This is a genomic window from Patescibacteria group bacterium, assembly GCA_041650995.1.
Lineage (GTDB): Bacteria > Patescibacteriota > Patescibacteriia > XYB2-FULL-38-15 > XYB2-FULL-38-15 > JAHIRI01.
This window is the reverse complement of the sequence record JBAZJZ010000003.1, coordinates 57,672-105,741: the sequence shown is the minus strand read 5'-3', so window position 1 is coordinate 105,741 and position 48,070 is coordinate 57,672. Positions and strand designations below refer to the sequence as shown.

General features: G+C 44.7%; 49 protein-coding genes, 4 tRNA genes and 1 other RNA gene (1 of these 54 running past the window's edge). 12 read left to right on the top strand and 42 right to left on the bottom strand.

Features of this window, described 5'->3' with window-relative positions:
* The 6 genes from WC445_04435 to smpB form a co-directional block, all read right to left on the bottom strand.
* Positions 1 to 1,943 (bottom strand): MopE-related protein (locus WC445_04435; GenBank protein ID MFA5129171.1); only part of this gene is annotated, 1,943 nt, incomplete at its 3' end.
* 353 nt (positions 1,944 to 2,296) lie between these two features.
* Positions 2,297 to 2,641 (bottom strand): 50S ribosomal protein L20, encoded by a 345-nt coding sequence (gene rplT / locus WC445_04430; GenBank protein ID MFA5129170.1) that lies wholly within the window; start codon positions 2,639 to 2,641, stop codon positions 2,297 to 2,299.
* 21 nt (positions 2,642 to 2,662) lie between these two features.
* Positions 2,663 to 2,854, bottom strand: a complete 192-nt coding sequence (locus WC445_04425) for a 50S ribosomal protein L35 (GenBank protein ID MFA5129169.1) — start codon at positions 2,852 to 2,854, stop codon at positions 2,663 to 2,665.
* Positions 2,855 to 2,868: 14 nt separating this feature from the next.
* Positions 2,869 to 3,411: a translation initiation factor IF-3 gene (gene infC / locus WC445_04420; protein ID MFA5129168.1), complete on the bottom strand. Its 543-nt coding sequence runs from the start codon at positions 3,409 to 3,411 to the stop codon at positions 2,869 to 2,871.
* 28 nt (positions 3,412 to 3,439) lie between these two features.
* Positions 3,440 to 3,824: a transfer-messenger RNA gene (gene ssrA, locus WC445_04415) on the bottom strand.
* A gap of 5 nt (positions 3,825 to 3,829) precedes the next feature.
* Positions 3,830 to 4,354, bottom strand: coding sequence for an SsrA-binding protein SmpB (gene smpB, locus WC445_04410; protein ID MFA5129167.1), 525 nt, complete (start codon positions 4,352 to 4,354; stop codon positions 3,830 to 3,832).
* A 56-nt stretch (positions 4,355 to 4,410) separates the two neighbouring features.
* Here smpB and WC445_04405 point away from each other — a divergent pair, with 56 nt between their 5' ends.
* The 10 genes from WC445_04405 to WC445_04360 all read left to right on the top strand — a co-directional run bounded on the left by WC445_04405 (position 4,411) and on the right by WC445_04360 (position 16,556).
* Entirely contained in the window at positions 4,411 to 5,436 is a 1,026-nt protein-coding gene (locus tag WC445_04405) for an AI-2E family transporter (GenBank protein MFA5129166.1), read from the top strand.
* Between the two features lie 10 nt (positions 5,437 to 5,446).
* A complete protein-coding gene (locus tag WC445_04400) occupies positions 5,447 to 6,217 on the top strand; it encodes a hypothetical protein (protein ID MFA5129165.1) in 771 nt (256 codons plus the stop codon).
* Positions 6,218 to 6,236: 19 nt separating this feature from the next.
* Positions 6,237 to 6,998, top strand: a complete 762-nt coding sequence (locus tag WC445_04395) for a hypothetical protein (GenBank protein ID MFA5129164.1) — start codon at positions 6,237 to 6,239, stop codon at positions 6,996 to 6,998.
* Between the two features lie 5 nt (positions 6,999 to 7,003).
* A complete protein-coding gene (locus WC445_04390; GenBank protein MFA5129163.1) occupies positions 7,004 to 8,119 on the top strand; it encodes a PDZ domain-containing protein in 1,116 nt (371 codons plus the stop codon).
* Between the two features lie 52 nt (positions 8,120 to 8,171).
* Positions 8,172 to 8,909: a Wzz/FepE/Etk N-terminal domain-containing protein gene (locus WC445_04385; GenBank protein ID MFA5129162.1), complete on the top strand. Its 738-nt coding sequence runs from the start codon at positions 8,172 to 8,174 to the stop codon at positions 8,907 to 8,909.
* A gap of 671 nt (positions 8,910 to 9,580) precedes the next feature.
* A complete protein-coding gene (locus WC445_04380; GenBank protein ID MFA5129161.1) occupies positions 9,581 to 10,426 on the top strand; it encodes a hypothetical protein in 846 nt (281 codons plus the stop codon).
* 76 nt (positions 10,427 to 10,502) lie between these two features.
* Complete coding sequence (locus tag WC445_04375) at positions 10,503 to 11,690, top strand: hypothetical protein (GenBank protein ID MFA5129160.1); 1,188 nt, start codon at positions 10,503 to 10,505, stop codon at positions 11,688 to 11,690.
* A gap of 532 nt (positions 11,691 to 12,222) precedes the next feature.
* Entirely contained in the window at positions 12,223 to 14,037 is a 1,815-nt protein-coding gene (locus WC445_04370) for a serine/threonine-protein kinase (GenBank protein ID MFA5129159.1), read from the top strand.
* Between the two features lie 169 nt (positions 14,038 to 14,206).
* Positions 14,207 to 15,139 (top strand): hypothetical protein, encoded by a 933-nt coding sequence (locus WC445_04365; protein MFA5129158.1) that lies wholly within the window; start codon positions 14,207 to 14,209, stop codon positions 15,137 to 15,139.
* 325 nt (positions 15,140 to 15,464) lie between these two features.
* Complete coding sequence (locus tag WC445_04360) at positions 15,465 to 16,556, top strand: hypothetical protein (GenBank protein MFA5129157.1); 1,092 nt, start codon at positions 15,465 to 15,467, stop codon at positions 16,554 to 16,556.
* 108 nt (positions 16,557 to 16,664) lie between these two features.
* Here WC445_04360 and WC445_04355 read toward each other — a convergent pair whose 3' ends face one another.
* The 25 genes from WC445_04355 to WC445_04235 form a co-directional block, all read right to left on the bottom strand.
* Positions 16,665 to 17,033 carry a hypothetical protein gene (locus tag WC445_04355; protein ID MFA5129156.1) on the bottom strand — a complete coding sequence of 123 codons (369 nt, stop codon included), beginning with the start codon at positions 17,031 to 17,033 and terminating at the stop codon, positions 16,665 to 16,667.
* An 82-nt stretch (positions 17,034 to 17,115) separates the two neighbouring features.
* Positions 17,116 to 19,596, bottom strand: a complete 2,481-nt coding sequence (locus tag WC445_04350; protein MFA5129155.1) for a hypothetical protein — start codon at positions 19,594 to 19,596, stop codon at positions 17,116 to 17,118.
* Positions 19,597 to 19,611: 15 nt separating this feature from the next.
* Positions 19,612 to 19,690, bottom strand: a tRNA-Asp gene (locus WC445_04345).
* A gap of 357 nt (positions 19,691 to 20,047) precedes the next feature.
* Positions 20,048 to 20,272 carry a hypothetical protein gene (locus tag WC445_04340; GenBank protein MFA5129154.1) on the bottom strand — a complete coding sequence of 75 codons (225 nt, stop codon included), beginning with the start codon at positions 20,270 to 20,272 and terminating at the stop codon, positions 20,048 to 20,050.
* Between the two features lie 143 nt (positions 20,273 to 20,415).
* The gene (ppsA, locus tag WC445_04335) at positions 20,416 to 22,800 is read right to left on the bottom strand and encodes a phosphoenolpyruvate synthase (protein ID MFA5129153.1); all 2,385 of its coding nucleotides are present in this window, start codon (positions 22,798 to 22,800) and stop codon (positions 20,416 to 20,418) included.
* 3 nt (positions 22,801 to 22,803) lie between these two features.
* On the bottom strand, positions 22,804 to 24,237 hold the full coding sequence (pyk, locus tag WC445_04330) for a pyruvate kinase (protein ID MFA5129152.1): 1,434 nt from the start codon (positions 24,235 to 24,237) through the stop codon (positions 22,804 to 22,806).
* 100 nt (positions 24,238 to 24,337) lie between these two features.
* Positions 24,338 to 25,960 carry a chaperonin GroEL gene (groL, locus tag WC445_04325; protein MFA5129151.1) on the bottom strand — a complete coding sequence of 541 codons (1,623 nt, stop codon included), beginning with the start codon at positions 25,958 to 25,960 and terminating at the stop codon, positions 24,338 to 24,340.
* 24 nt (positions 25,961 to 25,984) lie between these two features.
* A complete protein-coding gene (locus tag WC445_04320; protein ID MFA5129150.1) occupies positions 25,985 to 26,272 on the bottom strand; it encodes a co-chaperone GroES in 288 nt (95 codons plus the stop codon).
* Positions 26,273 to 26,354: 82 nt separating this feature from the next.
* Entirely contained in the window at positions 26,355 to 27,698 is a 1,344-nt protein-coding gene (locus WC445_04315) for an O-antigen ligase family protein (GenBank protein ID MFA5129149.1), read from the bottom strand.
* Complete coding sequence (locus WC445_04310; GenBank protein MFA5129148.1) at positions 27,695 to 28,585, bottom strand: hypothetical protein; 891 nt, start codon at positions 28,583 to 28,585, stop codon at positions 27,695 to 27,697. Before WC445_04310 ends, WC445_04315 begins: the two co-directional genes overlap by 4 nt.
* A 1-nt stretch (position 28,586) precedes the next feature.
* Positions 28,587 to 28,931, bottom strand: a complete 345-nt coding sequence (locus tag WC445_04305) for a hypothetical protein (GenBank protein ID MFA5129147.1) — start codon at positions 28,929 to 28,931, stop codon at positions 28,587 to 28,589.
* 19 nt (positions 28,932 to 28,950) lie between these two features.
* A complete protein-coding gene (locus WC445_04300; GenBank protein ID MFA5129146.1) occupies positions 28,951 to 29,691 on the bottom strand; it encodes a YidC/Oxa1 family membrane protein insertase in 741 nt (246 codons plus the stop codon).
* A 43-nt stretch (positions 29,692 to 29,734) separates the two neighbouring features.
* Positions 29,735 to 30,982 (bottom strand): transcription termination factor NusA, encoded by a 1,248-nt coding sequence (nusA, locus tag WC445_04295; protein ID MFA5129145.1) that lies wholly within the window; start codon positions 30,980 to 30,982, stop codon positions 29,735 to 29,737.
* A 95-nt stretch (positions 30,983 to 31,077) separates the two neighbouring features.
* On the bottom strand, positions 31,078 to 31,446 hold the full coding sequence (locus WC445_04290) for a YraN family protein (GenBank protein ID MFA5129144.1): 369 nt from the start codon (positions 31,444 to 31,446) through the stop codon (positions 31,078 to 31,080).
* Positions 31,447 to 31,453: 7 nt separating this feature from the next.
* Positions 31,454 to 31,858: a hypothetical protein gene (locus WC445_04285; protein ID MFA5129143.1), complete on the bottom strand. Its 405-nt coding sequence runs from the start codon at positions 31,856 to 31,858 to the stop codon at positions 31,454 to 31,456.
* Between the two features lie 19 nt (positions 31,859 to 31,877).
* The gene (locus WC445_04280; GenBank protein MFA5129142.1) at positions 31,878 to 32,447 is read right to left on the bottom strand and encodes a class I SAM-dependent methyltransferase; all 570 of its coding nucleotides are present in this window, start codon (positions 32,445 to 32,447) and stop codon (positions 31,878 to 31,880) included.
* 36 nt (positions 32,448 to 32,483) lie between these two features.
* Entirely contained in the window at positions 32,484 to 32,735 is a 252-nt protein-coding gene (locus WC445_04275) for a hypothetical protein (protein ID MFA5129141.1), read from the bottom strand.
* Between the two features lie 16 nt (positions 32,736 to 32,751).
* Positions 32,752 to 32,825 (bottom strand) — tRNA-Val (locus WC445_04270).
* Positions 32,826 to 32,994: 169 nt separating this feature from the next.
* Positions 32,995 to 33,078: transfer RNA gene (locus WC445_04265), tRNA-Leu, on the bottom strand.
* A 46-nt stretch (positions 33,079 to 33,124) separates the two neighbouring features.
* On the bottom strand, positions 33,125 to 33,316 hold the full coding sequence (locus WC445_04260; GenBank protein ID MFA5129140.1) for a ferredoxin: 192 nt from the start codon (positions 33,314 to 33,316) through the stop codon (positions 33,125 to 33,127).
* Positions 33,317 to 33,333: 17 nt separating this feature from the next.
* Complete coding sequence (locus tag WC445_04255) at positions 33,334 to 34,083, bottom strand: diacylglycerol kinase family protein (GenBank protein ID MFA5129139.1); 750 nt, start codon at positions 34,081 to 34,083, stop codon at positions 33,334 to 33,336.
* Between the two features lie 42 nt (positions 34,084 to 34,125).
* Entirely contained in the window at positions 34,126 to 34,533 is a 408-nt protein-coding gene (locus tag WC445_04250; protein MFA5129138.1) for a polymer-forming cytoskeletal protein, read from the bottom strand.
* A gap of 71 nt (positions 34,534 to 34,604) precedes the next feature.
* On the bottom strand, positions 34,605 to 36,320 hold the full coding sequence (gene argS / locus WC445_04245) for an arginine--tRNA ligase (protein ID MFA5129137.1): 1,716 nt from the start codon (positions 36,318 to 36,320) through the stop codon (positions 34,605 to 34,607).
* A gap of 6 nt (positions 36,321 to 36,326) precedes the next feature.
* Positions 36,327 to 37,667: a tyrosine--tRNA ligase gene (tyrS, locus tag WC445_04240; protein ID MFA5129136.1), complete on the bottom strand. Its 1,341-nt coding sequence runs from the start codon at positions 37,665 to 37,667 to the stop codon at positions 36,327 to 36,329.
* Positions 37,668 to 37,671: 4 nt separating this feature from the next.
* Positions 37,672 to 40,107, bottom strand: coding sequence for a valine--tRNA ligase (locus WC445_04235; protein ID MFA5129135.1), 2,436 nt, complete (start codon positions 40,105 to 40,107; stop codon positions 37,672 to 37,674).
* Positions 40,108 to 40,293: 186 nt separating this feature from the next.
* On the opposite strand from WC445_04235, the gene WC445_04230 reads away from it, so the two are divergent.
* Entirely contained in the window at positions 40,294 to 41,415 is a 1,122-nt protein-coding gene (locus WC445_04230; GenBank protein MFA5129134.1) for a hypothetical protein, read from the top strand.
* 26 nt (positions 41,416 to 41,441) lie between these two features.
* Positions 41,442 to 41,518, top strand: a tRNA-Val gene (locus tag WC445_04225).
* A 53-nt stretch (positions 41,519 to 41,571) separates the two neighbouring features.
* Here WC445_04225 and WC445_04220 read toward each other — a convergent pair.
* The 11 genes from WC445_04220 to WC445_04170 all read right to left on the bottom strand — a co-directional run.
* A complete protein-coding gene (locus WC445_04220; protein ID MFA5129133.1) occupies positions 41,572 to 42,132 on the bottom strand; it encodes a rubrerythrin family protein in 561 nt (186 codons plus the stop codon).
* Between the two features lie 20 nt (positions 42,133 to 42,152).
* On the bottom strand, positions 42,153 to 42,320 hold the full coding sequence (locus WC445_04215) for a desulfoferrodoxin FeS4 iron-binding domain-containing protein (protein MFA5129132.1): 168 nt from the start codon (positions 42,318 to 42,320) through the stop codon (positions 42,153 to 42,155).
* 22 nt (positions 42,321 to 42,342) lie between these two features.
* On the bottom strand, positions 42,343 to 42,561 hold the full coding sequence (locus WC445_04210) for a DUF2769 domain-containing protein (GenBank protein MFA5129131.1): 219 nt from the start codon (positions 42,559 to 42,561) through the stop codon (positions 42,343 to 42,345).
* A gap of 17 nt (positions 42,562 to 42,578) precedes the next feature.
* Positions 42,579 to 43,367 carry an NAD(P)H-dependent oxidoreductase gene (locus WC445_04205; protein MFA5129130.1) on the bottom strand — a complete coding sequence of 263 codons (789 nt, stop codon included), beginning with the start codon at positions 43,365 to 43,367 and terminating at the stop codon, positions 42,579 to 42,581.
* Between the two features lie 13 nt (positions 43,368 to 43,380).
* Positions 43,381 to 43,824 (bottom strand): cupredoxin family copper-binding protein, encoded by a 444-nt coding sequence (locus tag WC445_04200; protein MFA5129129.1) that lies wholly within the window; start codon positions 43,822 to 43,824, stop codon positions 43,381 to 43,383.
* Between the two features lie 5 nt (positions 43,825 to 43,829).
* Positions 43,830 to 44,066: a hypothetical protein gene (locus WC445_04195; protein ID MFA5129128.1), complete on the bottom strand. Its 237-nt coding sequence runs from the start codon at positions 44,064 to 44,066 to the stop codon at positions 43,830 to 43,832.
* Positions 44,067 to 44,136: 70 nt separating this feature from the next.
* A complete protein-coding gene (locus WC445_04190) occupies positions 44,137 to 44,445 on the bottom strand; it encodes a desulfoferrodoxin family protein (protein ID MFA5129127.1) in 309 nt (102 codons plus the stop codon).
* Between the two features lie 139 nt (positions 44,446 to 44,584).
* Positions 44,585 to 45,724, bottom strand: a complete 1,140-nt coding sequence (locus WC445_04185) for a polymer-forming cytoskeletal protein (protein ID MFA5129126.1) — start codon at positions 45,722 to 45,724, stop codon at positions 44,585 to 44,587.
* A gap of 26 nt (positions 45,725 to 45,750) precedes the next feature.
* Entirely contained in the window at positions 45,751 to 46,275 is a 525-nt protein-coding gene (locus WC445_04180; protein ID MFA5129125.1) for a DUF2127 domain-containing protein, read from the bottom strand.
* A gap of 39 nt (positions 46,276 to 46,314) precedes the next feature.
* A complete protein-coding gene (locus WC445_04175) occupies positions 46,315 to 46,566 on the bottom strand; it encodes a hypothetical protein (GenBank protein ID MFA5129124.1) in 252 nt (83 codons plus the stop codon).
* 126 nt (positions 46,567 to 46,692) lie between these two features.
* Positions 46,693 to 48,070: the 3' portion of a MopE-related protein gene (locus WC445_04170; protein MFA5129123.1), read on the bottom strand. Its footprint extends 1,202 nt past the window's final position; only the last 1,378 of its 2,580 coding nucleotides appear in the window; the start codon falls outside the window, past its right edge; its stop codon occupies positions 46,693 to 46,695.

Here is a 48,070-nt window from a genome sequence, read left to right as displayed (position 1 = left end):
CAGGTCCGGGTACCCATGACGCACTCGCCGAGGTCGGTGCCGCACGATTCGGTCGTACCAATGGTGCAGGCGCACCCTTCGTCAACCGAACCGTCGCAGTCGTTGTCCAGGCCGTCGCAGGTCTCGGGCGAACCCGTGATCTCGCCGGCGCAGACGCCCCAGCGACCGCCGCTGCAGGTGGCGGTACCACGGACGCAAGCGCCCATGTCCGTCCCGCAGGGTTGGGTGGTGCCGTCGACGCAGGAGCATCCTTCGTCGATGTCGCCGTCGCAGTCGTTGTCGATCGTGTCGCAGGATTCGGAAGTAGCCGGCCCGACGTAGCCGACGCAGACGCCCCAGTAGAAGCCGTCGGTGCAGGTCTCGAGACCGCTCGCGCAGGCTCCGAGGTCCGTTCCGCAAACTCGGGTTGCCCCGGGAGTGCAGACGCAGTTCTCGTTCACGCGGCCGTCGCAGTTCTCGTCGAGCAAGTTGCCGCAGACTTCGGGAGAGGGACCGACGAAACCGACGCAAGCGCCCCAACGGCCCATGACGCAAGTCTGGGTTCCGCGGGAGCATTCGCCCGTGTCGTCGCCGCAGGGCTGGGTCGTGCCGTTCACGCAAGAACAGCCCTCATCCACGTCACCGTCGCAGTCGTTGTCGAAGGTGTCACAGGTCTCGGAGGCAGGAGCCGTGTAGCCCACGCCGCCGCAGTCGGACCACTGGCCGGCTCCGAAGCCGTTGTCCAGACAGGTCCGGGTACCCATGACGCACTCGCCGAGGTCGGTGCCGCACGATTCGGTCGTACCAATGGTGCAGGCGCACCCTTCGTCAACCGAACCGTCGCAGTCGTTGTCCAGGCCGTCGCAGGTCTCGGAGGCGGGCGCTCTGCCCGAACAGGTAGACCAGAACCCACCAACGCAGGTCTGGATGCCCATCGTGCACGTACCCATGTCCGTGCCGCAGGGACGGGAATCGCCGCCGCGACACTCGCAGCCTTCGTCAATCGTGGTGTCGCAGTCGTCGTCCACGCCGTTGCAGGTCTCGGAGGCAGGAGCCGTGCCGAGGCACAGGCCCCAGTAGCCGCCCATGCACCGCTGGATACCAGTGGTACACGCTCCGACGTCGGTGCCGCAAACGCGCGAATGGCCGTCCGGACACTCGCAGTCTTCGTCAATGGACCCGTCGCAGTCGTTGTCCGCGCCGTCGCAGTACTCCGGGGTTACCGGACCGCAAGAGCCGCAAGCATTGAGCAGTCCTTCGTCGATCCGGCCGTCGCAGTTGTCGTCGAACCCGTTGCAGGTTTCGGCCGACGGGAAGTGCAAGGGCTGGCACGGACCGTAGCCCGTGCCGTCGTCCAGGCAGAACATCCTGCCCTCGGCGCAAGCGCCGAAGAATCCCGGGATGACGCAGTCGATGGGAAGGCCCGCGGGACCGCAGGCGCAGTTCTCGTCGACTCGTCCGTCGCAGTTGTCGTCGATGCGGTTGCCGCAGACTTCCGGATTCTCGTCCGGTCGTCTCGTCGGCTCGCAAACGTCGGAGTAACCCGAACCGTCCGCGAGACACCGCATCTGGCCGACCGCGCAAGCGCCGGGAATGAGAGTGTTGCAGTCGATGAAGTCACCCAGCGGGCAAACTCCCTCGCCGCACACGCCGCCTTCATCGGTTTCGCCGTCGCAGTCGTTGTCCACGCCATCGCAGATCTCGGGACGCGCGTCCGGACAGGACGCCGTCCCTTCGCAGTGACCGGTCTCGTCACAGCGCATGCCCAGTGGGCAGTGGATGAACGAGTTGCAGATCAACCGACACTGGCCGAGGAAACACTCCCCTGCCACGCAGTCGTCGTCCGCCTCGCACTCGGCCCCCGCGTACACGACGCGAGAATCGCCGCAGCCGAAGCTCGCGACGCCGAACACGGTACACACGCCGAGCACCAAGAACCCGATCCAGTTCGTCCAGTTCCTCATGTTCACGCTCCTCATCTTCCTTTCCCTCCTTGTGCGGCGGTGCCGCACGCGGCAGAACCGCCGCCTTCTTCCGAACAACCAATTTCAAGTCGCGCCTTACGACGCGAAAACTCCTCAGACGCAACTCGCGTCAAGGAGAGATTACCAAAATTCCTAATTGTCAACGAACAGCAGTTTTTGACCTTTTATTTTAGCTCTGTTTCACAACAAGAAAGAGGATTTTTATCCCCCCTCTCAGTCAAAAACCGCACATTATAATTTAACATAAACTGTAAATTTGTCAAGAGGATAAAACAAAAACAGGATTTTTGACCCTGCTTTGTTAAAACGTTTTATTCTTTATTATTTTACTGTTATTTTACCATTTCCGCAATTTTGGTAAAAACTTCCGGATGATTTTCTGCCAAATCAGCTAAAATCTTCCTATCCAAATCTATTTTTGCCTTATGTAACGCCCCCAAAAGTTTGCTGTAACTCAAATTGTTCGCCTGGCTCGCAGCTCCGATTTTAACTTGCCAAAGTTGACGGGCAATCCTTTTTTTCGCGCGTCGATCACGATAAGCATAAACTCCAGCCTTGAGCATCGCGACTCTAGCCAATTTTATTTTACTCTTTCTCCCCCACTTATAACCCTTGGTTTGTTTCAGAAGATTCTTTCGTCTCTTCAAATGATTTTTTCCTCTTTTAACTCTCGGCATATAATGAAAATTAGATAAAAATTAATGGGCGATTGCCGTCCTTACTGTTTTATTAAAAGAATCTGAAAGACTAACGTCGCGTCTTTTTTTTCTTGTAATCTTTCCCGCATCGCGGGTATTAAAATGATCCTGACCAGCGCAGCGCTTCAGAACTTTTGACTTTTTTGTAACTTTAAATCTTTTAGCGACAAGCTTATGAGTTTTTACTTTCATATTTTAAAATTAATTTACTTCTTACCCACTGTCACAGAGAGTCTGCCTCCCTGAAAACTTAAAGGCTGTTCAATTTTTGTAGGCACTAAATTATTAAGCGCGTTGATAAATTGATTGGCGACTTCCCGCGCGGTGTTAGCGTACTGTCTTTCCCTCCCCTTTAAAATTATTTCTACTTTTACTTTATCACCCGATTCCAAAAACTCTTTTGCTTGATTCAATCTGAAATCGCGGTCGTGCGCGCTGATGCGAAGAGAAAGCCGGATTCCTTTAATTTCCACTTTTTTTGCTTTAGCTTTTTGCTTTCTCGCCTCCTTATCTTTTTGATACAAAAATTTTCCGTAATCAAGAATTTTGGCGATGGGCGGCTCGGCCTTGGGAAAAACTTCTACCAAATCAAGCTCGCGTTCGCGAGCAAGCTGAACTGCCGCCGGAGTATCCATCACTCCTAAATTTTGCCCACTTTCGTCAATCACGCGAACTTCGGACGCTCTTATTTGTTCATTAATCCAATACTGGATCGTCTGAACCTTAACTTGTTTTCTTGAAATGCGCAAGGGTTTTAATTTTAATATTAAATTATTTTGGTGGAGATGGCGGGAATTGAACCCGCGTCTAGAAGCCTTCGACAAAACGATTCTACAAGTTTAGCTAAATTAAATTTTTAAAATAACAAGGTATAAATTTAGCAAAAATCCTTGCATTCGAGGCCTATTAATTTTCAAAAATTTCTCTAAGCCGAAGAAATTTTCTATCTCGGTTATGACACCGGGACCCGCCTACCGAGCGTCGGCGGCCGATGTGTCGCGGCTATTTAAGCAGCAACAGGAGCAAAGCTCGGAACGCGCAAAGCGTTCTTTACTTTGTTAAATAAGTTTGCACTTATTGATTTTGCCAAAGTTTTGCGAGATTGTGGCAATACTCGACTTGCTCATTTTGTAAAGAACTCCTATCGAGGCCTGTCATCCCCGAAAATTAAACTTTCATCGCTTCCCTGATTTTTTTGTTCACTTCTCTTTTTTTAATAAGATCTCTTTTTTCATATTTCTTCTTGCCCCTGCCAATTCCGAATTCCAATTTTATCTTATTGCCTTTAGTATAAACTCTAATCGGCACTAAAGTCAAGCCCTTCTGTTTAATTTTTCCATAAAGCGAAGCCAGTTCTTCCTTCCGCAAGAGAAGTTTCCGCGGTTGCGTCGGATCATAATCTAAAATCTGCCCCGCCATTTTATAAGGAGGAACATGGGCATTTGTGAGCCACGCTTCGCTGCCTTTTAGGGTAACAAATGCGCCGGCTAAAGATATGTGGCCTGTTTTGATTGATTTGACTTCCTGACCCGAAAGAACAATGCCCGCCTCAAACCGCTCAAGGATTTCGTAATCAAAACCAGCTCGCTTGTTTACGGAAATAATTGCCATACCATCAATTATAAACAAAGAATGCCGAACAATCAACCGGCTGGCCCGGCCAACCGCGCGACCTCCTTGTTTTTCAACCATTTTTATGATAACATTAAAAAACAATTTAACAATATAATCATTTAACAATTTACATTATGTCAGACCCAAAATCAGTTACCTTCAACGTTTCCACTCTCACGATTGTAAAAATAATTTTAACCTTACTCATTTTATATTTCGCTTATTTAATGTGGGACGTACTGGTGCTAATTATTATAGCGATAATCCTGTCAGTTTTAATTGATCCTCTAGCCGATCGCTTTGAAAAAAGAAAAATCCCGAGGACGCTGGCAGTTCTTTTAGTTTATATAATTTTACTTTCGCTCATTGGACTCATTATCGTTTTGATTATTCCGCCGCTCACTACTCAATTCCGACAGCTCACTGACAACCTCCCGAGTTATTGGGAACGCCTTAAATCTTTAGGTGCCCAAGATCTTTTGGCTAAATACGATCTTTCTACCCTTCAAAATAGTTTCAAAGCAATTGAAACAAACTTCACTCAGGGAATTTTCACCGGTTTAGGTGGAATTTTTGGCGGCGTTGTTTCCTTTTTCCTAGTTTTGGTTCTAACCTTTTACATGGTTGTGGAAGAAAAAGAATTAAAAAGTCTGGCGCGCTCACTAATTCCTTCTCACTATCAGCCTTATCTTTTTCAGGTTGCCAGCCGCATGAAGGGAAAAATGTCTGCCTGGCTTAAAGGACAACTTATTCTCTGTCTTATTATCGGTCTGGCTGTTTTTATAGGCTTATCTATTTTGGGGGTAAAATATGCCTTGGTTCTTGGTCTCATCGCCGGCTTTTTGGAAATCATTCCTTACGTCGGCCCATGGGTCGCCGCGGCTTTCGCAATTTTTATCGCCTTGGGGCAATCGCCAATGCTCGCTCTTTTTGTTCTTCTTCTTTTTGTTTTAGTGCAATGGTCGGAAAATAATTTGCTGGCTCCGAAAATTATGCAAAAAGCCGTTGGTTTAAATCCTATTATCTCCATTCTCGCGGTTATCACGGGCGCGAAACTTGCCGGATTTTTGGGAGTTCTTTTCGCCATACCAATTGCCAGCGCCCTTTCCATTTTGCTTCAAGACTTTTTCAATAAAGACGAAGAAAAAACAAACGCTTAACAATTTTAAAATGTCTGTAATTACAAACCAATCCCCTGACCCTTGGATTAAAAAAGTAGACGAAAAAGAAAAATTAAAAGAAGAGATTCGCGGAGAAGTAATTTCCGAAATGAAAAAGAAAAAACATAAGAAATTTTTTACCTGCTGTTTTTTGAAATTACTTGTCGTGATTTTAATTTTGGGTGGCATTGCCGCCGCCGTGGCAAGAACCGGAATAGTTGATATCCCCGTTTTTTCTAAACTATTTTACAAAACACCAACTCCGGAACGAATTGTTTCTGCAAATATCGACAAAGAAAAAAGTTTTGAAAATATTCTTGCTCAAAAACTTGAACAACAAATTGAGTCAGGAAAAAAATCTGAAAAAGACGGCCAAAAAATAGAAATCGCTTTGGATTTTACGGAAGAAGAACTGACTGGTTTTCTTAAGGGCGCAGAAGCGACCGAAAATTTTCCTTTCTCCGATTCCCAAATTTCAATCAACCCCGACGGTTTAGAAATTTTTGGACAGCTTAAAGAATTAAACAAAACATTTTTGACTGTTGTCCTAAAACCGGAAGTTATGGAAGGAAATTTAAAAATTTCTTTCAAGGAAATAAAAATTGGGAATCTGTCTTTGCCGCCGGCAATAGGAAATTTCTTGGTTGATAAATTTTTGAAAGATCAGATTAGCTCAACGCAAGAAACCATCTCTAAAAATGGAAAGCTGGAAAATGTTGAACTTGCAGACGGCAAAATTGTACTCCATGGCCTGATTGACGCGGCATCTCTTCTTAAATAAACTAATACCAAAAATAAAAATGATAAATCGCTTAATTCCCATTATCACCCCTCTCCTGATTTTCTCCGGCTTGGAGTTATTTTTTTTCAAACCTCATTTTGTTTATTTTATTTTTATTTTTTTGGTTTTAGCGATCGGGGTCGCGACCTGGAAAATAATCGGCAAAGGATTGATGGATACCACGGTACGATGGCTTTATCTTTTGACGCCGCTATTGTTTTTAACAAGCGGCGTCTTGTTTCTTATGTTTTTGGAACGGCCGTGGGCAAGACATCTTCTCGCCCTTTCCTTATCTTTTTTTTGCGGAGTATTTTTAGAAAATATTTTTATTTATATTTATCAGCACGAAAAATATCAAGCCAACTCTTTGGAAAATATTTCCAACTACCTGAATCTGGCCGCAATGTTTCTCTTTAGCTCAAGTCTTTTTGGATTTTCAGTTTTTCTAAACATCGCGCTTTGGCAGCTTTCCCTTATCTCTTTTGTCTTCACTTTCGCCTTGACTTTCCAAACTATCTGGATAAATAAAATAAATATTCGAGCGGCGCCTCTTCAAATTTTTGTCATTTGCCTGCTTCTCTTTGAACTTTTTTGGGCCGTCTCTTTTTTACCGACTGCCTATTTCGTCAACGGTTTAATCATTGCCATTTCATTTTATTTTATAAATAATTTAATGCGGCTTCATCTGCTTAACAGCCTTAATAAAAAAATTATCCGTCGCTATTCCATTCTCTGCGGCTTAACAATTTTTATTATTCTTTTAACCGCCAAGTGGGTTTAAAAAATATGAATACAAAATTCTCCAATCTAAAAATTATTATTTTTGCCGTCATTTTCGGCCTGGGAGCCGGCATCGTCGGACAAATGCTTGCCACTGCGTATTTTTTGCCTCAGGAAATTTTTATCACAAGCGAGGGAAGTCGCGTGAAACAAGCAGCAAGCCAAACTGCTGAAAATGAAAAAATTATAGAAGCGGCTAAAAGCACTCTGCCGACAGTTCTTGAAATTTTTCCTAAAAAAATCTCTTCCCATAATCCGGAAAATCAAATTTACCTTCCTGATGAGCGGATGGCTTTAGGCACTGCCCTCACTTCAGACGGATGGATTATAAGCTTTGGGGGAAAAATAATTAATTCAAAAAATGGTTTTGTCATCGTGGCGGGAGATCAAAAGATTTTTGAGCCGAAAAAGATTATTATTGACGAAGCGACGGGAGCTATTTTTATAAAAATTGAAGCGGATAATTTATCTGTCCCAAAATTGGGGTCGGAAGAAAATATTTATTTAGGGGAAAAAGTTTTAACCTTGAGGAATAAACAATCATTCCAAACTCTGCAAGCCGTTGACTTGTCTTATGGGCCGGCTGCCGAGCCAAAAGATCTCCTCAAATCTTCCGAAAAATTTTCTAAATTTATTCTCCTAGACCAAAACCTGACTCAAAATGAAATTGGCGCGCCACTCATAAATCTCTCCGGCGAAATCGTGGGAATTCTTTCCGATATCTCACCCGCCGTAGCAGTGCCGATTAGTTTTTGGCGAGATGCTTTCTTGGAAATTTTAAAAACAGAAAATACCGGACGGCCCTACCTTGGCGTTCATTATTTAGACCTTGGAAATTCTCCCGGGATTAGCGAAGCGTTCAGCCAAGGTAAAACAGCCGGCGCCCTTATTTGGAGCGACAAAAATTTAAAAATCATGGGCGTGGTCAAAAATAGTCCGGCGGCAATAAGCGATCTTAAAGACGGCGACATTATTATAAAAATAAATAATGAAAATTTAAGCCAAAAAATCGATCTTACAAAAGCAATCTCTCAATACTCCCCTGCTGATAAAATTCAAATTACAATTTTACGAAACGGCGAAGAAAAAATAATTGATATTACTCTTGGCAAAAAAATGTGATATAATAAATAAGCCAAAATTATTCTTTTTCTACTTTATAATTTCTAATTTTATGTCCACAAATTACGTAAGAATTTTAAAACGCGAATGGCGCACAATTTTTTTCATTACGGGAGGAGCTCTGGCTCTTTCTCTAATTTTCAGCCTCGTTCAACCTTTTCAATACAGCGCCAAAACAAGAATTCTCGTAATCCCTTCTGGTAGCGGCTTGGATGCCTACAGTGCCTTAAAATCAGCCGAAGCAATCGGCGAAAATATTGCTCAAGTTATTTACACCACTTCTTTTTTTGATAAAGTAATCCAAAGCAATTCCAGTATCCAAAATATCTGGAGCACGGACGAAAATAAGAAAAGAAAGCAATGGGAAAAAATGATTGATGCCGAGGTTCTCTACGGAACAGGCATGCTTGATATTACTGTCTACCACAAAGATAAAGCTCAGTCTTCAATGCTCGCCTCCACAATCGCCGACGTTTTATCCAAAGAAGGACGCAATTATTTTGGCATACCCGGACTTCAAATCACAATGGTTTCCTCGCCACTTCTTTCCAAATATCCGGTCAAGCCAAATATTTTACTTAATGTTTTTATGGGGTTGCTCCTGGGCCTTATTGCCGGCGTTACTTTTACTATTCTTACCTACCATCCAGCCATGCGGGAAGAAGCCCCTCCGAAACCGATTAAAATAGCTGAATCAAAAATGCATTTTCGTCCGGAAGAAAAAGAAGAAAGAAAAATTAGTGAAGAACGGGAAATCATCAGCATGCATAATCATTATAATAAGCACTAAATTAAAAATAAAAAATAATAATATTACAGCCAACCTTTATTTCAACTTCTAGTTTTATTTTTCACTCTCGTTTTTAAAATTTAATTTGTTATTTAATTCGTCTGTCAAAGACACTTGACAGATTTTTTATTTTATGGTATAGTTAAATGTCTGACAATTAAATAGTTCATTTTAAAGTAAAGGCAAATTGTATTTTTTCCGCTAGAATAAGGCCTTTCAGATAGAATTCCGAAGCTGTTTGGCTTGGAAAATTTAGTGGTGATTGGCTTATATTGAGAAGCCAAATCTACCCTCGTTCTTTATCATCACCAGGCCAAACGACTCCGGAATTTTACCCCAAAATACTCCGCGATAAACCACAGTTTACAGAGTAAAAGTTATTAAAAAGTTGAAATGACGGAATACTTTCTGACATTAGTCCACTTCTCTTAAACTGCGGTTTCCTGCGAAGGATAGATCATTGACAATTGAAAACAACGGGCTTTAGCTCTCCCGCCGTATTGCGGGATTGATGCGCGCCTGATGAAATAGAGGGATAAAATCCTCTTTCTCAGGCTTAGGCCTGTTGAGATATATAGCAAAAACCCCGGGGCGTGGTTGCTCCGGTGGTTACAAGTTTGGACAGTACAACCGTCCCGCATTCCTGCGGGACAACGAGGGAGGAACGGGAAATGAAGAATTTCACGATGTTCGTGTTCGTGCTGTTCTGCGTCCCGGCAGTCGCCGAGGCGCAGCAGCTCTCCGATGGCGAGGCGCGGGCGCTCGTTTGCGGGCCCGGAGAAATCCAGGTCTGCACCGAGCCCAGCAACGACGGTGGCTTCAACGTCATGTACCGCCGAGGCTCGCCGCTCCTCGACTGTTCGGTCGCAAGCGACCGAGGGATCGGGCTCCGGTGCGTGGCGCGCAGCGAAGTATGTACCACCGCCAGGACGCTCTGCGAACAGCGGAGCGACGTATGGCGCTGGAACGAAAGCGACTGTCGCTGCGACTACCATCGCACCACGACCACTCCGACGACTCCGACCACGGCGACGCCTCCGACGACCACTCCGACCACTCCGACCACGGCGACGCCTCCGGTTCAGCCCGGCTCCGCGCCGGCCTGCCCGGACTGCGATCAATGCTCCACGGAAGAGCTACGACAGATCCTGAACAGCATCGCCTTCATCGAGCAGAAGATCGACGACGGAGCGGCTCTCGTCCTCACCGAGGAAGAGATCCGCGCTCTGCGCGCCGAAGCGGAAAACCTGCGCGAGCAGGCGAATGAGTGCCGCAACGAAGCGCTCGCCGATCGGGCGACGACTCTCGTCGCCGCACTCGACCCATACCGTCCCGAATTCGTCCGACTGCACCAGCACCTCGACGCCCTCGATTTCACCGTCGAGGACGACGAGAACTGGTGCACCGGCAGTTTCGGCGGAGTACTGGCGTGCATCGTTCTGCCGACCGTGGCAGCCGGTGCCGCCATCTTCCTCGGTGTCTGGTTTGGCACCGAGTGGTCTGTGACCCAGGACTGAACGTGTCAACCCGGGGCCGATGTGGCGGAAGCCCGTCGGCCCCACAGAAACTTCTGCCCCGAGAGGGCAGGGAGGGATGAAGATGAAGAACGTGACCATGATCGTGACCGCGTGCCTGTTCGTGACCGTGATGCTGGCCTCCTGCGGTCAGGAGATTCCGATCCCGGATCCCCTGCACACGTGCGAGGATTCGAACGACGATGAGGTGTGCGACGGGGACCAGGACGGGGACTCCGTCCCCTGGATGTACGACAACTGCATCCACTCCCCGAATCCCGACCAACTGGATACGGACGGCGACACGATCGGCGACGCCTGCGATGCCTGCTGCACCGAGCGCGGTCCGGCCGAAAACCGCGGCTGCCCGGTCACTCCGGCAGCGGATGCGGACGCGGACGCCGATGCGGACGCGGACGCGAGCAGCTGCGTGCCGGCCGACTGCAGTTTCGACTGCTGGTCGGACGACCACACGCTGACCGGCCTTTGCGCTGGCGACATGTGCGTGTGCATTCCGGCAAGCGACGGGGGAACGACCACCGGCTGCGTGCCGGCCGACTGCGCGAGGACGTGCTACGACCTCTTGCGCATCGACGGGTTCTGCGACGGCGATCGTTGCCGTTGTGGAACGACCCCCCCGGTACCGTACTGCGGCGACGGAACCTGCAACGGGACCGAGTCCTGCTCGTCCTGCCCGGCCGACTGTGGTTCCTGCTCGCCGATCTGCGGCGACGGAACCTGCAACGGGACCGAGTCCTGCTCGTCCTGCCCGGCCGACTGTGGTTCCTGCTCGCCGATCTGCGGCGACGGGATCTGCAACGGAAGCGAGACCTGCTCGAGCTGCGCCGGAGACTGCGGCACCTGCGGCACCACGACCCGCCACGTGATCATCACCTGGCGGCGAGTGAGCGGCGGCTTCTCGGGACCCCTCACCGCCTGCGGCGAATTCGTCGACGACGGCGACGAAGATCTCTTCTGGGGGTGCGGTGCGGCGGTCTCGAGCGACACGGTCGTCTACGACGACTGGCTCGATCCCTCCGACTGCGCCACCGGACCGGACGCCTACTGCGAGTTCAACGTGCATTTCCTCGGGTCGAACCGCGACGCCGTGGAGCAGTGCTCCGGAACGCCCTGCGAAACCGGCGCCTATGCGGTCACCGTGACCGTGGACGGTAGCGTTCGCAGCGTCGGTCTGAAACGCAACGGAGTTCCCGTCGGCGCGACGACCGGCGGCTACGGCGGGGGCAACTACTACTACTCGCTGTAGCGCCCTACCAACAACTTGCCTGTCCGATCCCTTGTTCTGACTTCGGTCGGAATAGCGGCGGGTAAGTCCAACCACTTCCAGTTTGTCGCCTAGGGCGGCGACGAACTGCTTCGACTAAGGCCAGCTTTCCTTCACCGGATCGCTGGCCTTCTTTTTTTATCTGTAGAAAAATAATTATTGCCTGAGCCTGTCGAAGGCATGCCCAGGCATAGTCAAAGTTCTATCCCTTCGACTTAGCTCAGGGAATAAAATTTTGACTCTCCCTAATAAAACACCCTGTTTTCGCTATAGAACTATTTACAAAATAAGTATAGATTTTCTACTTTAAAAATTTAAGTAATATTTTTAATTTAATCTCGTTTTAATATTAACTGGCCTAAAACCAGAGCAGTTTGTTATAGAACCTTGACAAACCGGATCTTTTGTTATAATCTATAATGTTGGTTCCTTAAACAACCCTTGCCGCAAGGCGAGGTTTCATATAGTTCTAGTTTATCCGTAAAACAACCGCCATCCAAGGAGGGAAACGAAGATGGCAACCGAAGGACACGGACGAGTAACCGGCGTTCACAACGTAATGACCGGCACGAAACTCGCCGACCGATGGCAGGTCCTCGATGTCCTGGGCGAGGGCGGAATGGGAGTCGTCTATCGCGGCTGGGACCTAAGACTCGGAGCCCCCATCGCGATCAAGGTGCTGAACCCATCCCTCCAAGGGAACCCGTCGATCGTCAAGCGGTTCGTGGAGGAAGTGGACACCCTGAAAAGGAGCGCCCACACGAATATCGCGACGATCCACGACTTTTCCGCGGAAAATGAAGCGGGCGTGGTTTACCTCGTCATGGAGTTCCTCGACGGCCCCATCCTGAAGACCGTCTTGGACGACTCTCCGGGACGACGGCTGCACCCCCAGAAAATCCTCAGAATCTTCACGCAGATCCTGGACGCCCTGGATGCAGTACACGAACGCGGCATCATCCACCGCGACCTAAAGCCGGAAAACGTCTTCGTTCTCCGGCTCGGCGGCGGCAAGCGCAACACAGACGTGGTGAAGCTGATCGACTTCGGCATTGCCAAATTCCGCGGTGGACCACCCGGAACGCGGCCCGGTCTTACCCTGGCCGGAACAGTTTTGGGGACGCCGTTCTACATGTCCCCAGAGCAATGCCGCGGCGAGGTCGACGTCGACCAGCGAACCGACATCTACGCCGTGGGCGTCATGCTCTACGAAGCGGCCACTGGTCGGTTGCCCTTCAACAAGCCGACCGGCGCGGAGATCATGACGGCGCACCTGAACGAATGTCCGGACGCGCCGTGCATGATCAACCCGGGAATCTCCCCAGAGTTGGAGATGGTGATTCTCCGGGCACTCGCGAAAAATCCGGAGGACCGCTTCCAAGATGCTGTGGAATTCAGTGAGGCGCTGGAAGCCGCGATTCCGGAAGACTCGCTGTTCTACCGCGACAGCAAAAGGCCATCGCCGGTGAACGGCATGGCCGCGATCACTCCCCCGCGTACCCCGACTCCGACAGTGCTCGAAGACGAGCAGCCGACCGCGGAGCATTCCGAGCCCTTTCCCGACCTTTCCAAAACTCCGACTCGCTTGCTTAGCCGCGAGCGGCCGGCAGCAGGGCTCGCACTGGCTCCCACCATCTCCTCGGTCGATCTGGAGACGCGGCGTTCGGCAGCAGGGCAGGCTCGCGAAGCTTTCGACAAAGCCGTGGTCTACCTGAAGCAGGCCGAGGTCTGGGTTCTCGCGCCCTCGCGTCGGGTAGCGGTGATCGCAACCGGCATCACTGCCCTCGTCCTCGTCAGCCTCCTCGTTCTCGCAGCGCTGCTGTCGGGCGACGGGAGCGCGCCGACCACTGGTGCCAAAGCCCAAGCCAGCGCCGAGGCAGAAATCGTCCTCGAAGAAGAGATTCCTTCTCCGAGGGGCGACCAGCCTGACGTCGTGGTTATCCAGATTCCCCTTCCTCTTCCCGCTCCTCCTACCCCGACCGACGTGGTCCAGGCGCCAGAGGAAGACGCGGGTGAAGATGTCACGGCAAACGGAGAAGCAGAAACCGCTGCTCCCGAACCGCCGACTCCCCCGTCCGGCTACTTTGAGCTAATCGAAACGGCAAAGCGCGCCAGAAACCGGCGCGTAGCTGTCCGGAAGCTCGAGGAGGCAACTCGCCTCTGGCCCGAAGGACCAGACGCCTGGGAAGCGCTGGGCGACGTTCTCTGTCTCGAGCGGGGACAAACCGATCGGGCAAGGAACGCTTTCACGCGGACACTTGAACTTCTTCCACCAAGCGCGCTCTCAAGGCGCGCTCTGGTGGAGGGCAAGCTCCGCGGCCTCCGGTGAGGCTTCGAGGGTAAACACAAAACGTGATCAAAAATCACGCTAGTGTTTGCCCTCTTTTTTTATCATGCTATCTCAACTTGACAAAAATTTTATTATATGGTTAGATAAAGGGTGCTCAAAATAGTGAGCCAGGGGAGGCAAGGGGCCTCTCTTTTCAAAGGAGAAAACCATGAAACTCGTAATCGTGGTGGCGATGATGGTGCTCTTCTCGGCTGGCAACGCGCTGGCCCAATACTCTTCGACGAACCAGCCCGCCGCCGAGGGATACATCGATCAGATGTCCCTCGAACGGTGCCGGACCGACCTCCGGCAGTGCCTCGAAGACATCGCCACAGCCGGGGCCGACAGCACGGCTCTTCTCGCGGCACTCGCCGAGCGGATGGGTTTCTCGTCAGTGGACGAGATGCTCGCCGCCGACTGCCGTTCCAGGCGGGGAACCTGGGACGGGAACCAGTGTCTCTGTGCCGAGCCGAACCACTGGTTCGGTTCGGACGAATCCTGCTGCGTGCCCAGCACGCGCAGGTACGAGCGGCAGATGCAGGAATGCCGGGATTCCGGCGGCAGCTTCAGCTGCCGCGGCGGATGTCGGTGCCCGCTCGGCACGCAGCTCATGGACGGCGAGTGCCGAGGCGAAGCCGCGACTCGCGAAGAGATCGACAGGTTGCGCAACCGCATCCCCCAACTCGAAAGCGAGTTGGGAAGGATCCAGGGCGAACTGGACGCGGCACACGCCCAAGGCGACGACCAGGCCGACCAGATCGCCGATCTGGAAAATCAGCTCGCTGCGGCCCGAGAGGCGCTCGAAGAGCTACGCGTTCTTCTGGCTCTGCGCGAACAGCAGTTGCGCGATGCCTTGGGAACCGTTGTTCCGCCCGCCTCCCCCCTTCCGGGAACCGCGGAAGCGATCGCAGAGGTCGCCGGAGGATCCGCGCCCAATCCGCTCGCACCGACGACTCCTCCGCCCGAAGAGGACGAGGAAGGCAATTGGTGCGAAGAGAACGGCTGGGCGTGCGCCGGGATCATCATCGGCGCACTGGCCGGAGTGGCCGGAGTCACCGTCGGGATCGTGGAGGCGACCCGCGACATCCAAGTAGTTCAGTAGTTCGAAAGTTCTCGAGTTCTCCCCCGCCCGAGGACTGGGCCGACGATCTTTGAGACATTCCGTCTCGGACGTCGGCCCTTTTTTTATCTGTCAAATACCCTTGACAAAACTTTAAAAATATGGTATATTTAATTGTTCTGAAATTGATGAAAAATCATTTCAAATAAAGTAAAACTGGGTCTTGGAGTAGTTTGGTTTGATGCCTGGGTTGCCTCCTCCTCAACCTCTTGGTTTTCAAATCAAACTACTCAAGGACCCAAAACATAGGTCCAAGCAACTCGGGATGGGTCCCGGGTTGAACGAGTTTGGAAAGGAAGGGAACGAAATGGGCGAGACGAGCAATCTGGATCCCAGGGCCGTCGGAGTCTGGGGCCTGAAGTCGGAATTCGTGGCCGCGCACGAAGATGAGGCCAAGAAGGCTGAGATCGAAGCGATGATCAAGGCCATCTTCGCCCCGCTCGTCGGCGGCGAAGACAAGATCGAGAACGTGGCGCTGCGGATCGATGGGAAAAAGAATCCCTACGCCAAGATTTGGTTCGCGGACGAGGTCAGCGCCACCATGGCGCTGGTCCTCAACGACGAGAAGGTGGAAGAGCTTACCGAGGGTGAGCTCCGAGTCCAGCTCGCCGAGAAGGCGCCCCCCAAGGGTGGCCGGAAGGCGGGAGTCGACCCCGAGAAGCTCGCGGCCGACGTGGCCACGAAGCTTTCGAGCGACAACAGCTTCATCGCGAAGGTCACTGGCAGGCCCGGCAAGGACGGCAAGTCGCCCGAACTGCCGTCGATCATCTCGGCGCTCACGGCCAATCCGACCTTCACGGCGGCGGCCAAGGGGCCGAAGGGAGATCCCGGCAAGGACGGCCAGAAGGGCGATCCGGGTCCCAAAGGTTCGGCGGGCGCCGATGGCGGGGTCGGTCCGCAGGGGCCGGCGGGACCCAAGGGAGACAAGGGTGACGCCGGCAGGCCCGCGCCGAAGGCGGCGTGGATCCTGAACGTCCTCCTTTCCCTCACGGCCCTCATCATCATCCTGGGACATGCCTTCTGCGGAAGCGACGGCGGACAGGGCCCGGCGGGCATCCAGGGACCGATCGGACCTCAGGGTCCGCAGGGCCCCGAAGGCGCAATGGGCGCTTCGCCCACGGCGACGGAAGTCGCGGCGGAGATCGTGACGGCTCTCAAGGCCGACGAGGAGTTCCTCTCGGCCGTGACGCCCGTCGTCGCACTGACCCCCGAAGCGGAGGCGCCGGCAGCGACCGAACCGCCGCCCGCCGCACCCGCGGCAACGGCGCCGCAGCCGAGAAGGCCCGGCGTCACAGTGGTCGAGGGTCGCGGCCTCGTCCGGCTTCGGCTGGATGAAGTCGCAGACAAGTTCCGCGACATCGATCGTCGGATCGATCAGCTCGAACGTGCGCGTCGCTAGACGCGCAAGGGCGAGCGGGGAAAGATGAAAATCTTTTTCCCGCTCGCCCTCTTTTTTTAATACTAAAACGGGCTACTTGCCCGTTTTACTTTTTTTATTTTAGAAAATTTATACTCCCAACTCTTTTCTTACTTTTTCATAATCATTTTTTGCCTTTTCAAATTCCTCTTCTACTGCAACCCTATTTCCACCTTTTAAAAATCCTAAAAATCTGCTTAAAAGACCATTATATTCTTTCAAATTTTTCTCTGCACGAACCAACCGATATTTAGCAAATTCCAATTTTGCTTTCTGCTCATCGGTTAAAACCGAAACTGAGGGCGATGCGGCAGTCGCTCCCTCAACTGGCTTGATCCCAGCCGCAGATAGACGTTCTTCCACGGCCTTTATTAAGCGGCCCGAAATCTGATCTATAAAAATTTTTACGCTCGGGTCCTTAATGACCATCTGCGCGGTTTGTAGAATTTGATCGGCCATAAGGGGGTTCCCCCTTGTTGACTGCGCTCGCTCGGAAATGAAAATATAATTTTCATTTCACTCGCTCGCTTGTCAATAAAAATTATAGTCCGTATTTTTTTCTTAACTCTCTTTCAACAACCTCTATTTTTACTCCAATTTGTTTACGCGCCATTTCTTCTTTCTCTCTCCTACTCCTTGTTTTATAAATCGGGCTCTTCTCCAGAAGATCTAGAAATTCGGCAAAAAGCCTTCTCCTTTCATCAGCTAAAGTTTGTTTGATTATTCGTTCCGCTTCTCTTCGCCTCTCACTCTCGGGTATTTTCGGTCTTTCCACAACTGGCGCGGGAGTTTTAACTTCTCTTTTCTCCGCGGGCTTTTTAGGTAGAATAATCTCGTCTCCCTCAAAAAATCCCACGTAAAAATCCCTCATTCCATAATTTTTCCGATCGCTTTCCGTCGACTCCTTTAAATTAATATAAAGTTCCCCGCCAGATTTAAAATTTTTCGGCACGTTTTTCACAATCACTTTCTTCCCGTCCGGAGCGTTTGTCCACCACCATCCTTCCGGAGACTGGCTGACGATTGCCCGAATCCGTCGGGACTCTGTTTCTAAAAATCTTTTTAACTCTGCTTTTGGTCCGGGCTTAAAATCCGGCGCTATTTTGGCCAATAAGTCTCCCAAAGTTACTGTCAATTTTTCTCCTCCAGATAATTTTATAAAGACACTTCCGCGAACCAACCTTCCTTGAGGTAGGCCGGAAAAGGTTTCTTTATCAAAAGTTCCTTTATTTAGGGCCACGAAAAAATTATGAGTTTCCGGCGTATAGCGAATTACTCCGTCACAACCAATGCTCGCCGCGGCCCACTGGCCCTCACCGCCAATTTTATTTTGCGTATCTACAATAAATCTTTTGCCGTCTTTAGTTAAAACTAACCAACCCTTGGCTGCCAGCTCGCGGACAGATTCCATTGTTCTTTTTATTATTTCCCGCCTCCCGGCTGTATGGTCAACAACCTCTCCTTTTTTCTTTTGATAAATCAAACCAAATCTTCTCAAATCTTTTTCATCTAAAATATCTGCGACATCCTTCCCGGATTCGGAAAAACGCAAAAGCGTATCAAAGGTCACAAAGCGAGATTTTAAAAATCCTATCATTCTTCTGTCGGAAGTTTGGAAATATTTTTCCATCTCCGGGAAGCTGAAGTTGTCCGAATGCGTTATCCATTCTACCACTTTCTCGTAATTTTTTTGCTCTTTTTCATTTTCAAATTTCAACAAGCCCAACTCTGTTAAAACTTTGTAAACACTTTTTGTAGCCGAAGTTCCGCGGTCAGAATATGGGCCGTGGTGGTCCAAAACCGTTGTTACTTCAACTTTTCTTTCGCCGGTTTTTGGATCAACGGTTTCTGCCGAATCCACAACTAATCCATCAGCATTTCCCGAGTCAATTGTTATCTGACCTTGTTTCTTTTCGCCAGCAGTAAGATAGCCAACATTTTTTATGTCCAATCCAGCTTTGCCTAAAAGGGCAATGGCACATTTGCCATCCAAATCGGAATATCTCTGCAAAACAACCTGTCCTTTTTCTCTGTCATAACCAGTTACTCCGTGAGTAAATAATTCCCGCATCGCCAAAAACTTCTTTGCCGCCTCTGTGATTGTCTCCTGTTCAGCCTTGGATCGGTCCCCGCCCAACTCTTGCACTTTTCTCTCAAAATCGGCGCGGCTTACCGTGTCTAGCAACACTCCCTTAAAAATTTCGATCTGGTCGTCCAACATTTCATCAAAAAACGTTTTTCCTTCTTCGGTTGGAATATTCTTAATCAGCTCTTCGCGAAAACCAAGACCCCTCATTAACATCTCTTCAATTTCTTCTCTGCTTAATTTATCTTTTTGTCCACGATCTCGGGTTTCCTTCTCTTTGATTTCGTCTAAAAGTTTTTGATAAGCTTCTTTTTCTTTTAATGAAAATGAAGAAAGAAAATACTGGACATCTTCATCGGATAATTCTCCAAGGGCGTATTCTCTTAAAATTTTTCTATACCATTCTTCTGTCGTTTGCTCTGCTTTTGTACCGGTCGGGACAACGATCCCCGACCTTCGTATTACCTCCACATTTTTTTTCTCATCAACCCATCTTCCTTCTTTCGGCGCTCTTATTCTTTGGGTTATGGTTCTCGTACGGGATGTTTCCGCCGGATCTCTTTTCAAATCTGCAATGTCTGCCTTCACCTCTCCCTCCCGGATAGCTTCAGCGAGTCTTTCATGGGCTTCGTATTCTTCCGGCGAAGGAAATCTTTCTAAAAAATCAACCAGGGCTTCCTTACTTAGAATTCCCTGGTCATACTTGGTTCGTAAATTAGAATATATCGCCGCTTCCCGGGCTTTTCCCCTTCTTCTTTTTTCCACCAATTCTTTGCCGCCCACCTCTGCCAACTCTTCTCTCCAGTCTTTCGCCTCTTTAGGTGATTTTTCTAGATTTTTTCTTTCTCGTCTGGCCGCTCGCCTCTTCGCCTCAAGATCACCTAAATTTCCAAATTCAAATGATTCGGCGGCGGACTTTTTGCGAGATTTAGCCATATCTTTTTAATTTAATGGCGGGTCCGAAGGGATTTGAACCCTCGATCTTCTCCGTGACAGGGAGACGTGTTAGACCGGACTACACCACGGACCCAAGATTTTTATTTATTAACCAATCTATATACGTTTTTCTCTTTTTCTTTTTTATTTCACTTTCACGTCTTTTGGCAATAATTGAACTATCTATCATTCGTAAAGCCCACATAATATCTTCCCTCTTTATTTTGTAACACCTAAACAAAATATTTCATACCCTCGATCTCCCCGCAGTACTGCGGGGCGTGTTAGACCGGACTACACCACGGACCCATCTTTATATAAAAAATCAAAAATAAAATACTCTTGATTTATATAACTTTACCAATAAAAATTTTATCTGTCAATGTCTTTTGGATATAAAAGTGACCCCGGCAATTGAGTTATTCACCCTTTTTGCAACGGGGTCTTGGTTTTAGTTGTTCTTGTCCCGCTTTCTGGCTAGGCCGCCCGCCTCGCCTTGGGATGGCGGTTGACGTACGACTCGCTCCGCCGGAAACGGCCGTGGTGCTCTTCCGTCATCTCGACCTTGCAGCCACGCTTCAGAGCGCGCCTCCTCTTCTCTTCCGCCTTCTCCTTCGAAAGGCGACGGTGCACCTTCAGGATATCCCCTGCAGAATCTCGCACGACCACTTTCCATCCCAATTGCGAATTCACCATTCCTTCCCTTCTCTCCTTTCTCACGGCTTCTTGGCCGCTTGACCCATCCCTCAGTATGAGCCAAAACAAAAACAGCAACCGATTTTCATCTTACCGTAATCTTCGGTTACTGTCAAGTCTTTCCTATTTATGTTTTAATTTTTTCTCTGTTTCTAAAATTCTTAAAGTTGTTTTTAAAACTGAGTCGGGATTTAGGGAAATACTATCAATTTTATTTTTTACCAAAAACTCAGCAAAGTCTGGAAAATCCGACGGCGCTTGACCGCAAATGCCAATTTTAACCTTACTTTTGTGCGCTACTTGAATTACTTGCCGGATTGCCCTTTTTACTGCCTCATTTCTTTCATCAAAAAGATGACTAACCAATTCCGAATCGCGATCAACACCCAAAATTAATTGCGTTAAATCATTTGAGCCTATGCTAAATCCATCAAAAACTTTAGCAAATTGATCGGCTAAAATAACATTAGAGGGTATTTCTACCATCATATAAATTTTTAATGGCTTTAATTTTGGAGATTTTCCCAAACCAGATTCCTTAATGAGAGAAACAACTCTTTTCCCGCCAGAAACGGTTCGACAAAAAGGAACCATTACAATAATATTATCTAATCCAAAAATCTTACGAACTTTTTTGATTGCCTCGCATTCCAGGGCAAAAGCTTTTTTATAATTTTTATCAAAATAACGCGTAGCGCCGCGCCAACCCATCATGGGGTTGGATTCCTTCGGCTCAAATTCCGCGCCGCCAACAAGACCGGCGTATTCATTAGATTTAAAATCGGAAAAACGAACAATGACCGGCTTCGGATAAAACGCCGCGGCGATACGGCCGACGCCCTCGGCCAATTTATCAACGAAAAATTTTGTTTTATTTTTATATCCGTAAGTTAATCTCTCAATTATTCTTTGATCTTTTAATTTTAAATTTTTAACTTTTAACAGCGCAAGCGGATGTATCTTGATATAATTGGAAATAATAAATTCTTCGCGAGCCAAACCAACTCCGTCGTTTGGGATAAAAGAAAAATCAAATGCCCTTTCAGGTTCGCCAACATTCATCATAATCTTTGTTTTTGGCCGCTTAATTTTTTCTAAATCAATTTTTTTAATCTTTACCGGTAAAAGACCTTGATAAATCTTTCCTTCTTCTCCCTCGGCGCAACTGACCGTGGCTCCCTGGCCATTTTTCAAAATCTCGCACGCCCGGACGGCGCCCACCACGCAAGGAACGCCGAGTTCGCGGGAAACAATCGCGGCGTGGCATGTCCGACCACCGGATTCGGTAATAATAGCGCTTGCCTTTTTCATAATCGGCACCCAATCCGGATCGGTCATTTGGGTAACGAGCACTTCGCCATCCTTAAATTTATCAATCTCTTTGATACTTCCTAAAATTTTAACCCAACCCTTACCGATTTTTGTGCCAATCGCCGTGCCAGTCAAAAGCACTTCACTTTTTCTTTCTAAATTATATTCTTCTAAAATTTTACCGTTTTTTTCCGCGTGGACAGTTTCCGGACGCGCCTGGACAATATATAATTTATTTTCTATTCCATCTTTAGCCCACTCTATATCCATTGGTTTTTTATAATGATGTTCAATAATTTCCGCCCAGCGGGCTAACTCCAAAACCTCATTATCGGTAAGCGCAAATTTTTCTCTTTCCCGGGCGCTAGTTTTCAAATTAATCGTGGACGCGCCGGCTTTCCCATAAATTAATTTTAATTCTTTCGCTCCTAAATTTTTACCGATTAACGGCAGAAAACCTTTCCGCAGGGTCGGTTTAAAAATATAATACTGATCGGGAATAATTCTTCCTTTTACAACATTTTCTCCAAGCCCAAGGCCGGCACTCACCAAAATCGCGTCTCTAAATCCAGTTTCTGTGTCCAAAGTAAAAATTACCCCCGCGGAAGCCAAATCCGAACGAACCATTCTTTGAACTCCAACAGAAATTGATATTTCCGCGTGATTAAATTTATGGCTAACAGAATAGGCTATGGCGCGGTCCGTATAAAGGGAGGCAAAACATTTTTTAACAACCTCTGGAAGATTTTTTCCATTTATATTTAAAAAACTTTCCAACTGGCCGGCAAATGAAGCCACAGGCAAATCCTCTGCCGTAGCCGAAGAACGAACTGCCACTCCCGAGCCGCCCCGCCCGGTTAATTTTTTATACGCGTGACTAATTTCGGAAACAAGAACACGGGGAAGTTTTCCCTTAATAATCAAATTTCTGATTTGATGTCCGGCAGCGAGAAGATTTTTAATACTTCCCGAATCGGCAGTAGAAAGCAAATCCTCAATTTTCTTTTCTAAATTATTAAATTCCAAAAACTGCCTAAAAGCATAGGCAGTTATGGCAAAACCATTTGGGATGGCAATCTTTTTTGATTCTAAATTTTGGTACATCTCGCCGAGCGACGCATTCTTTCCTCCGACCAATCCGATATCTTTAATATTTATCTCGTTAAACCAGAGAATTAATTTTTTATTTTTATTCATAAACTATAATTCTTTGATTTCGATCAAATTAATATTTCCCGAACGGCCGACTGGCTCTCCGGCGATGATGATAATTTTTTCTCCCCGAGCCACAAATTTATTTTTTTTAATATAGCCGATAGAACGATCAACTAATTCCTCAACCGAACGACAAGACGGAAGGACAAAAGGGATAACGCCCCAAGACAACGTTAACTGCCTTTGAACCCGAAGATTGTCGGTTGTGACAAGAATGGGCAGTTCCGGCCGATAACGGGCAACGATACGGCCTGCGTAACCAGAAAGAGATGCTGCTAAAATCGCTTTAGCCTCCACCGTTTTTGACAAAATTTTAGCCACCTGGCTCACGGCATCATCAATATTTTTTATCTTTTTCACTATTCCCGCCATCACCAAATCATCATAGATTGATTTTTCCGTTTCACTTACTATTTTTGCCATTGTTTCCACCGCGAGAAGCGGATAAAGGCCGCTTGCTGTTTCTCCGGAAAGCATTACTGCGTCGGTGTGATCAATCACGGCGTTAGCAACGTCTGAAACCTCGGCTCTTGTCGGCCGAGGTTTCCTAATCATGGAATCGAGCATCTGCGTGGCAACGATCACGGGCTTGGCCACGGCCAAACATTTATCAATAATTTTTTTCTGCCAAAGCGGAACATCTTCGGCTGGGGTTTCAATACCCAAATCACCTCGAGCAATCATAATTCCGTCCACCGCCTCCAAAATCTCATCTAAATTTTTGACAGCTTCATGTTTCTCTATTTTAGCGATAATTTTAATTGGAGCGTTCTTGGGCAATTTTAATTTTTTTTCCAGAGAACGAGTTAAGTAACGTAAATCATAAATTTCCGAAGCACGAGAAACAAAAGAAAGGGCGACCCAATCAACACCTTCTTTAACTGCGAATAAAAGATCGTCTTTATCTTTTTCCGTAAGTGGAGGAAGACTGACTGACGAATCCGGTAAATTAATGCCTTTGTGCGAAGTCAAAATTCCGCCAACCACAACCTCGCAAAAAATATCACGACCTAAAATTTTTAAAACTTTCAATTCAAGCAAACCCTCGTCCAGAAGAATTCTGTTGCCCGAAGATAAATCTTTATGTAAATTTGCGTAAGTTACTGGAATTTTATTTTTTGCATTTTTTAAATTGGTCGTCAAGGTAATTTTCTCTTTGGGATTAAGTTTCACTCCCGCCGTCGGAAGTTCTCCAACCCTAATGCGCGGTCCCTGCAGGTCGGCGATAATGCCCACCGGCTGGCCTGATTCTTTGGAAATTTTTCTGATAATTTTTATAACTTTACCATGCCAAGCATGCGTGCCATGGGAAAAATTAAGTCTGGCAACATTCATGCCGGCCTTTATCATCTTTTTTAAGATAGCCGGCTTCTCCGAGACCGGACCAATGGTACAAACGATCTTTGTGCGTTTCAACATAAAAAATGAAGAAAAAATTAAACAACAAGATAATTATAACATAAATTTGACATACAAAAAAGCCGGGATTTAAACCCCGGCTTTTTATAAAAGTTACTTTTTAATATTCCATGCCCCCACCCATGCCGCCGTGATTATGCTCTTCTTTTTTTGTCGGCAAATCGGTCACAACCGCTTCAGTCGTTAAAAGCATGGCTGCGATGGAAGCCGCGTTTTGGAGCGCGGTACGCGTCACTTTGGTCGGATCAATGATGCCTGCCTCAATTAAATCTTCGTATTTATCAGTCACGACATTATATCCGTAATTTCCCGGTTGACGTTTTACTTCTTCAACCACCACATCTCCATTTTTGCCGGCGTTATTGGCGATCTGGCGAACCGGCTCAAGAAGAGCTCGACGTAAAATATCAACACCAATTTCTTCTTCACCTTCCACTTTGACACCATCCAACGTTTTGGAAGCACGCAACAAGGCTACGCCGCCGCCCACCACAATTCCTTCGGCCACCGCGGCCTTGGTCGCCGCAAGCGCGTCTTCAATCCGTAATTTCTTTTCTTTAATTTCCGTCTCTGTCGCGGCGCCAACTTTCAAAACCGCCACGCCGCCGGACAATTTCGCCAATCTTTCCTGTAATTTTTCTTTATCAAATTCCGATTCGATCGTTTCAATTTCTTTTTTAATCTGTCCGACACGGGCTTTTATTTTCTCTTCGTCTCCCTTGCCTTCAATAATAGTTGTGTTTTCTTTTGTAGCGACCACGCGTCTTGCCTGGCCAAGATCAGTAATTTCCGTATTTTCGATTTTCAAACCCAAATCTTCGGTAATAACTTTCCCGCCAGTCAAAGCAGCAATGTCCTCCAACATTTCTTTTCGGCGATCTCCGAATCCCGGAGCTTTAATGGCCAGCGTGCTGAAAGTTCCGCGAAGTTTATTAACAACAAGTGTCGCTAGGGCTTCACCATCAACTTCTTCGGCAATTATTACTAATTCTTTTCTGCCGCTCTGCGCCAACTTTTCGAGCAAGGGCAAAATATCGTTTAGGGCGGAAATTTTTTTGTCAGTAATTAAAATGTAAGGATCCTCATAAACCGCTTCCATTCTTTCAGCATTCGTAATCATATAAGAAGAAAGGAGACCGCGGTCAAACTGCATTCCTTCCACAATTTCTTTTTGCATGCCGAAAGTTTGCGATTCTTCTACGGTGATTACGCCCTCTGGTCCGACTTCTTCCATGGCTTCGGCAATTACCCGGCCGATCTCTGGATCGTTCGCGGAAATTGAGGCGACTTGCTGCCGCTCTTCTTTGGTGGAGATGTCCTGCCTCATTCTTTGCAATTCTTCCACAATTGCTTTTACGCCCTTTTCGATGCCTGATTTAATTAAAATCGGATTGGATCCGGCGGCAACATTTTTTAAACCTTCGGCGACAATGGCTTGCGCCAAAACCGTGGCGGTCGTAGTCCCGTCTCCGGCTACATCATTAGTTTTTGAAGCAACTTCTTTCACAAGTTCCGCGCCGATATTTTCAAACTTGTCTTCCAGTTCAATTTCTTTGGCGATCGTCACGCCGTCATTTACAATTTGCGGCGTGCCAAAACCTTTATCCAAAACGACGTTTTTCCCACGCGGACCAAGAGTCACCTTTACGGCATCGGCCAATTTATCCACGCCTCGCTTCAGGGCCTGCCGCGCTTTTTCACTAAATAATATTTGTTTTGCCATAATATTTTAAATTTAATTTTATTTTTAAATAATCGCTAAAATATCCGACTCAGAAATAATCAAAAGTTCTTCGCCCTCAATTTTTATTTCATCAGGACTATATTTTTTAAACATCACTTTGTCGCCGACCTTAATAGACATTGGCGCAAGAGATCCATTATCAAGCACGCGACCTGGACCCACAGCCAAAACTTCACCCTTTTCGGCCTTTTCCTTTTCCACGGTTTCCGGCAAAACAATGCCTGATTTTGTGGTAATGTCTTCGGCAATTGGTCTAATAATTACCCGATCACCCAATGGTTTGATGTTCATATTTTCCTTTAATTTAATATTAATTTTAGAGATAAAAATCAGACTTAATTGTCTGTTTTATCATAGTATTTTATGTTATATCTTATGATCTGTCAAGCGGGTTGTCAAGATCCTTTTGTATTGACCCCAAAGCCAACCAAAATAGCATTACTCCGAAATAAAGTGTCCAAAGGTAATGGTCAAAAAAACCAATTATTAAAAAAATAATTGGTAATTGGTAATTGGTAATTGGTAATTTTTTTATAACGAAAAAGATCAAAACCAACCATAAAATAAACCCGATAATCCCAAGCTCTGCCAATCCAAGCAAATAAATATTATGAACCGGTTGGTAGTCCCAAGATTGTAAATTCGGGTTAATCTCATTATGCACGGCCAAGGTATAGTTGCCAAGACCTACGCCAAAAACCGGATGACTTTTTATTAATTGCCACGCTTCACCAAAATAACTTAATCTTTCCGTGGTTGATTTTATTTCCAATCTTTCCGTACCGAGAATTCTCGTTTCCACCGGTTCCCAAAAAATCGCGAAAAAAATCACGGCGATTATTAAGAAAATCAAAGTAAATTTTAATAAATCAATTTTAAATTCCCTAGACTGCTTAAAAATAAAAAACAATAACCACGATAAAATTAAAACTACGGAAAAACTTAAAATTACACTTTTAGAAAATGTGGCAAAAAGTCCGAGAGATAAAATCGAAAAAATAACGGGTATAAAAATTTTTTTAACGCCGTAACCAATCTTCTGATAAAGTCTGAAAGAAAAAAACATCGCCGCGGCCAAAAATCCCGCCAGCATGTTTGGATGCGGAAGCGCGCCATAAGCGCGAAGCCAACGGCGAACCGCTGTTTCCACGACGACTGTTCCGGGTACGGCCGGATTATGGAAAGCCATTCCGAGCCATTTGAAAGAAAATGTTGATTGCGATAAAAATTGCCAGAGACCAAGTCCGGCCTGGAGCACGGCGGAAAACACAAACGCCCACATCAATTTTGCGACGTCTAATTTAACGGTTCGCAAAATTAAAAATAATCCGGCTACTTCCGCGAGCCAATGCCAAACATAAAGTGATAAAATTTTTGAATCGGACCAAAGAAAAGAAATTAGTGACCAAACGACAAAAATACTTAAAATAAAATATTTTGTATTCAGTATTTTGTATTTAGTGTTTGCCTCTAAATTTAAATCTTCAACTGGAACTTTTAACTTTTCACTTTTAACTCTAAACTTTCTTATTACCCACCAAACCGCCGCCAGCATAAATATTGTCCACAATAAAATTTCCGTGGCATAAATACTTATTGTTCCATATTCCCAGTAGCCATTTAAGCTTCCTTCGCGGATAATTAACCTCGTCTGCCAAGGCAAGAGAAAAACAAAGAGATATAATCCATATTCTATAATTTTTTCCAAAATTTTCATAATAATTCAGCTATTTTTTCTTCCCACATTTTTTTATATTCTTCGCGTCGGTCGTTGGCGTGAAATTTCAAAATTTTATCAGTAATTACAACCCGGCTGTCGCGATTAGCCATTTCTTTTAAATTTTCCGGCAACATTTTAATTTGCAGCCAGCGGAAAAAATTTTCTCCCAGTCCGATTTTGGTCGGCCGATTTTCACTAACTTTATCCGTTCCTTCTCTTGAAAAAACATTCGGTAAAAATTTTTTAATCCAGTCGTTTACTCGCCAAAATCTATTATAAATTCCTCCGCAATCAAAAAGTGGAGCGATCTGCGCGATCCAATAGACTAAATAAATGTCCGGAATCCCCAGAGCTAATGATTCTAAATTCAAGGAATCTTCACTAACAAAAAAACTTAAACAAATTTTATCTTTATTATTTTTTTTACTCGGGCGCATGCCGAAAATCTGTAAAAATCCGGCTGCCCAAAAACGAGCTGTCCATATTTTACTTTTATCCGTAACAATAAAAAAATCTATGTCACTTTCTTCCCGAGCGTTTGTCCAAGCAAGGCTATTGCAAATCGCAATCATTTTTATTCCAGGAATAAATTTTAAAACTCCCGCGATTCGCTTGGCCCTCTTTAATTTTTTAAAAGCTAAAACATATCTCTCTTCGCGAGTTGTCAATAATCCTTCACGATTCTTTAAAAAATAAAATCCCCGGCTGTTTTGAACCAAGGATTTTAATAATTGACTATTTTCCAAAATTTTCCAAATTTCTCCAATGGTCGGTGAGTTTTCTTCTGCTTTTTCTAAATACAGCCACTTCCAAATTTCTGTAATCGTTAGTGGATAATCAAAAATATCAAAATAGGCAATGGTAGCCAAAATGGATTTTTCCAAATTATTTTGAACATTCTCCATTAATTTTTGAAATGCTTAAACGGCTTCCGAGCGCCGGCGCATTTTTCTCCGCTCTTTGGAGCACATTAACGCCGCCGAATTCTTTAACCGAAGCGTCGTCAACAATCATTTTTTCCTCATCTAAAAATATTACCTGGTTTCGGCTGATTATTATTTCGCTAACCTTTTCAGATAATAATTTGCTGATCAAATTTCTACTTTTAACAATATAACGCAAAACGGTTTGGGTATCACTTTCAATTTCAAAACTTCCAATCTTTCCCAAAAGCAAACCGCTTTTTGTTTGTACCGGCAAACCAATTAAATTTTTATGACTTATGGTCATAAATAACTTATCACCAAAATTATGGCATTATTTGTTGCTTATTATCAGACTTCTTATCTTTTTTAAAATAAAAATATTGTTGAAGAGCAGTCAAAAGCGTAGTAAGAAACCAATAAAAAGTAAGACCGCCAGGCAAGGTCGCCCCGATAAAAACAGTAATGGCTGGCATAAAATACAACATCTGTTTATTCATCATCGCTGTCATACTCTCATCTTTTGATCCCGGAACTTTTGGACTCGGTTTGGCCCTCGGCATCATTTTTGCCTGCCAGAACTGCGCCGCGCCAGCGAGGATTGCCAAAACTATATTTGATTTTGAAAGATCAAGAAATCCGAAAGAAACAGCATTGATATGACCTGGATTAGCCACGAAAGAATAAAGGTTTTCTAATCCCTGTGAGCTCAAACCGTGAATAAAAACTTGGTATACGGCGATTAAAAACGGCAACTGAATTAAAACTGGGAAACAAGACGACAGTGGATTAACCTTATGTTCCTTATAAAGAGCCATCATCGCCTTTGACATCTCTTCCTTTTGACCTTTGTATTTGACTTTTAATTCCTCCATCTTTGGCTGAAGTTCGGCAAGCGCTTTTTGAGCGCGAATCGCCTGCAGGGAAAACGGATAAAGAATTAATTTTATCAAAATTGTCAGAAGCACGATCGCTATGCCAATATCATGTCCAGGAATAACATTATAAAACCAAACTAATAAATTAAAAAGCGGCTGATAAAAAATTGTGTTAAAAAGTGCAATCACAAAATTTAAAATATTAAATAATTATAAGCGAAGTTTAAATTTATTATTTTGATTCTTCCTCTTTTTTTTCTTCTGAACTTTCTTTTGGCAAATCTTCTCCCGTCTCCGCTTTTTCTTCTCTCCCTTCTTCAGTTGCCGCTTCTCCGCCTCCGATGTTGATTTTCCAACCAGTTAACTTGGCGGCTAAACGAACATTTTGTCCACCGCGGCCAATCGCCAAAGAAAGCTGGTCCGCCTTGACCTCGACGAAAGCGGATTTTTCTTCCTCCTTAATTTCAATGTTGGAAATTTTAGCCGGAGAAAGGGCATTCGCGATAAGATCTTTTATATCATCGCTCCACTGGATAACATCTATTTTTTCGCCGTTTAATTCGTTTATGATTGTCTGAATACGCGTGCCTCTCTGTCCGATGCATGAGCCAATCGGATCAATATTTTCATCCTCGGTTGAAACCGCGACTTTAGATCTGGAGCCAGCCTCTCTTGCGATCGCTCTAATTTTTACCACGCCATTCGCGATTTCTGGAATTTCAAAAGTAAAAAGTTTATTGAGAATTTCCGGATGCGCGCGGGAAACAATAAGTTGCGGTCCTTTTGTCGTCATGGTTACCTCCCTCAAATAAAATTTCATACGCGAACCTGGCGCATATTTTTCTTTTTCGATTTGTTCATCAGGAGGTAAAAGGGCGGTCACGTGGCCAAGATCAACCAATACCATCTTGCCTTCGGTTCTTTGAATGACTCCCTGCAAAATCTCCCCCTCTTTACCTTTAAATTCATTATATAAAGTATCCCTCTCGGCTTCTCTTAATTTTTGGATAATTACCTGTTTCGCGGTCTGAGCAGCCATACGGCCAAACGCTCCCGGTACCTCAAGTTCGGTTTTAATAACTTCATCTAATTTCGCATCGGCTTTCAACGCCCGCGCTTCAGCAAGACTTAAATTTAATTTTGGATTAAATTTCAATTCTTCTTCGCCTTCAGTTTCCTCTGGCTTTTCTTCTCTTTCTTTTTTCTCTTCTGGCAGCCCCTCCTTAATTCTTTCTTCTCTTTCTTTTTTCTCTTCTTCATATTTGGCGGCGAGCTCATCGGTCGCCACAGTTTTTATATCAAAAACCCGAAAATCTCCGCTTTCTGAATTAAATTCAACTTTAATATTTTGATTTTTAGTACCAAAATCTTTGCGGTATGCCGCTGCGAGCGCCGCCTCGATAGTTTCGATAACTGATTCTGGTTTAATATTTTTTTCTTCGCAAATTTGCTTGATCGCCTGATAAATGGGTGAAGCCATAATTTCTAATATTTACTTTTACTTATTAAATAAACTAGTCCGGAAGGAACTAGTTACATTTTTATCATAACACATGATAATAAATAAATCAAGTGCTACCACCCCACAACGTCTTTTTCGTGGCGCAAATTTTTTAATCGGCCATCGCGCTCCATTTCTATACCAATCGCGTCAATCCGGTAATCTTTTTCATATAATTCGTGAGTTGCAAGATAACACTCCGCGGTCATGGCCAATTTATGCTGCTTCCGAGCGTCAATCGCTTCTTCCGGATAACCGAATTCTCTGCTCACCCTAGTTTTCACTTCAACAAAAACTATCATTTCACCTTCCTTTGCCACAATATCTATTTCTCCGCCGCGAGTCCGATAATTATTATCGAGAATTATATATCCTTGTTTTTTCAAAAAATCGCAAGCCAATTCTTCTCCCAATTTCCCCAAATCCTGACGATCGTGCGACATTATTTGTCTAGGCTAAATATTTAAGGTATTTTTGTTTTTTTTCTAATTCATCTTTTTCTTTCGGCATTTTTTTCACCGCGTAAAGAACAATAAAAACTGCCCAAACGACAAAACCGATAAACCATAACAAAAACCAAAAACGGCTGCCTAAAAGATAAATCTGTTCATAGCTAAAAAATAAAACAATAAAACCGAGTATGCCCATAGTAGAAAGCATCTTTTTCAATTTTCGAAAAAGCTTCGCTAGAGGCGGGTTTTGTTTTTTAACCTTTGCTGAAATACCGCAAACAATTGCCAGTACCAAAAATACGGCGAAACCGACTACTAAAATAACCATCGTCCGTTCGCTTAGGGCGGCCGGCCGAAGAGCAAACCAAAAATTTAAATCTAATAATCTCACAAAATTAATCATATTTATTTTTTATTTTATACTATTTGGAAAAAATTAATCCGTAATGATATGGCCCAGCCTTAAATTCTTTAACCTCAGTCAAACCACTAGCCCGCGCCAATTCTCTTACCGCATCTTTGTTAAGGCGACGATCTAACGGCGGACCAAGCGGCGCGGCCAAAAGCCCCCATTCTACTACCGCGATTTTTCCACCCTTCTTCGTAAGTCTTACCGCTTCCCGAAAAACCTCTTCTCTTTTTGGAATTTGAAAAAGCGTGTTGGCCAAAAGTACTAAATCAAGACTGCCCTCTTCAATGTCTGTTGCTCCGTAGATTTCAAGATTCGACCAAACAGTTTCAATGTTGCCCACCCCTTCAAGCCTTGCTCTGCTTTTTACTGCTTCGAGAACTGACTTTAAAAGATCCACGGCATAAACAGCCCCTTTTTCTCCGACGATTTTTGCCGCCGGAATAACAAAATGACCGGCCGCGCCACAACCCAAGTCAGCCATTTTGGCGCCAACTCCCAAACCAATCTGTTCAAAAATAACATACGGGTCAAGCAAAGCATTGCCACCGGAAATTTTTAAAACTTTTAATTCTTCGGGCATAAAAATTTAAAAAAATTAATTTATTGTTTTTTAAACTCAACGTTGCCCAAATAACGGACCGAAAATCGCGAAGAGCAAACCCTCAATCATACCAGTCATAATCATGAGCGAGATGATGATTGCCAAAATACCGATCAATTTGTAAAAAAGTCTTGTGCCGCCCTCAGCGCCAAGATGAATTTCTGCCCAATTAATTCGGCCGAAAAAAGACAGAAGCCATTCTGATTTGATGACCATTATTGAACCAATAACTGTCCCGATAACTCCAACTATAATTCTTGTTATCATAATTATTTACTAACAATGGGCGGCGAGGGATTCGAACCCCCGGCCTTCTCGGTGTAAACGAGACGCTCTAACCAGCTGAGCTAGCCGCCCCAAGGGCGGAATAAAAGAAAGTGAGGAATGCTCTTCCGCCAAACCGAATTCCTCAAATGCCCAGGAGAGGACTCGAAGAATTTCCCGAAGGCTTAACAGGGGGGAAATTCTCGCCACCTCGAGCACTATATAAATTTTGTAATCTCTAAAAAGAGATACAAAATTTATATGCCCAGGAGAGGACTCGAACCTCCAATCCCTTGCGGGAACATGCACCTCAAGCATGCGCGTATGCCAATTCCGCCACCTGGGCAAACCTATCGCCCAATTTATCACATCCCATGAATTTTGGCTATATCTTATTTTTCTTCCCAACTGATTGCCTGCACTGGACAATTTTCAATGGCCTTTTGAGTGCATTCCCTGTTTGCCTTGTAATCAACACCTTCCAAAACCACCGACTTTCCGTCATCAAGCTTAAAAACCGCTGGACAAAGCGATTCACAAAGTCCGCAGCCAATGCATAGATCTCTGTCTATTTTTGGTTTCATATTAAATATTTTACTTTTTATTTAAAAAACCTATTTTTCCCTACAATGACTTTTAATTGACGCGGCAAAATTTGAACTTCAGCCGGAGTACTGACTAGCTTTAAGCCATCAACTAAAATTTTTGATCCTTCATTTCCTTCCAAAATAACTTTACGCACCGGAAAATAACTTTTTCCATCAAGCGAAAAATCTCCCTTGCTATTTTTTTTAAAAATTTTTCTTTCCGATGGCCTGATGCGCGCCTCAAGATAACCGTCTTCCGGATCTGCTTGCTCTTCCCGCGTAGGCAAATTATAAATTTCCACCAAATTATTTGTAAGCGACCTGACCTGATAATCTTTTCCGTATCTTAAACTTACTTCTGACCCTGCTTTCAGGTGAGCCAGAAAATAAATATCGTTAATTTTTCCTAAATCTATTTTTCTGATTAAACGGCTGGAAAGACAATCGCAGGCTAAAAGACCCTCCTCAACTCCCAGGATTCTCGTTATCTCGTTTTTCGGACCTATCGGAATCATGCCGACAGTTAAATTAAAATCGCCGACGGCGTTAACCACCCGTGAAAGTGTTTCATCATTTCCTACCGCCACCACAGTATCCACGCCTCTTTTTATTCCTTCTAGAATAAGCTCTCGAGGATCTTTAAAAAGATTTAGGCGATTTACCCGCCCTTGAAGTCCAAGATCGGCGAGACGATTCTCAATAATCGTCATTGGGCGGAGATACTTTTCCTCCGAGAGAAAAGCATCGTAAATATATTGATACATAACAAAAAACTAAAAACGAAACTCAAAAATACAAAACCGTGGCTACTTTTTGTTATTCTTTTTCAGGGCGTCGTTATCTTGAAGATGGGGAAGCGGCAGGGCGTCGTTGCACATCGTACATTTTCCATTCATCAATGCTCCAGCAGACATTATGATTGTTTTGGCTTCGATGTCGCCATAAATTTTTGAAGTGTCAGTAAGCTCCAGCCGACCGCTCGCTTTTACATTACCCTTAACCTCTCCGGCAATAAAAGCATTGTTGGCAAAAACGCTGGCGGAAATTTTCGCGCCCACTCCGACTTTCAAATCTTTTTCAGTTTTTAAAGACCCGTGAACCACTCCTTCCACGGTCACATTACCCTTGCTTGTAAAATCTCCCTCAACTTTTACCGAAGGCCCAATGATTGTCTCTACATCCCCTCCTTCTTTTGGATACATTTCTTTAAACATAAGTTTTAATTTTAAACCTAATTTTAAAATCACTCTTTTATTTTACCATCTTAAAATCTCTAAAACAAGACCTACATTTCTTCCGGCGCGGCCATGCCCAAAATTGCCAAACCTTTAGCTAAAACAATTTTCACCGCGTGAATTAGGGCAATTCTCGCTTTTCCCGCTTCCGGATCAGCTCCAATCACTTTGACATCTCGATAAAAATCACTGAAAATTTTTGCCAAATCATAAAGATAATCAGCCAACACCGCTGGGCTATAAGTGCGCGCCGCTTTTTCCAAAATCTCTGGAAACTTCGCCAATTCAATCACTAAATTATATTCCCATTTTTCTCTGAATTTATCAAAATCAATTTTCCCCGATATCTTTATTCCCGCCTTGCGAATAATGGAACAAATTCTCGCGTGCGTGTATTGCAGATACGCGGCGGTAAAACCCTCAAAATGTAGTGCTCTGTCAATATCAAAAGTGATTGTTTGTTCTTTACCAACTTTTACCATTTCAAATCTCATCGCTCCAACAACAATTTTTTTCGCCGTCTCCTTAATTTGTTCTTCGCTCCAGTTAGCATGGCGTTTTGTTGTTTCGTCAATTGCCCGCTTCATTGCCTCTTCCCGTAATTCTTCATAAGTAATGACATTACCTGTGCGCGAAGACATCATTCCCGACGGCAATTTTACAAATTCATATCCCAAATGAACCATCTTTTGTTTATATCCTAGCAATTCTAAAATTTTAAATAACTGCTCAAAATACAAACTCTGCCGAACGTCAACCACATAAATCGATTCATTCAATTTATATTTTTTAAACTTCTTTAACGCGAGCGGCAGATCTGCCACGGGATAAAGCGCCGTCCCGTCGGAGCGCAAAAAAAGCAGAACGCCAAGATTGTATTTTTCCAAATTGGCAATAATCGCTCCCTGACTTTTTACCAAAAATTTTTTTTGGTAAAGTTCCTCCACTATTTTTCTGCCTTCATCAATCACTTCGCTTTCGTAAAAAATATTATCAAAACTAACGCCCATCTCTTCATAAATTTCCGCGAATTGTTTGATGCTCCACTCCCGCGTCTCTTGCCAAAATTTATATTCCGGACCGCGCCGACTTTCAATTTTTGTCATGTATTCTCCAACTTCCTTTTTTGCATTATCCCCGATTTCATCAATCTTTTTTGTTGCAGCTGAATACATCCTACCCAAAAAGAAACCTTTATCTTCAACAGTGTTTTGCTTTATTATCCCTTGAGCATGTTGATCCTTCTCCATAAACCAAAGTGTCTTGGCAACGTGAATTCCAAAATCATTAATATATGAAACGGGAATCGCTTTGTGCCCGGAAGCGGAAAGCAATCGCGTCACCGCGTCGCCGTAACAAAGATTTCGAAGATGGCCAACATGATATTCTTTATGAGTATTGGCATTGGAAAATTCTATCATCACTCTCTTCCCTTTTCCTATCTTGCTGTTTCCGAATTTTTCTTTTTCTTTCAAAATTTGGTTTAAAACCAATCTTGCCATTTCTCTTTTATCAAGAAAAAAATTAAGATACGGCCCGGCCGCGACAATTTTCCCGACAATACCGGATGGCTCAATTTTTTCACCCAGTTCTTTAGCGATTTCCAGCGGCGAATTTCCAAGCGCCTTGGTAAAATTAAAACATGGCAAAGACAAGTCTCCAAATTCCGGATTCGGTGGAAAAGCAAAATCTTCTTCCGAGATTGGAAGATCTGGAAAATTTTTCTTAACCAAACCAGTAACTTCTTTTTTTATTTTTAACCACATGGAATTTTAACTTTTAACTTTTACAAAATGTCTTTTTCCTTTTTGAATCAAAACTCCCTCGGCAGGAATTTCTATTACGGCGTTAATATCATTAATAATTTGGTCGCCCACCTTTACGCCGCCCTGTTCCACTAATCTTCGCGCTTCGCCCTTGCTCGCCGCCAGTTTAGTTTCCACAAGCAAATCAAGGATGTTTAAACTTTTAACTTTTAACTTAAAACTTAAAACTTCACTTGGCGCTTCTTTTTTCTGAAAAACTTTAATAAAATTTTCTTCCGCCTTCTCCGCATCCTTGGCTGAATGATACAACGTCACAATTTCCCGCGCCAAGCGCATTTTTGCATCGCGCGGATCGCCGGCTAAAATATTTTTTATTTCATCCGTTGGCACGCGCGTACAAATTTCAAAAGCCACGGGCATTAAAGTATCCGGCCAGCTCATCACTTTCCCATACATCTCTTCCGGTGTATCTTCAAGCGTCACCATATTTCCTTCAGTCTTGCCCATCTTTTTCCCGGTCGGATCAACGAGCAATTTCGTCGTCAAAACAAATTTTTCTTTATTTTTTAATTCTTTCATTAAATCGCGTCCAGCCAACATATTAAATGTCTGGTCGTTACCGCCAACTTCTGCATCAACATCCATGGCCACACTGTCATACGCTTGCATCAGGGGATACAAAAATTCATGAAGATAAACTGGTTCTGTTTCAAAAATTAAATCACTTTTATCTAAACCTGTTATCTTATGACAATTCGGGCAAACTGTGGTGTTTCCACTTAGCTGAGCTGTATCAAAACTTTCTTTACTAAACTGTATCGGGGAAATAAATTTATTTTTACAATGTCTACATGCGGCCCATACTGCCATTCTCTCTAAAAACATATCTCGCTCACGCATCCTCTGTACAGTAAAATGAGAAGCCAACTCCACGATATCGGCAAATTTCAATTTCCCCAGCCACTTACTGTTATATTTGAGATCGACTTTTTTCATATCCAAAATCTTTCCGGCCTGCTTGGCGTAATTTTTACAATTTACTAACACTTCTTTACGCGTTAATTTTTTTCTCGTCGCCGTCTTGTCGGTCGGATCGCCGATCATTCCGGTAAAATCACCAATCAACAAAATTATTTTATGACCGAGTTCCTGCAACTGGCGCAATTTTAAAAGCACTACGCCATGGCCAATATGAAGCGTCAGACCGGTCGGGTCAATACCATTATAAATGGTAAGTTGTTTTCCACTTCGCAGCGCTTTTTCAAATTCTTCGCGTGACGGATAAACATTTTCCACCCCCCGCGTCAGAAACTCTTGGATTTTTTTTTCATCGGTGCTCACTTTCATAAATTTATGACAAAGTTTTTAATTGATCTTTAATTTTTTGAACTTTCTCTTTCTGCGATTCCAATTTTTCTTTTTCCCCAGCCACCAACTCTTTTGGCGCGTTGGCGAGAAATTCTTTATTAGATAATTTATTTTCTAAAATTCCTAAATATTTTTCCGCTTCTGCTAGTTCTTTTTCCAACCGTATTTTTTCTTTACCGGCATTAGCAAGAAGCATCTCGTCCTCAAATAATTTTGCCTCTTTTTTAAATTTCTCAAACCGCTTATCAAATTTGGGCCATTCTTGGACAATAAGCATTTCTTTTTCACCCAACATTTGCCAAATATGTTCTGTCACAAATGGCATAAAGGGGTGCCAAAGTTTCAATAAATCTTTCAAAATATATATCAAAATTTGGTCTTTTACTTTATCTTTTCTGCCCTTTGCCATTTCTAAATAGTGATCAGCTAACTGACTCCATGTAAAATTTCTCAGTTCAAAACCAGCGTTAGAAAATTGAAAGACGTTTAATTTCCCCGTTACACCCCCAGAAACTTGTCCAAAGTCTTTATGCTTTTTGACTTGATCGCTCTTAAGTTCATTAAAGTAATATAAAATCCATTTATCAGCCCTCTCTTTGGGTTTTATGTTCCTTGTATCAATACTTGTATCCTTTACATTCATTAATATATAACGTGATATGTTCCACAATTTATTCGTAAAATTTCTGAAGCCAGCGATTTTTTCATCACTCAATTTCATGTCATTGCCCGGCGAAGTGCCAAGCACCAAAGAAAGGCGCACCGCGTCCGTGCCGTATTTTTCTATCATATCTAATGGATCAATAATATTGCCGAGAGACTTGCTCATTTTTTTACCCTTCTCGTCGCGGACCAGTCCGTGCAGATAGACGTTTTTGAAAGGAATATCTCCCAAAACATAAGTCGTCATCAAAATCATTCTCGCGATCCAGAAAAATAAAATGTCATAACCCGTCTCCAAAACTGCTGTCGGATGAAAATTTTTCAAATCTTTTGTTTTTTCCGGCCAGCCCAAAGTTGAAAAAGTCCAAAGCCCGGAGGAAAACCAGGTGTCAAGCGTATCTGGATCCTGTGTCCAACCCTCACCTTGCGGCGCCTCAATGCCAACATAAATTTCTTTTTCTTTATACCAAACCGGGACGCGATGGCCAAACCAAATCTGGCGAGAAATGCACCAGTCGCGCAAATTTTCCATCCAATGAAAATAAACTTTTTCAAATTGCTCGGGAATAATCTCTATCTTTTTCTGGCCAAAAACACCTTTTTTAACCGCCTCAAGTGACAATTCCTTTAAAGATTTTTTATATTTTTTAATTTTTTTATTTACATCAATAAACCACTGGAGCGACGGCAACGGTTCAACCGGCGTGCCGCAACGATAACAAATTGATAAGTTATTTTCTATTTCTTCTTCTTTTTCCAAAAGTCCGGCGGTTTTTATTTTTTCTACAATCATCTCCCGCGCCGCGGTCGTGGATTTTCCGGAATATTCCGTAAAACCATCTCTGATTTTTCCTTGTTCATCAATTACTTTTATAATCGGCAAATCATTTTTCTCGGCCATCTGCCAGTCGGCCGTGGAGTGAGCCGGCGTTACGCCAAGCGCGCCTGTGCCAAAAACCATATCAATCGACCGGTCGGCAATAATTTTTATTTTCAATGGCACGCCGACAAAATTCACCTCGTATGTTTTCCCAACATATTTTTTATAACGCGAGTCTTCGGGATTAACCGCCACGGCCATGTCGCCCAATTTTGTTTCCGGTCGGGTCGTCGCAATGGCAAACGGAAAATCTTTACTATATTTAAAAGTATAAAATTTAGCTTTTTGCGTTTTATATTCCACTTCATCATCAGCCAAAGTTGAACCGCATCCCGGGCACCAATTCACAATCCGCTCGCCACGATAAATTAAACCGTCGTCATGCATCATTTTGAAAACCGTGCGTACCGCCCGCGAACGGGGCTCGTCTAATGTATACGCTTCGCGCGACCAATCGCAAGACGACCCCATTTTCCGAATCTGATTTTTTATGGTGCTTTTTGTACTCGTGATAAATTTATCCACTTCAGCTAAAAATTTTTCCCGGCCCAAATCATGGCGGGTTTTTCCTTCTCGTTCTTTTAAAATTTTTTCCACTTTGGTTTGAGTGGCAATAGCCGCGTGATCCGTGCCCGGGAGCCATAAAGTTCTATCACCCCGCATCCTGTGATAGCGAATCAAAATATCTTCAATCGCAAGCATCACGGCATGGCCCAAATGCAAGGTCCCAGTGACGTTCGGCGGCGGCATAACAATGGAATACGGCCTTCCTTGACGCGATAAATTATCTGGATTAAAATACCCAGATTTCTCCCATTTCTCGTAAATCCCGTCTTCCACGGCCTTTGGATTGTAAGCTTTCTCTAGCTCTGGCATAAATAAACAAATATTGCCAAATTTAACTGATTTTAATTCCTTTATTCTAACAAAAAAACCTTAAAATAACAATCTTATGCACAATTGACACTATCTTAACCTTAAACTATACTACTATACTAATTAAATTTTTAGCTTAAAGAAGCACTTGTGGCGTTAAACCTAAACCAACAAATATTTGAAACAATGCAAAAAAGCAGTCATCCCTTGATTGCTTTCCGCAAAAACTGGAGCGGCGATGCCGTCGCCACTAGTTTAGCTTTGCGTTCCGTTTTAAAAAAACTCGGAAAACCAATGGTTGACGTTGCTTCTGATGGTTTTTCCGCACCGAAAAAATTCACCTTTCTTCCTGAAGTCGGCGCCATCAAACCGACTATCAATAATTTAAGAAAATTAATTATCAGCTTGGACGTGGCCGAAAACCGAATCGGCGATCTACATTATGAAATGCAGGGAAACAAATTAAATATTTTTGTCGCGCCGGAAGAAAAAAATATTGACGCTAAAAATATTTCCACCGCTCTTTCCGATTACCGCTACGATCTCGCCGTCGTTCTCGATACGCCGGATCTTGAATCGTTGGGAAATGTTTATCAACAAAATTCAGATTTTTTCTATCGCACGCCGGTCGTAAATATTGACCATAGTCCTTCCAACGAACAATTCGGCCAAATTAATCTCGTGGAAATGAATTCCACTTCCACCGCGGAAACTCTTTTCAACTTTTTAGAATCGCTTGACCCGCGTTTGATTGATGAAGAAATCGCCACACTACTTTTGGCAGGAATGATTTCTAAAACCAGAAGTTTCAAATCTCCAAATGTCACGCCAAGAACTTTGGGCATCGCTTCACAACTCATCGCCCGCGGCGCCCGACGCGAAGAAATTATCAAAAATCTTTATCAGACAAAAACAATAGGTACCCTAAAACTCTGGGGCAGAGTTTTAATGCGTTTGAAAAACGATCCGTCGGCAAAAATAGTCTGGTCGCTCTTAACGCGCGATGATTTTATAACTTCCGGTGCGGAAGTTGAGGAATTGCCCGAAGTAATCGACGAGCTGATTGCCAATTCTCCTGACGCGAATATTGTTGTTCTTTTTTATGAAATTCCTTACCTTAATTCTCCCGAAACAAAAATCTGCTGTCTAATCAAGTCCCTAAAAGGCGCCACCGCCGATAGGCTGATTTCCCACGCCGCCGAGGGTGGAAAAGATTTCAAACAATTCTGTCTTACGGGCATGAAACTCACTGACGCGGAAAAAGAAATTATTGAAGAGATAAAAATGAATTTGCTTTTAAAAAAATAATTGTATAAAATACTACTAGATACCGAGGGCGGCTAGCTCAGCTGGTTAGAGCGTTACATTGACATTGTAAAGGTCACAGGTTCGACTCCTGTGCCGCCCACCAAAAAATCCGTCGCTAATTTGGCAGACGGATTTTTTATTTATCAAATTTTTACTTTAATAATTCTGACACCACGGTTCGTAGTAAGCGCGGGGCTTGCCGCAGGCTGGGCACTTGGCCGGCGCTTCGGGCCCTTCGTGAATATAACCGCAATTTAAACATTTCCAACGAATCGGCTGCTCGGTTTTGAAAACCATTTTTTCTTTCACTTTTGCCAAAATAATCTGATATCTTTTTTCATGCTGCTCCTCAACTTCGGCGATTTCTTTGAACATGTCGGCAATTTCATTTTCTCCTTCTTCGCGGGCGATTTTTTCAAAACCGGGATACATTTCATTCCACTCCCAATGTTCTCCGGCCGCCGCTGCTTCCAAATTTTCCGCCGTGCTGCCGACCTCCGCCACACCATAATTTAGAAAACTTGTGGTCACTTCACCTTTCATAAAACTAATTTCGCGCTCGGCGTGCGCCCGTTCGTTGTCTGCCGTTTCTTCAAAAATTCTGGCAATTCCCTCAAAGCCTTCCTCGCGCGCTTTCTTCGCAAAGAAAGTATATTTATCGCGAGCCATCGCTTCTCCGGCAAATGCTTTTCGTAAATTTTCTTGAGTTTTGGACATATCAAAAATTTAAACTGTTGTTAAATTTTTTCTTCTTCCGATTCCCCTTCTTCTTCGCTTCCCGCTTCTTCCATTAATTCCATCTCTTCTTCACAACAAACCAAAGTCCCTCCACCAACTTCCGTGACAGTTGTTTCGTTTCCGCAAACATTGCAGCGATATTTTTCTCCGATGTTTTTTACTGCCATAAAAATAAAATTAAAAATTAAATTATTCTTCTTTTCCTTTTAAACAATAATACCCCGACGTAAGATTATTTTCCCGATGCACAACGCAATTCATGCAAGTGCATCCTTTCATGGGAACTTCGCAAGAACTTTTGTCTTTGCCACAAAAAAGTTTTTGATTGCCCCCGCGCATGCAGGCATTGTAGCTCGGACACGACTCACAACCGCATTTATCAAAATTTTCCTGGTTGTCTTGGATCATATTTTTCAGGTTAATTATTATTCTGCCGACGGAATAATTTTTCTATAATCAAATTTTACCTCGGAAAATTTTATCACATTATTTGCTACCGCCCGGACAAATTCGCGAGCCCGCTTGTCTTTCGCAAAATAATTTTTATCTTCTTCGGTTTTATATTGCGCTCCGTGCGTTGTATAAGTAATCCCGTACGGCGCTAGCACACAACCTAAATTTTGCAGATACATCATAATATCAAACGCCGTTTTGTAAGCGCCATCTTCGTGGCCGTTTATAATTATGCCACAAGTTTTTCCGAGCATTGGTGTTGTGCCATTTACTAAAAACATATTTTGCACCGCGGTCAATCGATCCAGAAAATGTTTCAAAAGCGCCGACATATTATTCCAATTTATCGGAGAGACAATGATAAATCCCTTGCACTTTTTGAGCAAAGGATAAAAATATTTCATGTCATCGTCCTGATTTTGACAAGGGTCATGGCAAAGATTTTGAAACATGGAGTAACAATGCCAACACATATCAACCCTGTATTCGCACAAATTTATCACTTGATACGATTTTTTTTGCTCCCGGAAAACTTCAGCAACCATATCCGTGAAGAGACGGGTGTTATGAGCGCGATGTTTTGAACCATTAATAATCAAATAATCTGTGGGTTTCAAAACTTTGGCGCGTTCGAAAGAAGGCTTAACCGGCATCAAATCAAATTCCTCCGCTTCCGAACCGCATCGCGGGCAATTTTTTGGCGGCTTATCACCGGAGTGAATAAAACCGCAATTATTACAGACCCACATTTTTTGAGCCATACGATTTTTCAAATTATTTTACAACCACTCTGCCAGTCATATTCGGATGAGGTGCGCAATGATATGGGTAAACTCCAGGCGTTTCAAATTTTTTGGTAAAACTTCGGTCTTTGCCAAAAAGTTCGCTACCCCAATCCTCGCCGGTCACGGTATGATTTACCAAATCGCTATTTGTCCACGTTACTTCGCCGCCCGCGGCAATGGTCACGCTCGGCGGATTAAAAGAGTAATCCTGGATCACAACCGTGGCCGTTTTAGGAGTTTCTCCGGTTGGTTGTTCCACGTTGACTGACGGCGGAATAATATTTTCATTTGTTGGCGTAATATTATTTGTCGCTGGAACATTAGCAGCCGGCGCGTTAGTATCGGGTGTCAAATTGGGTGATGCTCCATAACAGCCCGCGCCCGCCAAAACTAAAATCGCCAAAATAAAAATGATAAAATTAATTTTCTTCATAAAATTTATTTAATTGTAAAATTAAAAAACCAAATCCCCAAACCCCAATAAGCGTGAAAAAAAACAGCGATTAAAAGCAACATCGCGTTGATCCTATGAAGCTTTAAAAGATTCATCCTGCCGCGGCGCGTCATCATTATGCCGAGATAAATTTGGAATAATAAAAGCGCGCCCAAGATAATGCCCAGCCAAATATTCGCCGGGCGGCCAAAAAGAATCGGCACTGTCGTCAAAAATTCCATATTGAGTTAATAGTTATTAGTTCATAGAGTACAAAAGTCTATGAACTTTTAACCGTGAACCATAAACTGTTTAAACGCTTTCCCACAACCCATGGATATTGCATTCCTCCCGAGCCACAAGAATGTCTTCCGGTTTTAAATCCGGAATTTCAAAAACTGCCTCGGCACGCTTGCCGACTTCAAGATTTTTTCGTTCCACCAGCGCCTTATTTCGGTAAAGCTCAATCCACATAATATGATGCCCCTCTTCCATTGGATGCGGCACAAGCCCGACCCGAACAAAAACTTCCCCTCCGGTTCCCACTCGTTCAATGACCGGCGTATGTTTTTGCTCAAGCTCAGTCGGATTCATAAAATCTTTCATTTTTTGAATCTCCATATTTTCTCCTTTTTATCGCTCTGCGACGCGTCTTATTTTGGTTTATTATAACACAAACTTAACTTTTAGAATATTCGCCAAAAATCAACACCGATGCCGCCCGGGAGTGACAATTTTTTTATTTTATTTTTAACTTTTTTTATTTTTTCTCTAAAAACATCATTCTAAGCGCTACCCACAAACCGCCGAAAGCGGCCACGCCGAAAACAAGACAAAAAACCCAACCAAGAACAGGAATCAATCCAATTAAACTCATCAACGCAATACCAACCACAACTGTTTTCCAATTAAAATTGAATTCTTTCTTTTTTGAGAAAAGCTTCCAAATCAAACTTCCAAATGCCATACCCCCCAAGGCTGGACTTAAAATCATGAGGAAAAAATATAAAAGCAATCCGCCCGCGCCAAGCACGCCGCCGATTATCGTGATGAAAGAAATAATCGCCGCGATCGGCAAACAAATCGCCATGGCTGCGCCGCGCAATAAATCCCAGCCGAACTCTTCCAAATTCCTTTTAACAAATTCTTTTGTCTGACGCTGAAAAATCCAGTAAAGAAGCAGGCCGACCAAAAGGATTGACAAAAATTTCAAAAACCAAACTCCAAAGAGAAATCCCCAGATTGCCTCTTTATCTTCCCCTTTTTGAATTTCAGTTTTTTTAAAATCAACTGCTCCACCAATCACAGCCGCCGGATCAATCTTAGCTTCTTCCATCGCCTCATAAGAAAGCGAGCCCGAAATTTCCGCGTCGGGACCAATCGTTAATTTTCTAATTTTCGCAAAAACATTTCCGGAAACTTTTCCATTAATAACCGCTTCATCACCATAAATTTTAAGGCCGCTTTTTGTCTCACCGGAAAAAGTTACCATTCCACCGGCCAAAGTTACGTCCTTTCCAAAAGTCGCCTCTTCCGACACGCTTACCTGGCCGCCTATCGCAATCGCCTCTCCGGCTACTGCCGCGCCAACCATCACCGTTCCGCCCATAACCCGAATATCTCCCCCAACCAAACCAATCAAACTCACTGTTCCTCCTGCCACTGCTAAATCCTCTACCACTTCACCGGTAAAAAGGATTGTCCCTCCCGCCGCGAGAAAATCTCCCTCGACTACTCCGCTCAAAATTACGTTATTTCCGACAGTATAAAGATTGTCGGAAATTGTTTTGTCTTTACCTAAGGCAAATTCTTCGCCGGCTTTAAATTCCGCCGCGCCAATCGGGGAGGCGACCAAAATCATGACCACAATTGCCAGGCATACAAAAAATTTATTTCGCATACGCGTGTTAGTTAAATTTTAAAAAATTAATTAGAATTATTATTCACTGCTCTTTTACCTCTCTGCCCCAAATGTTTTGGCAACATCTGCCAGAAATAAAAAAGAATGGAGATATTTAAAACGACGGCTAAAAGTTTAAAAAAAGAAAAATTAATCGCGAGCGAGGCAATGCCATAAATCGCCACTCCGGAGAAAAAAACAATACCAATGTCCCGGACAAACCAAGAACGGAACCAAACGGCAATAGCAATGGCCAAATCAATCACGCCCAAAATTATAAGGCCCAACCCCAAAGAAATTGATTTTTGTAAAATTCCGCTTGGATCATGGGCCGCAAGCCAATTAATAAAAATCCCTTGCGGATCTTCGGCGATTCCCCGGGCGATCAGACCGCGAATAAAATCGCTCGCCGCCGCGTGGCGGATCAGAGAACTGAAAATCAGAGCAAGGATTCCTAAAATAATTTCCACAAGACCCCAAACACCCTTGTAAAGAACAATCAAAATCAAACCTATCGGGCGTTTGAAATATTTATCTAACTTTTGAAACATTATAAAATAACTTACAATTTCCAATTACTTGTTATTCAATCATCTCCTTTTTGAAATCCGCCAAACCGAGGCCAGAGCCGAAAGTGTGGCAACAAAGAAAATTATGGATAGCGCGTTTTGAGGAACGCCCCAGCCGTAAAGTTTGGCCAAGTCATAAAAAACATAGATCGCGAAGGTGAAAGCAAAGCCGTACATATATGAACGGCCTCGAAACGCGGCTACGGCAGAAATAAGGGCGACCAACCCCTCAAGCGCGATAGAAGTGATTTGGAGAATTTGCACGTAATTCATAATTCAAAATTAATATTCTTATCTATAAATTATCTCGCAAAATCGGCAGAAAGTCAAAAATAAAAACCGTCTCTCCTCCCTCAACGAGAAACGGTTTTGTTTCGGCTCTTCGCTGTTCTCCGTCGCCTACCAGCCGCAACTGACGCGACCAAGGTAGATCTCCCAATCGCTGTCGCGATTGTCCGACCAGGCCATGACGTACTCGTGACCGGTCCAAACCACGACTTCCTTTTCCGAATTTCTGGCAGTACTTGAAATCCGGATCACCGTACCGAGCCTACTGCCAGCTTCAGCTAGCCGGACAAAGTAAACATTGGCCAACATGCCAGAACTTTCTTGCCAAATAACCCCGTATTCTCTCCCATTCCACGCGATGGCAACGCGATAGATTATGTCCGGACTAGTCGCAACCAGAACCTCAGGAGCAAGTGGTACACCAGCCGCGTCCAATCTCCGGAAATAAACCTCCCTCGCGCCGCTCGCCATGTTCTTTGTCCAGACCAAAGCGAACTCTCTGCCTTGCCAAACGAGATCGACTGTTTCAGCGTAGAATCTCCCGCCCGAATCAAACGAGGCAACTCTCGTAACGGCGCCTGTTCTTACACCGGAAGAATCAAACCGCGCGAAGAAGATCTGCTGATAGCCGTCGATTGAAACAGTGTAAGCCAGACCGTATTGACTCCCTGTCCAAACAAGAACTGGAAAACTCTCAGGTCCGCTGTCTGAAATAGCAGGCGCTTCGGGAGCAATCGCTATCCCGCCGGAATCCAGCCGCACGAAGAAAATATCCATTGAGCTAAGGCGGCTATCCTGAAAGACAATGCCATAGTCACTTCCTGTCCAGGTGAGAGATAGTTCATAACTCGCGCCGGAAAGAGCAAAATGGTCTGTCAGTTGGATATCATCGCCAATTTCCAGCCCAGTAGAATCAAGCCGAGTAAAGAAGACTTCGGAACGAGAGTCAACCCGAAGGTCATACCAAGCCACACCATACTCTGAGCCAGTCCAGCTCAGAGACGGTTCGCGCGATCCCCATGAGGCATTTGTCACTCTGACTTCATCGCCAATTCTCGCGAGCGAAGTGTCTGCCCGGGCGAAGTATATTTCCGCGTTGGGAATGCCCGCCCGCCAATCTTCCCAAACAATTCCAAGTTCTGAACCTGTCCACGCCACGGCCGGGGAATTAGAATCTCCAGCCGAGTTTGTCAACCGCGATTCGCTGAAAGCGTATTCCCAAACCGCGGGGTTAAGATCGTTACAATCGGTACCACCACAGAGGTCGTCGCCATGAGTGTCGCCGTCGCGATCGCGCGAAAAATGTCGGCATGCGCCAAGCACGCACGAATCAACCGTGCAGTCATTTCCGTCGCCGCAGGAAAATTCCGCCGGAGATTCATCGGTTTCACCATCGCAGTCATTGTCCAGGCCGTCGCAAGTCTCAGGCATGCCAGGACTGGCATTGCAGTATGAACCAGAGCCGCCAAGAGAACAGACATATGTCCCG

What these genes read in the sequence shown, in the direction of transcription:
- rplT (MFA5129170.1), bottom strand. Translation starts at nt 2,641, where the DNA reads ATGCCGAGAGTTAAAAGAGGAAAAAATCATTTGAAGAGACGAAAGAAT.
- WC445_04425 (MFA5129169.1), bottom strand. Translation starts at nt 2,854, where the DNA reads ATGAAAGTAAAAACTCATAAGCTTGTCGCTAAAAGATTTAAAGTTACA.
- smpB (MFA5129167.1), bottom strand. Translation starts at nt 4,354, where the DNA reads ATGGTTGAAAAACAAGGAGGTCGCGCGGTTGGCCGGGCCAGCCGGTTG.
- WC445_04405 (MFA5129166.1), top strand. Translation starts at nt 4,411, where the DNA reads ATGTCAGACCCAAAATCAGTTACCTTCAACGTTTCCACTCTCACGATT.
- WC445_04400 (MFA5129165.1), top strand. Translation starts at nt 5,447, where the DNA reads ATGTCTGTAATTACAAACCAATCCCCTGACCCTTGGATTAAAAAAGTA.
- WC445_04395 (MFA5129164.1), top strand. Translation starts at nt 6,237, where the DNA reads ATGATAAATCGCTTAATTCCCATTATCACCCCTCTCCTGATTTTCTCC.
- WC445_04390 (MFA5129163.1), top strand. Translation starts at nt 7,004, where the DNA reads ATGAATACAAAATTCTCCAATCTAAAAATTATTATTTTTGCCGTCATT.
- WC445_04385 (MFA5129162.1), top strand. Translation starts at nt 8,172, where the DNA reads ATGTCCACAAATTACGTAAGAATTTTAAAACGCGAATGGCGCACAATT.
- WC445_04380 (MFA5129161.1), top strand. Translation starts at nt 9,581, where the DNA reads ATGAAGAATTTCACGATGTTCGTGTTCGTGCTGTTCTGCGTCCCGGCA.
- WC445_04375 (MFA5129160.1), top strand. Translation starts at nt 10,503, where the DNA reads ATGAAGATGAAGAACGTGACCATGATCGTGACCGCGTGCCTGTTCGTG.
- WC445_04370 (MFA5129159.1), top strand. Translation starts at nt 12,223, where the DNA reads ATGGCAACCGAAGGACACGGACGAGTAACCGGCGTTCACAACGTAATG.
- WC445_04365 (MFA5129158.1), top strand. Translation starts at nt 14,207, where the DNA reads ATGAAACTCGTAATCGTGGTGGCGATGATGGTGCTCTTCTCGGCTGGC.
- WC445_04360 (MFA5129157.1), top strand. Translation starts at nt 15,465, where the DNA reads ATGGGCGAGACGAGCAATCTGGATCCCAGGGCCGTCGGAGTCTGGGGC.
- WC445_04355 (MFA5129156.1), bottom strand. Translation starts at nt 17,033, where the DNA reads ATGGCCGATCAAATTCTACAAACCGCGCAGATGGTCATTAAGGACCCG.
- WC445_04350 (MFA5129155.1), bottom strand. Translation starts at nt 19,596, where the DNA reads ATGGCTAAATCTCGCAAAAAGTCCGCCGCCGAATCATTTGAATTTGGA.
- WC445_04340 (MFA5129154.1), bottom strand. Translation starts at nt 20,272, where the DNA reads ATGGAAAGTGGTCGTGCGAGATTCTGCAGGGGATATCCTGAAGGTGCA.
- ppsA (MFA5129153.1), bottom strand. Translation starts at nt 22,800, where the DNA reads ATGAATAAAAATAAAAAATTAATTCTCTGGTTTAACGAGATAAATATT.
- pyk (MFA5129152.1), bottom strand. Translation starts at nt 24,237, where the DNA reads ATGTTGAAACGCACAAAGATCGTTTGTACCATTGGTCCGGTCTCGGAG.
- groL (MFA5129151.1), bottom strand. Translation starts at nt 25,960, where the DNA reads ATGGCAAAACAAATATTATTTAGTGAAAAAGCGCGGCAGGCCCTGAAG.
- WC445_04320 (MFA5129150.1), bottom strand. Translation starts at nt 26,272, where the DNA reads ATGAACATCAAACCATTGGGTGATCGGGTAATTATTAGACCAATTGCC.
- WC445_04315 (MFA5129149.1), bottom strand. Translation starts at nt 27,698, where the DNA reads ATGAAAATTTTGGAAAAAATTATAGAATATGGATTATATCTCTTTGTT.
- WC445_04305 (MFA5129147.1), bottom strand. Translation starts at nt 28,931, where the DNA reads ATGACCATAAGTCATAAAAATTTAATTGGTTTGCCGGTACAAACAAAA.
- nusA (MFA5129145.1), bottom strand. Translation starts at nt 30,982, where the DNA reads ATGGCTTCACCCATTTATCAGGCGATCAAGCAAATTTGCGAAGAAAAA.
- WC445_04290 (MFA5129144.1), bottom strand. Translation starts at nt 31,446, where the DNA reads ATGTCGCACGATCGTCAGGATTTGGGGAAATTGGGAGAAGAATTGGCT.
- WC445_04285 (MFA5129143.1), bottom strand. Translation starts at nt 31,858, where the DNA reads ATGATTAATTTTGTGAGATTATTAGATTTAAATTTTTGGTTTGCTCTT.
- WC445_04280 (MFA5129142.1), bottom strand. Translation starts at nt 32,447, where the DNA reads ATGCCCGAAGAATTAAAAGTTTTAAAAATTTCCGGTGGCAATGCTTTG.
- WC445_04275 (MFA5129141.1), bottom strand. Translation starts at nt 32,735, where the DNA reads ATGATAACAAGAATTATAGTTGGAGTTATCGGGACAGTTATTGGTTCA.
- WC445_04260 (MFA5129140.1), bottom strand. Translation starts at nt 33,316, where the DNA reads ATGAAACCAAAAATAGACAGAGATCTATGCATTGGCTGCGGACTTTGT.
- WC445_04255 (MFA5129139.1), bottom strand. Translation starts at nt 34,083, where the DNA reads ATGTATCAATATATTTACGATGCTTTTCTCTCGGAGGAAAAGTATCTC.
- WC445_04250 (MFA5129138.1), bottom strand. Translation starts at nt 34,533, where the DNA reads ATGTTTAAAGAAATGTATCCAAAAGAAGGAGGGGATGTAGAGACAATC.
- argS (MFA5129137.1), bottom strand. Translation starts at nt 36,320, where the DNA reads ATGTGGTTAAAAATAAAAAAAGAAGTTACTGGTTTGGTTAAGAAAAAT.
- tyrS (MFA5129136.1), bottom strand. Translation starts at nt 37,667, where the DNA reads ATGAAAGTGAGCACCGATGAAAAAAAAATCCAAGAGTTTCTGACGCGG.
- WC445_04235 (MFA5129135.1), bottom strand. Translation starts at nt 40,107, where the DNA reads ATGCCAGAGCTAGAGAAAGCTTACAATCCAAAGGCCGTGGAAGACGGG.
- WC445_04230 (MFA5129134.1), top strand. Translation starts at nt 40,294, where the DNA reads ATGCAAAAAAGCAGTCATCCCTTGATTGCTTTCCGCAAAAACTGGAGC.
- WC445_04220 (MFA5129133.1), bottom strand. Translation starts at nt 42,132, where the DNA reads ATGTCCAAAACTCAAGAAAATTTACGAAAAGCATTTGCCGGAGAAGCG.
- WC445_04215 (MFA5129132.1), bottom strand. Translation starts at nt 42,320, where the DNA reads ATGGCAGTAAAAAACATCGGAGAAAAATATCGCTGCAATGTTTGCGGA.
- WC445_04210 (MFA5129131.1), bottom strand. Translation starts at nt 42,561, where the DNA reads ATGATCCAAGACAACCAGGAAAATTTTGATAAATGCGGTTGTGAGTCG.
- WC445_04205 (MFA5129130.1), bottom strand. Translation starts at nt 43,367, where the DNA reads ATGGCTCAAAAAATGTGGGTCTGTAATAATTGCGGTTTTATTCACTCC.
- WC445_04200 (MFA5129129.1), bottom strand. Translation starts at nt 43,824, where the DNA reads ATGAAGAAAATTAATTTTATCATTTTTATTTTGGCGATTTTAGTTTTG.
- WC445_04195 (MFA5129128.1), bottom strand. Translation starts at nt 44,066, where the DNA reads ATGGAATTTTTGACGACAGTGCCGATTCTTTTTGGCCGCCCGGCGAAT.
- WC445_04190 (MFA5129127.1), bottom strand. Translation starts at nt 44,445, where the DNA reads ATGGAGATTCAAAAAATGAAAGATTTTATGAATCCGACTGAGCTTGAG.
- WC445_04185 (MFA5129126.1), bottom strand. Translation starts at nt 45,724, where the DNA reads ATGCGAAATAAATTTTTTGTATGCCTGGCAATTGTGGTCATGATTTTG.
- WC445_04180 (MFA5129125.1), bottom strand. Translation starts at nt 46,275, where the DNA reads ATGTTTCAAAAGTTAGATAAATATTTCAAACGCCCGATAGGTTTGATT.
- WC445_04175 (MFA5129124.1), bottom strand. Translation starts at nt 46,566, where the DNA reads ATGAATTACGTGCAAATTCTCCAAATCACTTCTATCGCGCTTGAGGGG.